We start from the raw sequence: 54,723 nt of genomic DNA on the forward strand, positions 1-54,723 counted from the left end.
CCCGCGTCGGCAACGCCACCGCCCAGGCCGCGCTTGGCCAGCTGCGTATCGCAGTGGCAACAGGTGCACCCTTTGCCGGGGCGCTGGCCGATGTCGCGGATGGCGCGGGCGTTGACATGCCCGAGGCGCTTGCCGCCACTGCAGAAACCGGTGTTCCGACGCTGGAAGAACTGCAATCCACTTTCCCCGCCGCTGCTCGTGCCGCGCTTCCCATTGCCATCCGCGAGACCGCAGGCGAAGGCACCATGAACCGTGTCACCGCGTTCCTGCAAAGCCAGGTCGGGGGCCGGTCACTTGAGCCGCAGGAGGGCGACAGCCCTGACGCCGTTCTATCCCGCGCCGAGGCTGCGCTGCGCGCCGGAGACCTTTCCGGCACCGTCGCGGAAGTAGAGACCCTGCCCGCTGATGCACAGGCCGAAATGGCCGATTGGATGGCCTCTGCCCAAACCCGCATCGCCGCGATGGAGGCGATGGACGCCTTCGCCGCTTCGCTCGATGCTGCGAACTAAGGGGGACCAACATGCTTCTCTGGTCGGTCCTCAAAATCATCATCTTCCTGACCGTCGTGGTCGCAGCGGCCTTTGGCGTCGGCTTCCTCCTGGAATCCGATTCCATGCTGCTGATCACAGTCGCAGGCCGCGAATTCGCGCTGACACCTCTGTCGGGCGTTGTGGCCGCTGTCCTGCTTCTGCTGCTGGTCTATATTGCGCTGCGGCTTCTGGGTCTGCTTGTCGCAACGATCCGGTTTCTCAACGGGGACGAAACCGCCATTTCCCGCTATTTCAACCGCCGGGCCGAACGCAAGGGCTATCAGGCCTTGTCCGAGGGCATGTTGGCGCTGGCCTCTGGCGAGGGGCGGCTGGCGATCCGCAAGGCCGAACGCGCCGAGGGCTATCTGAAGCGCCCTGAACTGACCAATCTACTGGTGGCGCAGGCCGCCGAGATGGCAGGCGACACCGCCAAGGCAACCGAGACCTACAAGAAGCTTCTGGCCGATGACACCACCCGCTTTGTCGGCATTCGTGGGCTGATGAAGCAAAAGCTCGACAGCGGCGATACCGATACCGCCCTGAAGCTGGCTGAAAAGGCCTTTGCCCTGCGTCCGCAGCATAACGAGGTGCAGGACACTCTGTTGACCCTGCAGGCCGGACACGAGGACTGGGCCGGCGCGCGCAAAACCCTTGCCGCCAAGCTCAAGGCCGGTTCCCTGCCCCGCGACGTCCACAAGCGCCGCGACGCGGTTCTGGCTCTGGCCGATGCCCGTGATGCCTTGGCTGAAGGCAAGATCGAAGCCGCAAGCAAAGAGGCCACCGAAGCCAACCGCTTGTCCCCTGATCTGGTGCCCGCCGCCGTCATGGCTGCCCGTATGGCCATCGAAGAGGGTAAACCCAAGATCGCCACCCGTGTGATCCGAAAGGCCTGGGACGCCGCCCCGCATCCCGACCTGGCCGCGGCCTTCGCCAGTATCGAACCCGAGGAAACCCCCGCCGCCCGCATCAAACGTTTCCGCGTGCTGCTGGCCAAGCACCCCGCTGATCCGGAGGTGAAGCTGCTGGAGGCGGAACTGCATATCGCAGCAGAAGACTACGCCGCCGCCCGCAAGGCACTTGGCGATCTGCCCGAAACCTCCCCCACGGCCCGGTCGCTGACCATCATGGCGGCGATCGAACGCGGCGAAGGCGGTGAGGATCGCGTCGTGCGCGGCTGGTTGGCCAAAGCCATCACCGCCTCGCGCGGGCCGCAATGGACCTGCGAAAACTGCGGCCATGTCCATGCCACCTGGCAACCGGTTTGCGAACATTGCGACAGCTTCGACACGCTGGCTTGGGCGGAAGCCCCGCAAAGCGAGTCCGCCTTTGCCGGAACCGCCCAGATGCTGCCGCTGATCGTCGGAGCTTTGGAGGATCGCCGGGACGTGCCAGAAAGCTCGGATGCGGAGCCAGAGATCGTCGAAGCCGAAACTGTACTCGATGCGGAGGACGACAGCGCAGACGCGGAGATCGAGGAAAACGACCCGCACGCACCCGGTCACGTTATGCCCGACATGGGCGAAGTGATTGATGATGCGGAAGCCAGGGAAACCACCCGCAATTCTGCAAACTAGGCAAACAAAACGGGGCAGGTTGGCAAACAGCCTGCCCTGCAGCCAGAGCCACAGGTATAGCCAGCGCCGCTTTCGAAACGCGTACCGCCGCACGCGATAAACTGGCGATAGCGCGCCTACATGACCCAGTCGACAACACGCGTTTCACACATGCTTCAGACTGCACATTCGTCCTGGGCGAATTGTTCGGGAAGAGGAATGGTGCCGCTGAAGGGACTCGAACCCCCGACCCCATCATTACGAATGACGTGCTCTACCAGCTGAGCTACAGCGGCATCCCTCTCTCATGTGGTCCAAGCAGTGCCCTGCTCGTTCCGGCGCGTCACCTGTAAGGAACTGGTTTTGAAGGCCATTCACGGGCAGGCCCGCTTCTTGATGAATGGCACGATCCACCAGTTGGAACCAGATCGGCGACGCCGCATGTGCTTTAATCGCTCAACGTCACACACGCAAGACAAAATCAGAGCCGAATTCAGTCGCTGAACACCGGGTCATTCGCGTCATATCACGACAATCCGCAAGGCGTTTATCCACCGTTCCGCAGTTCATCTGGTGGACATTGCGCACCCGATCATTTGGCAACGTAGTAGGTGCTCTGTCCGATCTCAGCAGCCCCTGTGAAGATTGGCGGCACCAGGCATGTGACAACGATCCGATGACCTATCCCAAGCAGCGTCTATTGTATCGCACGACGCTTGCGGGTAACCCCTTGGCCCATGTCAGACACACCCTCCAAATCCCACGGCCGACTGTCGATCAGCGCCAGCCTGAAGCCCCGCGATCTGATGACGCCGACCCCACGCCTGAAAGGGGCCTGGACGGCCAAGGTATTGACCCTGTTCCCAGAGGTCTTTCCCGGCGTTCTTGGCGCGTCTTTGACAGGTAAGGCGTTGCAACATGGGTTGTGGGCGCTGGAACCGATCGACCTGCGCATTTTCGGGGCGGGCAAGCATCGCAACGTCGATGACACGCCTGCCGGTGGCGGGGCGGGTCTTGTGATGCGGCCCGATGTTCTGGGGCGGGCGATGCGCATGGCCTCTAGCGGAACGCCGGACGATCCGGTGCGCTGGCCGCGCGTTTACCTTAGCCCCCGAGGCAAGCCCTTCACCCAAGCCGACGCGCAGCGCTTTTCGCAGGCCGAAGGGATGACACTGCTATGTGGTCGGTTCGAAGGGGTGGATCAGCGGGTGATCGACCATTTCGGAATGGAAGAAATTTCGATCGGGGATTTCGTTCTGACAGGCGGAGAGATCGCGGCGCAAACCGTAATTGACGCGACTGTGCGCTTGATTCCCAATGTTCTGGGCAATCAGGCTTCGACCGAGGAGGAAAGCTTCTCTGACGGGCTGCTGGAACATCCGCAATACACCAAGCCCGCCGTCTGGGAAGGTCGCGAGATTCCCGAGGTTCTGCTGTCGGGACACCATGGCAGGATCGAGGCCTGGCGCAAAGAGCAATCCGAAACGCTCACGCAGGAGCGCAGGCCAGATCTCTGGGCCGCTTATCAGGCTCGCAAGGACAAGAACTGACCGCTTTGCAAGCCACGTAGCCCCGGCTAGGCTTTGCCGAATGTTGTTCGATCAAAGGCTATCCCATGCGTACCGTCCTCTTGTCCTGCCTGCTGCTTGCCCCGCTTCCTGCTGCCGCCCAATCCGCTGCCGAAGAGGCGCTGATCCGGCAGGTCTTTGCACAGATTCAGCCGATCTCGTTTCGCGAGAATGTAGAATATTGCGGCTATGTTGGGTTGGACGATGACGGACAGCTGGTTGCCTCTCGGGCGACACGGGGCGACGAAGGCTCGTGCCTGTCGGACGATCCCGCCAACATCGCGGTTATCACCGCCTCCTACCATACCCACGGCGCATATTCCCCGGACTACTACAACGAGGTGCCAAGCGGCGACGATATGGAAGGTGACGAGGAAGAGGGGATCGACGGTTGGGTCGCCACCCCTGGCGGGCGGCTTTGGTATATCGACACCGAAGACATGATCACCCGACAGATCTGCGGAATCGGCTGCCTGGCCTCTGACCCCCGCTTCGTAGCCGGTGACATGGGCCATATCGAACAAAGTTATAGCTATAGCGAGCTCGTGCGTCTGCTGGAGGAATAGCGCCTAGGCGCGCAGCCCCTGTCCAGCCAGCCCGCGCACCCCCTGCGCCTGCATCGCGGCAACGACACGCACCGGGTCCAATGCCTGTACGGGGCCGTTCCCAGCCAGAACCAGCGCCGTGGCATTGCCTGTTGCCTGCCCCATGGCCATGCATTGCGGCATCCCCCTGATCGAGGCAAAGGCCACCGGATCAGCCGAGACATTGCGGCCCGCAAACATCAGGTTCTCTATCCGCTCCGGCACCAGGGCCCGGAAGGGCAGCGTGTAAAAGCCTTCTTCCAACGCCGCATCATGCGTCATCGCACCAGCTTCGCCGCGCATCACGTCATCAACCGGGTTCGAACAGGCGACGATCCCGTCATGGAACTTGGTGGCGGCGGCGACCTCTGCCCCCGTCAATCGGTGCATCCCATGCAGCTTGCGCGTTTCACGGACGCCAACGGTCGGGCCAAGCGCGGTCATCCAGGCGTTTTCAAACCCCGGCACCTCATCGCGCAGAAACGCCACAAGCTGCGCCACGCGGCGGCGACCCTCCTGCGTGGCGCGGGCGACGGCGGCAGGATCCGTGCCATCCACGTTGCGGATGATGACCGAGTTGCAGAAGACCGTGCCGGAATGAAACCCTTTCATCATGTATAGCTGCGCGAGGTCCGGGTGCAGCCGCCCTTGGGCCACGCCCTGCTCCGCATAACGTGTAAAATAAGGATCCCCCTCGGCAAAAACCTGATCCCAAGGCGCGTTCACCAGCAGAAAGGACAGCGTCACGCCCATCATCTTGCCGCTGGCGTCCCCCAGATCAAAGGGCACTCCGGCCTGCGCCGCGATATGCCCGTCACCAGAGGCATCAACGACCACTCTGGGCCGAAAGGCCAAAGCCCCTCGTCGATCCATCGCGGTGACGGCGGCAATCCGGTCGCCCTCCATCACCGGGGCCTCCACCAATGTGTTCAGATGCAGAAGAACGCCTGCCTCCTCCAGCATTGCGAACATCTCGATCTGTGCCATGTCGGGGTCATAGATCACCTCCGCCCCGAAATTTTCCAAGGTGGAATAGCGTTTCTCGGCGGCAGGAGGGGTCTGCGCAGCCAGCCTGTCCGTCAGCTCCTCGAACACTCCGCCAATCGACACGTCACAAGGGAACCCTCCACCCCAGGGCATACCATGGCAAAAGGCCATCACACCGCCTAGCCGGGCACCAGCCTCGACCACCCGCACCGACAGCCCCTGACGCGCCGCAGTGACCGCCGCGCCGAAGCCCGCCGTACCACCGCCAATCACCAGCAGGTCACAGGCAATCTGCGTCTCAGCCATGGCACGGTCTCCGTTTCCTTCTACGTCGGTCCGGGCTAGCATTCGTTCAGCGCACGGGGCTTTTCCATTTGCGACACTGTAGCAAACAGGCCCCTTGATCCCGCCCCCCTTCCCGCCTATACCCCGCCCGTCCCGGTCGGAAATCCGACTCGGGGCCGTTTTGCTATTGGCAGGACAGGTTGCAGCGGGGCTTTCTTCGGCTTCGCCTTACGATCCTGCCCCGCAAGACGCCACAAAGGAAAGACGACCTGATCTCTGGCGGGCGCCATGGCGAACCCGGAAGAAGACCAAGAGCTCTGAGGCGGACATCACATTCGTGGGCAAACCACGATCAGAAATGGAGAGCTGCGATGGATATTATCGCACAGCTGGATGCCGAGCAGGTCGCTGCGCTTGGCAAAGACATTCCGGATTTCAAGGCGGGTGACACCATCCGCGTTGGTTACAAAGTGACCGAAGGCACGCGCAGCCGTGTGCAGAACTACGAAGGCGTCTGCATCGCGCGCAAGAACGGATCGGGCATTGCCGGGTCGTTCACCGTTCGCAAGATTTCCTTCGGCGAAGGCGTGGAGCGTGTGTTCCCGCTGCACTCGACCAATATCGACAGCATCACCGTCGTGCGCCGTGGCCGCGTGCGTCGTGCCAAGCTGTACTATCTGCGTTCGCGTCGCGGTAAATCCGCCCGTATCGCGGAAGTTTCCAACTACAAGCCCAAAGCTGGCGCTGAAGCGTAAGGAACGGGACCATGAAAAAAGACACCCATCCCGATTATCACCTGATCGACGTCAAAATGACCGACGGCACCATCATCCAGATGAAATCCACCTGGGGCGCCGAGGGCGATCAGCTGTCGCTGGACATCGACCCCACCGTTCACCCGGCATGGACCGGCGGCACCTCGCGCCTGATGGACACCGGTGGCCGCGTGTCGAAGTTCAAGAAGAAGTACGAAGGCCTCGGCTTCTGAGCCTGGACGCCATTCGGATTTTGGAAACGCCGCCCTTTATCGGGGCGGCGTTTTTCTTTGGGGTCAGCCATTCACAGCGCGACTGTCCTCGGGTGCCTCATTCCGGTCGGTCAACCCATAGTCGCGAACAACATGGGCGACCCGGAGGCGATAGTCCCTAAAGACGCCACCACGGCCCGCTGCCTGAGCCGAGCGGTGTTGGTGGAGCGTTCTCCAGCGGACCACCGCCGCCTCATTCTCAAAGAAGGACAGTGACAGCAGCTTGCCGGGCTCGGTCAGGCTTTCGAACCGTTCGACCGAGAGGAACCCTTCGACTGCATCCAGCTCGGCCCGCAGACCCGCCGCAATGTCGAGATAGCGATCACGTTGCCCCTCGGCAGGGATAACCTCAAAAATCACCGCGATCATGGGCGGTCCCCATGCGGGGCGGAAGCCAGCTTCAGAAAGGTCCGGTCCTCTCGCAACAGGAACTTTTCCCGCTGCGCAAACGCATAGTTTTCCTGCCCGAGCGGGTCGCCCATCAGTCTTTGCCGATAGGCCTCATAGGCCGCGAGGCTTTCGATGTTGTAAATGCCATAGGCCAGGGTTGACGATCCCTCATGCGGTGCGAAATAGCCGATCAGATCGGCCCCGCAGCGCGGAATTGCCTGTCCCCAGTTCTGCGCATAGGTTTCGAACTGGGCTTTCTTGGTCGGGTCAATCTGATAGCGGATCACGCAGGTCAGCATGGTTTTTCCTTCATGGTTCGATATTGCCCGAAGCATATCGGTTGCCACACGCGAATGCTTCGGCTACGGTCGAACTATGAAAGACGGACCCGACATCGCCCGCATCGCCGCCCTAATCGGCGACCCTGCCCGCGCCAACATGCTGACCGAATTGATGAGCGGCAAGGCCCTGACCGCGACGGAACTGGCGGCGGAGGCGGGCGTGACCCTGCAAACCGCCAGCACGCATCTGGCGAAGCTGGAGGATGGCGGGCTGCTTCAGATACGCCGACAGGGGCGTCACAAATACGCAAGCCTGGCCAGCGATCAGGTGGCTGAAACGCTGGAGGCGCTGATGGGTCTTGCGGCTGGCACCGGTCATCTGCGCACCCGGACCGGCCCGCGAGATCAGGCAATGCGTGAAGCGCGGGTGTGTTATGACCATCTGGCGGGGGACATGGGCATCCTGCTTTATGACCGCTTGCTCGCTCAGGGCTGGTTGCGGGATGACCCCGAATTTCCAGTCGTCACCGACGCGGGTGCCACGCATCTTACAACCCTTGGCCTCGACATCCCCGCACTGCAATCCTCCCGCCGCCCGATCTGCCGCGCCTGCCTGGACTGGAGCGAACGGCGCAGCCATTTGGCGGGTGGACTGGGCCAGGCGTTGCTTGACATGATGCTTGCCCGCGGATGGGCCCGGCGCGTGCCGAACAGCCGCGTCATCCAGTTCAGCCCATCCGGAAAAACAGCGTTTCACAGGGCATTCCCCGCAATGGGCTGATTGCCGGGTCATTCGCGCTTAACACCACCCGCTTAACCCCGTATATTGCGCCCTAACCGATTTGCCCCACGAAATGAGGGCAAACGAGACCAAGACCGCGAAGGGGACACCGGTGGCGCATATTATCGTTTTCGGCAATGAAAAGGGTGGGTCAGGCAAGTCGACCACCGCCATGCATGTGGCCACTGCGCTTGCCCATCTCGGGCATCGTGTTGGCGGGTTGGATCTGGACCTGCGGCAACGCACATTCGGGCGCTACCTGGAAAACCGTCAGAATACGATCACCGCGCGGGAACTGGACTTGGCCACGCCTTTCCTGATCGAACTGCCGGAAATCGACCCGGCGACGCTCGGACCTGATGAAAACATCTATGATCGCCGCCTGTCCGCCGCCGTTGCCGATCTCGATCCACGCTGCGATTTCATTGTCATCGACTGCCCCGGTTCGCATACCCGTCTTAGCCAGGTGGCCCATTCGCTGGCTGATACGCTGGTCACGCCGATGAACGACAGCTTCGTTGATTTCGACCTCTTGGCCCGGATTGACCCGGAAACCTACGAGATCAAGGGGCCGTCGGTCTATTCCGAGATGGTCTGGCATTCCCGCCAGTTGCGCGCCAAGGCCGGACTGAAACCCATCGACTGGATCGTCGTGCGCAACCGCTTGGGGGCACAGATGATGCACAACAAGCGCAAGGTGGGCGAGGCGCTGACCAACCTGTCACGCCGCATCGGGTTTCGCGTGGCACCGGGCATGAGCGAGCGGGTGATCTTCCGAGAGCTGTTCCCCTCTGGCATGACGCTGCTTGATTTGCGCGCCATGGGCGTGGACCGGCTGAATATCTCGAACCTTGCCGCCCGGCAGGAACTGCGCGACCTGATGAAGACGCTAAACCTGCCCGGCGTGTCGGTTGATTTCTAACGCCAGGTGACCCCCGCAGCAGGAACGGTCACGCCGTCCCATGTTTGCGGTTCGGGATCGTAGTTGATCAGGAATTCGGTTTGACCGGCTTTACGGCGGCGCAGGCCACCGGGCATGTCGGTCACCTCGATCCCGGCAGCTGCAAGCACATCGCGCAGAAAGACGCCCATGGCCTCCGGGTCCAGCCATCCGCCCAAGTAGGTGATACGCCCATTCGTCATGGCCACCGGCTGACCGTCCGTGCAACGCAGTGTGACCTCTGCCTGACCCTCCAATTCCTCCTGCCAAAGCTGCACATGTCCACCACCTTCGACAGGCCGGGGCGTGTCAGGGCGCAGTGACTCCACGCGCGCCACGGTCACATCAAGACCGCGGATCGCGGGCGGCAAAGGCACGGGGATATGCATCTCGGCTGTCTTGGCATTGGTCCGGGGGCCAAGGATCACCGGCCCGTCATGGGCGGCAATCGCTGCCTTGAAGGGCTCCGATAGCGTCACCGCGCCGGGGGCCAAAACCAGCTTGTAGCCAGTCAGCTCAGCCGTATCCGGCGGAAGAATATCGACCGACTGGCCAAGCTTGCGCAGCGCTCTGTAGGTTTCGAACACCAATCGGAAATAATCCTGTCCCTGCCCCTGCGGCTGCACGGCCCAAGCCCATTGCGCCGCGTAGTCGAAAACCAGCGCCACCGGGGCTTGCGCCGCCTCTACCTCTGGCAGCCCCGCCAGTTCCCGGACCACTTGCGTGGCCTCGTGATAAGCCTGCGCGGGCTGGCTGTCGGGGCGCAACATTCCGGCATGCATCTGTTCCTGGGCAAAGGGGACTTGGCGCCAGCGGAAATAGCACACCGCCTCGGCTCCATGCGCAAACGCCTCCCACGCCCAAAGGCGCGCCATCCCGGGCAGTGGCGTGGGGTTGTAGGGCGCCCAGTTCACCGGGCCGGGCTGCTGTTCCATAACCCACCAGCGGCCATTCCCAACGGTGCGGTAGAGGTCGTGGTGGAAGGCTTGGAAATCCGGGTCGCCCTGCTGCGAGTAGCGCCGTTTGTGGGTGTCATCAGCCTCGACCCGGTCCTCCAGGAACCCCATCGGGTAACTGTCCCAGGTGGCAATCTCCATCTGGCGACCGGTGTCGTAATGGTCGAACTCGGTGATCCGGCCCATGTAATTGTGGGAAATTGGCGCGTCGGAATGGGCACGTATGATATCAACCTGCACGGCATTGAACCGTGCCACCTGGTCCGAACTGAAGCGGCGGAAGGCGAGACCTTGGGCCGGGTTAGGTTCCGTCACCGTCAGGTTGGGCAGGCCGATCTGATCGAAGCTCTGATACTCCATCGACCAAAAGACATTGCCCCAGGCCTCGTTCAGCGCCTCGATGGTGCCGTAGCGATCCTTGCACCACGCCTGGAACGCCACCCGCGCGGCGTCGGAATAGGATAAAACCGTATCGTGGCAGCCATATTCATTGTCCGTCTGCCACGCAGCGACATAAGGATTAGCCCCGTAGCGGTCCGCCAGCAGCCGGGTGATGCGCGCGCTTTCTTCGCGGTAGCCTGCATGGCTGAAGCAGTAATGTCTGCGCGATCCAAAGCCGCGCGGGCGCCCTTCTGCATCCACCGCCAGCATGTCCGGGTGCTTGTCCAGCATCCAGCGCGGCGGCGTTGCCGTCGGGGTTCCCAGAACAACCTTAAGCCCTGCCGCCCCAAGCGTTTCAATCGCCCGGTCAAGCCAGTCGAAGCGCAGATCGCCCGGCGTGGGCTCCAGCCGCGACCATGCAAATTCACCGATGCGGATCCAGGTCAGACCAAGTTCCGCCATGCGTGCGGCGTCCTCCTGCCACTGGGCCTCTGGCCAATGTTCAGGGTAGTAACAGGTTCCGAGCGTACGTTTCACAGGATGACCTCGTGTTCACGTTGTCCTTGGGCGATATCGGCGGCGACAAAGACCTGCCCGGCCAGCGGCTCTTCGGAAAGCGCCTCGGACGACAGGTCTTGCCGCGCGGTTGTCACGTAGAGGTCGCGCAGGTCGGGCCCGCCAAATGCGGGGCAAGAGGGCTGCGACACGGGCAAGTGCACGTCGCGCAGGACGCTGCCGTCAGGCGCATAGGCCCGAACCCGCGAAGAACCCCATTCAGCGCACCACAAATTTCCCTCGGCATCCAGCACGGCCCCATCGGGGTTGGGTCCATCTGGGCCATGATCGAGAAAGATCTCAGGCTCCCCCACTGGCCAACCATCCTTTTCCGACAGGCGCTGTCGCCAGACCTTTCCCGGCGCCGTGTCCGCGAAATGGGCGTAGCTGCCATCCGGTGCAAAACAGATCGCATTCGAGATGGTGATCCGATCGAAAAGCCGCCGAAGCTCTCCCCGATAGTAGCGCCAGATCGCACCCGCACCCGGTTCCGCCTGCTTTCCCATGGTGCCGATCCAGAATCCGCCCCAAGGGTCGGCGCGGCCATCATTCGAACGCGTCACCGGGTTGTCGGCCTCCAAGTGTGCAACGGTATCTTGCGCACCTGTTTCGAGGTTCAGCCGGATCAGATCCGTTTCCGTGGCGACCAGCAAAGCGTCCCGCCTCACCCATCCGGCGGCGGAGACATGGCGGTCGAATACCCAGTCCCGCCCCGATGTCAGCAGCCGCTTGCCCATGATATCAAACCAGAAAAGCTGCCCGCGTTCCGGGTGCCAGAGAGGCCCCTCACCCAATTCACAGGGGTGGGAGTCGAAGACCTGCACGGTCATGAGGTGGCCTCGTCGAAGGCTGTGACCAGTGCCGTCGCACGGCGGCTGATATCATCGGCAGACAAGCCGGGCGTATAAAGCGCGGTGCCAATCCCGAACCCGTCAACACCTGCTTTCCACCACTCGGCAAAATTCTCCGGCCCGGCACCACCGACCGCATAGACCTGCGTTCCTTTGGGCAGCACCGCGCGGATGGCCTTGACGCCGCCGGGGCCGAGCAGGCTTGCCGGGAAGATCTTCAGCCCATCCGCCCCAGCCCTGAGCGCCGCGAAACACTCGGTCGGGGTCATCGCGCCGGGGAAACTCTGCAATCCAAGGCGCTTGGTTTCGGAAATCACTGCCGTGTCTGTATTGGGCGACACGATCAGCCGCCCGCCCGCATCGGCCACTTCCCTCACCTCGTCGGCGGCTGTGACCGTACCCGCGCCGATCAGGGCATGATCGCCGAAAGCACGAGCCATAACAGCGATACTTTCCAGGGGTTCGGGGGAATTGAGCGGCACCTCGATCCGAGTGACTCCCGCAGCGATCAACGCCTCGGTGATGGGCTCAGCCTCGGGCGGGGTGATCCCGCGCAGAATGGCGATGATAGGGCGGCTCATGGGGCCTCCGTCAGCTTTGCATGGGCGAGGCGCAGCCCCGCAAGGGTCAGGGTTTCCGCGTCGCGGGTCAGGCAATGAACCCCTTGGGTTTCGAGCGCCCGCGCATAGAGTGCCACAAGCGCAGGCGCGCCTCCAATCAGAACCTGCTGGCCAAGCCAATACGGCCTCGCGGCAGCCAGTTCCGCGCCGATCAGCAGGCCGGAAAGGCGGCCCTTCGCGGCAGCGTTGGACTGGCCGTGCAAGAGCCCTTCGGCGCGGATGGTGAATAGCGATTGCGCGAGGCGTTCCGGGCGGGACAGAGTTTCCGCGACGGCGACGTCAAACGTTTCGCGATCGAATTCCTGACCGCCCACGGAATGGCGCAGGACCGAATGCTGCGAAAGCAGAGCGAACAGCTCTCCGGTCATGGCGGTGCGGAAACTGACAATCTCTTCCGCCGAGATGTGAATCCATTTCGTGTGCGTTCCCGGCAGGCAAAGGATGCCGTCAAAATGCGGGTTCTCGTGAATGACTCCAGCGGTCTGTGTCTCTTCCCCGCGCATCACGTCGGCGGGGCTGTCCTGACTGACGCCGGGCAGGATGTGGAGTTTGATGCGGCTGTCCCGCGTGGCGGGCATGATCGGCGCGGCCTCGCCGGGTTTGCAGGGGACGGTGCGATAGGGGGCCTCGACCCAGCCCTGTTTCGCGCCGACCATGCCGCAGGCGATGACGGGAGTTGGTTGGTCATTCAGCCAGGGGTTGATAAGGCGCAGGAGGGCCGGTTCGAACTCGGCCTGGGAGAGGCCTCCCATGCCGTCCGCTGACGCCGCCTTGTCCAGCACCGCGCCACTTGCGCTGATGGCCCATGCGCGCAGATGCGAGGTGCCCCAGTCGACCGCGATCCAATCTGCCCTTGTCATCCCGTCACCACGACCCCGCCGTCTATCACAAGCACCTGACCTGTCATCATTTTCGCACTGTCGGAGGCGAGGAACAGCGTGCCGCCGACGATGTCTTCGGGAGCCAGTGTATCCTTCAGGCACTGACGGTCCAGATGGGCAGCGAGACCTTCGGGCGTGACCCAAAGGTCTTTTTGTTTCTGGGTCAGAACCCAGCCCGGCGCCAGCGCGTTGACGCGAATGCGGTCAGGGCCGAGTTCGCGGGCAAGGCTACGGGTCATGGCGGTGATGCCACCATTGGCCGTGGTGTAGGCGGGATAGCCTGCATTGCCCATCATGTAGGAGATCGACGAGAAGTTGATGATCGCGCCTTTTCCGTTTTCTTTCATATGCTTGGCGGCAGCTTGGCAGGCGAAGAAATAGGCCTTGAGATTGATCGACTGGGACCAGTCCCAGAACTCTTCCGTCACCTCCTCGGTCGTGTGGCGCTTGTCGTTAGCGGCGTTGTTCACGAGCACATCGAGGGGGCCATGAGCTTCGGCGGCCTGTGCGATCGCGCCTTGGAACGCCGCGATATCGGTGATGTCGCAGGGCAGGAAAAGCGGGCGATTCCCGGTGCTTGCCGCCATCTCATCGACAAAGGCGGAGGCGTCGGAACGCTGCACGAAAGCCACTTTCGCCCCTTGTCGGAGGAAGCCCTCGGTCAGGGCCGCGCCAATACCGGAGCCGCCGCCGGTGATGAAAACGGAGGCGCCCTGAAGGTCGGGATAGGTCGGGTGTGTCATCTGTTCTTATCCTTCGAAAATGGGGGCGCCCCCACGTGCATCAGGCGTACACTCCCCGTGCAGGCGTTTTGCGGTTTCGCCGCCTGCCGGCGTCGATCCGTGAGCGGCCCTCCTCAACCCCCGGCTTGCGCCGGAGGCCTCGTCGGGCCGCGTTGCCACGGGATATCGGATCGGGGTGTGCATTGCATCGGCTGCTGTGGTGGCTGAGAGGGCTGGATGCCTCCGGCGGGAGTATTTTTACCAAGAAGAAAGGGGGCGGTCAGTGGCTTTCGCGGGTGACTGGGCGGGTGTCCTTGCCGACGAGAAAGTCGAGATCGGCGCCCTTGTCGGCCTGTAGAACGTGATCGACATACATCTTGGCGTAGCCACGCGTGTAATGCGGCGGGTCGGGCTGCCATGCCGCGCGGCGGTTGGCGAGTTCTTCGTCAGAGATGAGCAGTTCGAGCCGGCCTTCGGAGGCGGAGAGGCGGATACGGTCACCGGTTTTCACCAGCGCCAGCGCACCGCCGGCTTGCGCCTCGGGCGAGACGTGGAGGACCACGGTGCCATAGGCGGTGCCGGACATGCGGGCATCGGAGACGCGGACCATGTCGCGCACGCCCTGCTGGACGAGCTTCTTGGGGATCGGCATGTTGCCGACCTCGGGCATACCGGGATAGCCTTTGGGGCCGCAGCCCTTGAGCACGAGGATCGTTTCGGGCGTCACGAGCAGGTCATCACGGTCAACATTGTCTTTGAAGTCCTCGATCGACTCGAAGACATAGGCCTCGCCTTCGTGTTCCAGCAGCGCATCGGTCGCGGCAGAGGGCTTGATGATCGCGCCGTCGGGGGCGAGGTTGCCGCGCAGCACGCGCAGGCCCGCCGCTGGTTTCAGCGGATCGTCGAAAGCGCGGATCACGTCGCGGTTGTAGCATTCGGCTCCGTCCGCATAGGCGGAGATATCGCCACCGAGGACGGTTTTGGCGGTGCGCAACCGGTCGCCCAGTTCGTGCAGCACCACGGGCATGCCACCGGCGTAGCAGAAATCCTCCATCAGGTACTTGCCCGAGGGCATGCAGTTCACCAGCAGGGGAATGTCGCCGCCCAGTTCGAAATCCTTCAGTGTCAGGTCCACGCCGACCCGGCCCGCGATGGCCAAAAGGTGCACCACGGCGTTGGTCGATCCGCCCACGGCGGCATTGGCGAGGATTGCGTTTTCGAAGGCTTCGCGGGTGAGCACGTCAGACGGCTTTATGTCCTCGTCGACCATTTCAACGATGCGTTTGCCCGTCAGGTGAGCCAACGCCATGCGGCGGCTGTCGACGGCGGGAAGGGCCGCATTGGTGGGCAGGCACATGCCCATAGCCTCGACGAGAGAGGCCATGGTGGAGGCGGTGCCCATGGTCATGCACACGCCCTTGGAACGGCTCATGCCGGACTCGGCGGCCATGAAGTCCTGCAAGGTCATGTCGCCCGCGCGCACGGCCTCGGAGAATTTCCACACGTCCGTGCCGGAGCCTATATCGTCACCCTTCCATTTGCCGTTCAGCATCGGGCCGGAGCTGACAACGATGGTGGGCAGGTCGACGGACGCCGCCCCCATCAGCTGACCCGGAGTGGTCTTGTCACAACCGCCAAGCAGCACGACGCCGTCGATGCCATAGGCGCGGATCGATTCCTCCACATCCATCGCCAGCAGATTGCGGAACAGCATTGCCGTGGGCTTCATCTGGGTTTCGCCAAGGCTCATGACCGGGAATTCGACGGGGAAGCCGCCCGCCTCCCACACACCGCGCTTGACGCCTTCGGCAAGGTCGCGCAGGCCGGAGTTGCAAGGGGTGAGTTCGGACCAGGTGTTGCAGATGCCAATAATGGGACGACCATCGAACGCGTGATCGGGGAAGCCCTGGTTCTTCATCCAGCTGCGGTGAATGAACCCGTCGCGGTCGAGCTTGCCGTACCATGCTGCGCTGCGTCTCGTCTTGGTCATCGTCGGTCTTCCGTTCTGGCCCTCAGGCCGCTTTTTTCACCCGCGCCCATGCGGGCAGCCAGTCGCCATGGGCGGCCAGCAGATCATCGACGAGCGACCGGATCTGGCGCAAGTCCAGTTCGGCGGCGGTGTGCGGGTCCATCATAGCCGCGTGGTAGATATGTTCGGGGTTCTCGTCCAGCAGGGCGCGCACCGTCAGTTCCTGCACGTTTATCTGGCTGCGCATCAGGGCCAACAGCTGCGGCGGGATGTCCGCAACGACCGAGGGTTGCACGCCGTTCATGTCCACAAGGCAGGGGGTTTCGACCGCCGCACCCATGGGCAATTGCGGGATCTGGCCCCGGTTGGGCAGGTTGCCATAGGCAGTGAAGGGGCGGTCGGTGACGATGGCGTTCATCATCTCGGCGGCAAACTCGTGGCTTTTGGGCACGTCAATGCTGGCCTGCTGCGCCAGTTCGGCGGCCTGGGTCTTCCACTCCGCCACCTGTTCGATGCAGCGCTTGGGGTATTCATCGAGCGGGATACTGAATTGCTCGATCAGGTCCTCACGGCCATCCTTGATGAACCACGGGACATACTCGGCCAGGTGCTCGCTGCTTTCCGTGCAGAAATAGCCCAGATGATCCATCACGTCATAGCGGACCTTGTTGGCGCAGCGGGGCATGAGAAGCGGCGGCTTGGGTAGGTGCCCGGCGCGGTAGCCGTTTCGCAGGCGCGGGTAGAGCGAGGCACCTGTCGAGTCCTCCAGCCGAAGGAAGAAGGCAACGTGGTTCACACCCGCAACCTTGTAGCGGATGTCCGATTCCGCCATGTCGAGATCGTGGGCCAGTTCCTGCACTGTGTTCTGGACGGAATGGCACAGGCCCACCTGACGGATCTGCGGGAAGCGTTCGGCCAGCGCCCATGTGTTGATCGCCATGGGGTTCACATATTGCATCAGCAGCGCATCGGGGCAGACGGCGGCCATGTCCTCGGCCACCTTCCACAGGTGCGGCACGGTGCGCAGGCCGCGCATGATGCCCCCCACCCCAAGCGTGTCGGCGATGGTCTGGCGCAGGCCATAGGCCTTTGGCAGTTCGAAATCGGTGATGGTGCAGGGATCGTAGCCGCCGATCTGGAAGGCGGTGACAACGAAATCGGCCCCCTCCAGGGCGCGGCGCTGGTCGGTGTGGGTGGTGATGGTGGCGCCTGTCCCCATGGTCGCAATCATGCGGCGGGCGAGCTGTTCGGATTCAGCCAGCCTGTCAGGATCGATATCCATCAGCGCAATCTCTGCGTCGCGTAGCGCCTCGAAGTGGAGCATATCGCCCACAATATTGCGCATGAAGATGGTGGAACCCGCCCCGATAAAGGTGAGTTTGGTCATTTGACAGCTCCGAGAGTAAGACCTGCGATGAAGTGGCGTTGCATGGCGAAGAACATGGCGACGGGCGGGATGGCGGCGACGATGCTGCCTGCGCTCATCAAGTGATACTGCGCCACGAACTGGCTGTTGAAGCTTGTGATGCCTGCCGTGACCGGCTGCGCATCCGGGCCTTGGGTCAGGACGATGGCCCAGAAGTAATCGTTCCAGATGAAGGTGAAGATCAGCACGGACAGCGCCGCGATGGCGGGACGCATGAGGGGCAGAACCACGTACCAGAAGATGCGCCATTCGGCGACACCCTCGACCCGCGCGGCCTCGATCAGTTCATAGGGAAGCGCCCGGATGAAGTTGCGCATGAACAGAGTGCAGAACCCGGTCTGGAACGCGATGTGGAACAGAACCAGCCCTGTCTTGGTATCATAAAGCCCGGTCGACACGGTCAGGTCACGCACAGGGACCATCAGGATCTGGAAGGGCACGAAGTTGCCCGCGATGAACATGAAGAAGATCAGCAGATTGCCCCGGAACCGGTAGATACCAAGTGCAAAGCCGGTCATGCAGGACAGCGCCACTGCGCCGATCACCGTGGGCACGGTGATGAAGACTGAGTTCAGCAGGTAGCGCGGCATGTCGGATTCAAAGAACACCCGGCCATAATTGGCAAAGAGGTCGAAAGACGACGGAATGCCCCAATAGTTGCCGTTGGTAAAATCACTGAGCGGCCGGACCGAAAACAGCATGACAGCCAGCAAGGGCAGCAGCCACATGATCAACGCCAGCGGCAGCAGTGTCTGATAGGTGATCTGCGTTGCGCGGCTGCGTTTCTGAATCGGGGTGGGGAACATCTGCTTTCTCCTCGCTCAGCGCCGCGCTTCACGCTCGTCGCGCCACATTTGCCACAGGAAGTAGCCGATGAAGACCAGCATGATCATGAACAGCACCACCGCGATGGCAGAGCCATAGCCCATGCGGAACCCGTATTCAGACAGCGCTTTTTCGAACATCAAGTAGCTCAGCACGCGGGTCGAGCCAAAAGGCCCGCCGCTGGTCATGATGGAAATCAGGTCAAAGCTGCGTAGCGCGCCGATGATCGTGACCACGAAGGCGATGAAGGTCGCGGGCTTCAGCTGTGGCAGCACGATATGCCAAAGCATCCGCCAGCCCTTGGCGCCGTCCAGCCGCCCGGCCTCGATCTGCTCGGGGTCCACTGCGTTGAGGCCGGTCAGGTACAAGATCATGCAATAGGCCGTCTGCGGCCAGAGACCGGCAGCGATAATTCCATAGGTGGCAAGATCGGGGTCGCCCAAGACGTTGATGGGACCCGCGCCAAACACCGCCAGCACCGCGTTCAGCAGCCCCTCTCGCGGCAGGTAGAACCACGAAAAGACAAGGCCCACAACGACCTGAGACAGCACGAAGGGAAAGAAGAACAGCGATTTATAGAGCCGGATGCCGGTGACGGTCTGATTCAGGAACAAAGCAATCAGCAGCCCCGCCGGGATCGCAAGCAGGTAGAGCGCCAGCCATTTGAGGTTGTTCCAAAGCGAGGTTTCAAAGGCGCGGTCATCGACGAGTTCGCGGTAGTTATCAAGGCCGATATAGGTCGCCTCGCCCAAGCCATCCCAGTCGTAGAGCGAGATGTTGAAAGACTGGAAAATCGGGCTGATCACATAGACCACAAAGAACAGTAGACCGGGCAACAGGAACAGCAGTGGCGTCACCGTCATGCGGTTCTTTTGCAGCCAGCTGCGGGTGTCGGTGGCGGGGGTCATGTCCTATCCTCCGTTGGACAGCGCATTCGAAAACCGCGCGCGGCAACAGCGCGGCTTGCGGATACGCGGGGGGTGCGCGCCCCGCCCCTTATGGGGGCGAGACGCAGTTTATCAGAGTTTATTCGTAGATGCGCTGACGCGCGTCTTCCAGACGTTCCAGGATGTCGTCCAGGTTGTCGGGGAACACCATGAACTCCTGAAGTCCTTCCATGCCGATCGCGGCCATTTCCGCCGGCCAGTCACGGTCGAAGAACTGGGCGATCCCGCCGGTGGCGTTCTGGCTCAGCATCTCGAAGCCTTGCTGGATGAATTCATCATCCGCCACGGCCGCGTTCGCGTTCACGGGCAGCTGGCCAAGGCCATCGGGGCCGTTGATCCGGGCCTGAACGTCCGCCGAGGTCACGAAGCGCAGGAACTCCTGTGCCGCTTCCACGTTCTGTGCACCCGAGGGGATGTGGAACGTGTCGGTGGGGGCGTCTTCACCCATCGGCATACCTTCGACGATGGCCGGGAACTGGTAAAAGTCGATCTGGTCATCGCTCAGACCCGCTTCACGCAGGTGCGGCACAACGAAGTTGCCCATCAGGTAGGCGGTGGCTTCACCGTTGACGAAGAAGGGTAGTGCCTCTTGCCAGGAATAGGTCTGGTGGTCGTCGATGAAGGCGCCCATGTCGATCAGGCGGCGCCAGTTGGCGAAGGTTTCGCGAACGCGCTCATCCGTCCAGGGCACTTCACCGCGGGCCAGTTCCATGTGGAAGTCAAAGCCGTTGGTGCGCATGTTCAGGTAGTCGAACCAGCCACCGGCGGTCCACAGGTAGCGCGAGCCGATGGTGTAGCAGCTGCGGCCTGAATCGACGATCACCTGACAGTTGGCGATCTCTTCCTCGAAGGTGGTGGGTTCAGACAGGCCAAGCTCGTTGAAGATGTCTTCGCGGTAATAGATGCCCCACTGGTAGTAGGTATAGGGCACGCCCCACTGGCGGTCGTCGATGGTCATCGCGCCGCGCACCGATTCCAGACCGGCGAAATCGCCCGCGTCCCACATGTCGGTGATGTCCATGAACAGGCCCGCATCCACATAGGGGCCCATGCGGTTGGCGGCGTACCAGTTCACCACGTCGGGGGCATTCGCCGTGAGCGCGTTGCGGATCTGGGTTTTCCACGCTTCGCGGTCGACGACGGTCAGCTCGATCTCGAGACCGGGGTGCATTGCCCCGAATTCTTCGACGAGCCCTTCCATGATCGCGCGCGGGGCCGGGTTCGACATGTCCGAGAAGATGCGAAGGTCGCCGGTCAGGCCGTGACCATCGGCGAATGCCATGGTGGAAAGCATAGTTGTCGCCGCCAGCGCGGCCAGCGGTGTCTTGATGATGGAACGCATAGTGTCCTCCCTTGGTTCCACTTGACGAAACGGTTTCATTATTTGAAACTAGGTTTCTATAGTTGAAAACATGCCGGATGCCGGATACTGTGTCAACAGTTTCCTCCGAGTCTGAGGATACGAAGGGGAGGTCTTTCATGGCGAAGTCAGGCGACGGGACGGTCGGCAAGGCATTGGATGTCTTGGATTCCGTGGCAGCCGCGGGACATCCGGTGAAATTCACCGAGCTGCTGGAGAAAAGCGATCACCCCAAGGCGACGCTCTACCGGTTGCTCCAGACACTTACGAATCAGGGGATGCTGTCGCATGACCCCGACACGGGCAGCTATTCGCTTGGCCTGCGTCTGGTGAAGCTGGCCCATTCCGCCTGGAAGCAGGCAACGCTGGCCACAGTTGCGCGGCCCTATGTCGATGTGCTGGCCGCCAAGGTGGGCGAGACCATCCACCTAGCGCAGATGGAATTGGGGCAGGTTCTGTTCGTCGACAAGCAGAAGATGAGCGACCGGTTCGAAACACTGGCACAGACCGGAACGGTTGCGCCGGGATATTGCACCGGGGTGGGCAAGGCCATCTTGGCCCATATGACGCCCGAGCGGCTGGAACGCGCCCTGCGCCAGCAGTTGTTTCTTGAAAACACGCCATCGACGCATACCAGCCCCGAGACGCTTCTCAAGGAGTTGGAGGAGATCCGCGCCGAGGGTGTGGCCTTCGACCGAGAGGAACACGAGGCCGGCATCATCTCGATTGCCGCGCCGATCCTGACCAATGGGGGGCGTGTCATCGGGGCGCTGTCCATTGCGACCTCTACCACCCGTCACTCGCTCGACAGTATCCGCGCCTTTGAGCCTGATCTGCTCGAAACTGCCCGCAAAATCGGGGATGAAGCCACCGCGTGGCAATTCCCCACCGTCAATTGACCCCAGTCTGGGAGGACCAAGGACATGTCCGGTGTAACGCTGAACAAGGTCATTAAGAAATACGGTGAAACGCAGGTGATCCACGGGGTCGATCTGCACATCGAGGACGGCGAGTTCTGCGTCTTCGTCGGCCCCTCTGGCTGCGGCAAGTCTACGCTTCTGCGGATGATCGCGGGGCTGGAGGAAACCACCGACGGACAGATCGCCATCGGCGCGCGGGATGTGACGCGGATGGATCCGGCAGAGCGAGGCGTCGCGATGGTGTTTCAGACCTATGCGCTCTACCCGCATATGACCGTTGAGGAAAACATGGGGTTCGGATTGCGGATGAACGGCCATCCCAAGGCCGAAATCAAGGCCAAGGTGGCGGAAGCAAGCCGCGTGCTGAAGCTAGACGACTACCTGAAGCGCAAGCCAAAGGCGTTGTCTGGCGGGCAGCGGCAACGGGTGGCCATCGGGCGCGCGATTGTACGGGGCCCCGAGGTGTTCCTGTTTGACGAGCCGTTGTCGAACCTCGATGCGGAACTGCGCGTCGAGATGCGGGTAGAGATTGCCCGGCTACACAACGAGATCGGCGCGACGATGATCTATGTGACCCACGATCAGGTCGAGGCGATGACGCTGGCCGACAAGATCGTAGTGCTGCGCGGTGGCGTGATCGAACAGGCGGGCAAGCCGCTGGACCTGTATAACGACCCCGACAACCAGTTCGTGGCGGGCTTCATCGGCAGCCCCGCGATGAATTTCTTCCCCGGACGGGTTGCGGGTGGCAAAGTCCGCGTACCGGGACTTGATGTGATGGGACTGGATGCGCCGCGGGCGGCCAGTGACGGGCCTGTCACAGTCGGCGTGCGTCCGCAGATGCTGCGGCTGGCAGAAGGCGACACGCACACCGTCGATCTGTCAGAGCAACTGGGCGGAGTGGCCTATCACTACTTGGTGGCGGGTGACGGCACGCGAATCACGGTCGAAGCCCATGACCAGAGCGCACCCAAACCCGGCAGCAAGGTCGGCCTGAGCGTGGCCGACAACGCGGCGCTGTTCTTTGACGGCGCAAGCGGAGAGCGGTTGCGGTAAGAAAGCCGGGTGAACTCACCCATCCTTGGCGGGGATGTTGGGGTGGCGCCCTATTCCTCGTCCGGGATGTTCAGCAGCGACTTGGCCCCTTCCCCGAGCGGGATCGACGCGAACGGCCCGCCATGGCACATCTGGCCGGGGTCGGTTGGGTCGTGGGGGCCGGTTTCCGCCAGAATACGCTCTGCAAACTGCTCTGCATTGTCATTGGGCCGATAACCCAGGAACGCCGCGCCGCTGTTGTCGACCGGGCAGCGGTCATTGTCTGACACACCGTAGATGATAGAGAACCCGGCGACCGGCGTATCTATTGCCCGCGTCACAAGCTGCACCAAGTCCCCATCGGACAGCCAGCTGCCCAGGGCTCGTGCATTGCCCACGGGAGCACAGGACAGAATCCGCAGGCACACCGCCTCTAGCCCACGTTTTTCCCAGTACATGCGCCCCAGATCTTCTGCGAAGCATTTGGCCAGCCCATAGAACCCGTCGGGCCGGTGCGGCACATCGAGGCCGATGCACTCAGTTTTGGGGTACATCCCAACCGCATGGATCGACGAGGCATAGACCACGCGGCTTAGTCCATGCTGATACGCGGCTTCCCAGATGTTGTAGGCACCGATGAAATTGGGTCCAAGCAGCTCTTCGAACGGGGCCTCGTCCACAATCGCCCCGAAATGGACGACCATGTCAGCGCCCTCCAGCAGTGCCATGATCGCGGATTTATCGGCCAGATCGGCGCGAATATAGGTCTCGTTCGATTTTAGCTCCGCCAGGCTTTCAACGATATCCGATGTGACCAACTCTTCGCACATCTGCGACAACGGCCCGCGCAGGATGGTGCCAAGCCGCCCGGCGGCCCCGGTGAGGACGAGTTTCTTCATGGATATCTCCTTCGGGGTCAGATGACGGCGCCTTCGACCATGGCTTCACCCTTTGCGACGCGGTCATAGCTGAAGGGGGAAAGGTCGAAGCTGCGATATTCGCCGTGGGTGATCCATTCGGCAAGACCGCGGCCCATGGCGGGGGATTGTTGCAGCCCATGGCCGGAAAATCCGTTCATGAACAGGAAGTTTTCCACCTCGGGATGCGGGCCGAGAACGGCGTTCTGGTCGAGCGTGTTATAGGCATAGTGCCCGGTCCATTCGGTCACGATGCGGATCGACTCGAAGGCCGGGATACGGGTGGCGAGGATCGGCCAGACGTGGTTTTCCCACAAGCCGTGGTCCATGTTGAAATCGGATGGGTCGGCGGCCGGGTCCGGGTCGCCCTTGCTGCCGGCAAGATAGGTGGTGGGTCCATCCTGACGCACATGCACGCCAGACGGGTCGATGGTCAGCGGCAATTCCCGGTCGAGCGGCGTTTCAGCGGTGAAGATCCATGTGTAGCGCTTGCGGGGTTCCACCGGCAGATGCAGCCCCGCCATTGCCGCCACGCGGGCGGCACGGGGACCGGCGGCATTCACCACCTGCCCGCAGGCGATGGTCTGGCCATCCGCCAGCGTCACGCTTTCAATGCGCCCGCCCTTGCGGGTCACGGCGGTTACTTCGCCCTGAACATACTCGATCCCGCGCGCCTGCGCCTTCCGGCGGAACCATTCAAACAGCGTTCCGCCATCCCAATAGCCCTCGTCCTTGGTGTTGATGCTGCCAAGAACGATCCCGTCGAGGTCGTAAAACGGATAGTCGGCGGCGATCTGATCGGGCGTCAGCAGGCGGGTTTCGGCCCCGGCGGCCAATTGCACCTTCTGGTTGGCGCGTAGCACGTCGGCAAAGGCCTGATCCCCGGCGAGATAGAGATAGCCGTAATTCTGGACAGAGAGGTTCGGCACCCGTTCATCCCCGCCCATATTGGCGCGCAGATCCTTGATGAACTCTGCCGTAAACTGGGAAATCCGCACATTCAGCTCTGTCGAGAACTGCTGGCGGATGCAGGAATTCGTGTGTGCGGTGGAACACCACTGATAGCTCGGGTCGCGTTCCACGACCAAAACCGAGCCGTTGAAATCGGTATTCTCGGTCAACCACCATGCCAGCGAAGATCCCATGATCGCGCCGCCGATGATGACGACGTCATAGGATGATTTTTCCGGAACGGTTTTCATGATCCCCTCAGACAGATCGGGTCAGACCGCCATCCACGCGGATGTTCTGCCCGGTGATGTATCCTGCTGCGTCCGAGGCCAGAAACGCAATGGTTTCGCCAATCTCGTTTCGCGACGACCCATAGCGGCCCATGGGAATCTGCGATCTGAATTCCTCTTTCTCGGGCAAGCTGTCGATGAAGCCGGGCAGGACGTTGTTCATCCGCACGCCCTTGGGTGCGAATTCATCGGAGAAAAGCTTGGTGAAGCTGGCCAGACCGGCGCGGAAGACGGCAGAGGTCGGGAAGACCGGCGAGGGTTCGAACGTGGCGAAGGTCGAGATGTTGACGATCGCGCCGCCGCCCTGCGCCGCCATGATCGGGGCAACAAGGCGAGAGGGGCGCACTGCGGACAGGAAATAGACTTGCATCCCTTCGATCCAGTCCTCATCCGACAGCTCCAGAACCGGCGCGCGAGGGCCGTGACCGGCGGAATTCACCAGCGCGTCGATGCGGCCCCACCGGGTCATGGCGGCATCAACCAGCCGTTGCAGATCATCCGTTGACCTGTTCGAGCCGGTCACGCCGATGCCGCCAAGTTCCTGCGCCAGGGCCTCGCCCTTGCCGGAGGAAGACAGGATGCCCACCTCGAACCCCTTTGCGTGCAAGGCACGGGCCGCGTCGGCCCCCATGCCGGATCCACCGGCGCTGATCAGGGCAACCTTGGTCATTGGATATCCTTTCCCAGTCGGCCGGTTTCCAACGCAGCCGCAATATCATCCGGGCCAAGCCCGTAGTCCTGTGCCGCAGCTTCGGCGGAGATGTAGCCCAAGGCAAGATCGCGGCGTATGGCGGCGGGATCACGATCTTTCGGGTCGCCATAGCCAGCACCGCCGGGAAAGCCCATTTGCACAACACGGCCATGGGGAACGAACTGCTTGCCCTTGCCCTTCATCGGCGTGCCATCATCCTGACCAATCATGGTAGGGCCACCGGATTCACCCCCGCGCCGCCCCCGCGCGGGGTGGTGGACGCGGTCGAACATGGCGGAGAAATCCATTTCGTGCCCCGTGCGCGCGCCAACATCCATGACCTGGCCCAGACCCCCGCGATACTTACCGGCACCGCCACTATCGGGGCGCAGCTCTTTACGCCAGATGATCGCGGGGCCGACCTGTTCGGTGGCCTCGACCGGCATGGTCATGACACCGGATGGGAAGGCGGTGGCGCTCATCCCATCAAGCGTTGGCCGCGCGCCGGAACCGCCAGAGTTGAAGATCAGCACCTCGGCCCGTCTTGCACTTGCAGGCGCAGGCGCGTCGGTCCTCGGCCGCAGGCTGAGCTGGAAGTTGCACAGGCACCCCGCGCCCTCGGCGGGAACCGTGTCGGGCAACAGCGCGTCGAGCGCGTCATAGACGGTGTCGGGCACCATATGGCCGATGACATGCCTTAGCGCGACGGGGGCCGGGTGCGGAGCGTTGACGATGGTGTTTTCCGGCGCTGTAACCTCGAACGGGGCAAGGCTAGCCGCATTGTTCGGGATCTCGGGCGCGATGGCGCATTTCAGGGCGTAGCAGGCATAGGCCTTGGTGTAGACAAGGGGCACGTTGATGCCCTTGCGGTCCACGCCGCTGGTGCCCGCCCAATCGCAAAGGATACGGTCCCTTTCGATCGTCACTTTCACGCAAAGGTCAATCGGGTTGGAATAGCCGTCGATCCGCATATGGCCCTGTGCCGTACCTGGGGTCAGCGCATTGATGCGGTCGAGCGTGGCCTGAAGGGAATTCGTCAGGATGAAGTCGGAAATGCCGGAAAGGTCATCCAGCGCGAATTCATCCATCATGTCAGAAAGCCGCCGATGCCCGATCTCGTTGCAGGTGGCCAGTGCGTAGAGATCGCCCACCAGCTGATCAGGCTCGCGCACATTGCCCCGGATCATCGCCAGCAACGTCCTGTCCACCTCGCCCTTGTCGGCAAAGCGCATGATGGGGATATAAAGCCCCTCCTCATAGACCGAATTCGCGTCGGCCCCGAAGCCGCGCCCGCCAATATCCGTGACATGCGCGGTGCAGGCGAAGAACCCGATCAGGCGGCCATGGTGGAAGGACGGTGTCACCACGGTAATGTCATGCAGATGGCCGGTGCCCTCCCACGGGTCGTTGGTGATGTAGACATCGCCTTCGGCCATCGTGTCCCGCCAGATGCGACGGATGAAATGGCCCACGGCATCGGCCATGGCGTTGACGTGACCGGGCGTGCCAGTGACGGCCTGGGCCAGCATCTGTCCCATATCGTTGTAAACCCCGGCAGACAGGTCCCCCGCTTCGCGAACGGAAGTGGAAAAGGCGGTGCGCACCAACGCCTGCGCCTGTTCCTCAACCACGGAAATCAGGCGCGTCCACATGACCTGATAGGCGACCTGGCTCAGCTCAGTCATGGCGAGGCTCCTTCACTCGGATGTCGATACAGCCATCGGGTTGGGCCGTGGCTCGGCGACTGGTGGGCAGGACAATGGTGGTTTCATCCTCGGTGATGACGGCAGGGCCTTCGACCGTCGCACCTTCCGGCAGATCTGCGCGCGGGTGGACCTCGGCGGTGGTGCGTTTGGCCAAAGCGGGATCGAACATGTCGCGCCGACCCTGCGGGGAGGGGGCGTGGGATGCGGCAGCGGACCCTATTGGCGTGACACGGGGAACGGGCGTGTAGGCGTTCACCGACCAGACGGTGATCTCGGCCTCCATCCCGTCGACAGAGCGGCCGAAAAGGCGGGTATAGTCTTCCTCGAACCGTTTCAGGAACGTTGCCGCATCGGGATTGGCAGCCTCTTCCGGTGTCAGTGGCACGGGGATTTCCCATCCCTGGCCTGCGTAGCGCATGTAAACCTTGTAATCGGTAAGGATGTCCGCGTTGGCATCGCAGGAGCGCACGAAGCCGCGGGCTTCCTGTTCCATCTCTTGGAACAACGCGCGGATGCGGGCCGGGTCGAAGGACGACATCTTGGTGAAGACCGAACGGTTCGCTTCAAAACTGAACGGCGCACGCAGGAAGCCGATGGCAGAGCCGACGCCCGCGCCAACGGGCACCAAACACCGGTCGATGCCGAGCTTCTCGCACAGCCGTGCGGCATGAAGGGGGGCCGCGCCGCCAAAGGCGATCATGGTGTAGGTGGACAGGTCTTCACCGTTTTCCACCGCATGGACGCGGGCAGCGTTGGCCATGTTTTCATCGACCACTTCAGCAAGGCCGAAGGCGGCTTCGATCGCGTCCATATCCAAGCGGTCCGCAAGATGGGCCTTCAACGCCGCCTCGGACCGATCAGGATAAAGCGGGATGGAGCCACCGGCGAAATGGGCCGGATCGAGCTTGCCCAGAACAAGGTCGGCATCCGTCACGGCGGGCCTTTCGCCGCCGCGCCCATAGCAGGCGGGGCCAGGTTCCGATCCTGCGCTTTCGGGGCCCACGCGGATCTGGTTCAGCGCGTCCACATGCGCCAGCGACCCGCCCCCGGCCCCGATCTCCACCATGTCGATTACGGGAATGGAAATTGGCATACCCGAGCCCTTTTTGAAACGGTAGCTGCGGGCCACTTCGAAGACTCGGGCAGTCTTTGGCGTCTGGTGTTTGATCAGACAGATCTTGGCGGTTGTGCCGCCCATGTCAAAGCTAAGCACCCGGTCGAGCCCGTGCCGTGCCGCGATGTCGGCGGCGAAAACCGCGCCGCCTGCGGGGCCGGATTCGACCAAGCGCACCGGGAAATCCGCCGCCGTGTCGATGTCGATAATGCCACCACCCGAATGCATCAGGAAGACCGGGCAATCAGCACCTTCGTCGGCCAGCCTGCCCTTTAGGCGACCCAGATAGGACTTCATCAGCGGCTTGATATAGGCGTTGGCGATTGTCGTGTTGAAACGTTCATATTCGCGCATCTGCGGGCTGACCTGAGAGGACAGCGAGACCATGACGCCGGGCAGCCTTTCCGCCAGCACCTCGGCGATCAGCCGTTCATGGGCGTCGTTCACGTAGGAATGCAGCAGGCCCACGGCGATGCTTTCATAGCCTGCCTCGTGCAGGTCATCGGCGAGGCGTTCCACCTCGGTCCGGTCCAACGGGATCAGCGTGCCGCCATCGGCATCCATCCGTTCGCGGACGGTGTAGCGGCGGTTGCGCGGCAGCAAGGGCTCGGGCAGTTTCAGGTTCAGGTCATTCTGTTCGAACCGGCTTTCGGTGCGCATCTCGATCACATCGCGGAAGCCTTGCGTGGTGATCAGCGCCGTCTTGGCCCCGCGCCGCTCGATCAGCGCATTGGTGGCAAGCGTGGTGCCGTGGATGACCTGCGCAATCACGGCGGGCGCGATCCCGGCCTTGCCGCAGACCCGGTGCATCCCCTCGATAATCGCATCCTCTGGCGCCGAATAGGTGGTCAGAACCTTGGTGGAAAACCGGCCCCCCGGCCCTTCCAGAACAAGATCGGTGAAGGTGCCTCCGATATCGGCCCCCAACCTGTACGACTCGCCCATTGTGCCCTCCGCAATCGTGTTACGGGCAGGTTAGCGGACAGTGAGAATTTGGAAAAATCGAATGATGGTATTCATTGGATAACTATTCATTATCCTCTGGCGGGTAGAGACCAGATGCAATCTGAACCGCTGCGATCAGAAAAGCCGGCGCCGGATCGATCAGCCAGCGGGCTGCGAAGCGCAGGTCTTCGGGGTGCCAGCCATAGTCAACCTGCTGCAAGCGCCCGGTCTCCAGCGCCTCCTCCACCATCGGTGCGGGCAGGCAGGCGACGCCCAACCCGTCCCCCGCCAATTGCAGACAGGCGGCAATATTGGACGAGGGCACAAGCCGCACCGGCTGTTCGATCTGACGGAAATGCGCGTCGAGCTGCATGAACGGATACGATCCGCGCGCATGGGTCAGGATGCGATGTTCGGCAATCTCCGCGACTGCGACCGGGCCGTCAGCCAGGCCCAGGGCCGGGGACGCCACCCAAATATAGGGCGACTGACCAAGCGGTTCGGTATTGGGGGTGCGCTGATCGAAGGGGCCGTTCTGGAAGGTCAGGTCGATTTCCCGCGTGAAAAGCAGCTTCGACAGGTTTTCGGATAGGTCGATTGTCAGTTCCACGTCGACAGCGGGAAAGCGGTCTTTCATCTGCATCAGGAAGGGGCGAAGCCATGTCTGGGCGATCAGCTCTGTCACCCCCAACCGCAGCAGCCCGTCAAAGGCCGAGCCATCGCCGGTGGCCTCGAGGAACCCGTCAACGGCGGCAAGGATACGCCGGGCGGGGCCAAGCAGCTGCCGCCCTTCGCGGGTCAGGCGCACGGACCCCGCATCGCGGTCCATCAGCGTCAGGCGCAGGTGCTGTTCCAGCTGCGAAATGCGGTTCGAGATATTGGGCTGTGTGGTGTTCAGCCGCGCCGCCGCGCGCCGGAAGCTACCCAGATCGGCCACATGCACGAAGGCTTCGATATGTTTGAGGTTGAAGCGGGGCATCCTCGGCTCTTCAGGGGGCGGGGTGACCCCACCCTTCCGCCTTTGGCGCAGCTTGTCCAGCGCCCGCCATCAGCCTTCAATGGTCGGCTGTGTTTGGGTTACGATGGCCGCAGGCTTGCCGTCAGGTCGCAGAATGGTGGTCTGCCAGATCGTGGTGCGGCGGCCGAGGTGGATCGGCTCACGGCGCGCGACAGCTACCTCTCCAATCGCAATGGGGCGTAGGAAGTTGGTTTTGGATTCGATGGTTGTGGTGGTCTGACCCTTCGACAGATTCAGCGCCGCCGCCGTGCCCGCCAGTGAATCCGCCAGCGCCATGATCGCGCCGCCATGCATGACACCGTTACGGTTGGCGTGGTGGGCTGCGACCTCGACCCTGCCGCTGACACGATCAGGCGCCAGCCCTGTAAGCCGCACCCCCAACCAGCGTGGAAATTCGGGCAGCCAGTCGTCAAGGGGGCGGTCGGACATTACAGATCTCCTTGATTGCCGGGATCGGCTATCGCGCGGCGCGCCAAGGAATGCAATCGCCAAAGCCATGGGCAAATGCGCTTGTCTTGGCAGTGGGTCCGGCGCAGTTTGACCATCTACGGAGGCCCCATGATCACTCAAAGACTGACCAACGCTGACCTGGCCGAGCTGATCGACTGGCGGCGCGCGCTGCATCGCCAGCCCGAGATATCGGGGCAGGAGATCGAAACCGCGCGCCAGGTGCGCGGAATGCTGGAGGCGACCTCTCCTGACCGAATCGTGACGGGGCTTGGCGGGCACGGGGTTGCGGCGATGTATGACAGCGGGCAGCCTGGACCGCGTGTGCTGCTGCGGTGCGAGCTTGACGGGCTACCGATTACGGAATTGTCCGACCACCCGCACCGGTCCCGGATCGATGGCAAGGGGCACCTTTGCGGGCATGACGGGCACATGGCGATGCTGGCGGGCATGGCGCGATTGCTGGGGCGGGGCCGGCCTACACGGGGCTCGGTCGTACTGATGTTCCAGCCCGCCGAAGAAACCGGTGAGGGCGCGGCGAGGGTGGTGGCCGATCCGGGTTTTGCCGAGCTTAGGCCCGACTATGCCTTTGCCATCCATAACTTCCCCGGAATGCCACTCGGCCATGTGGGCGTGGTTGACGGCCCGGCCAGTTGCGCCTCTCGCGGGATGCGGGTGCGGTTGACGGGGCGGACGGCCCATGCATCGCAACCCGAGACGGGGCAGTCCCCAGCCCCCGCGCTTGCCCGGTTGATGCTGGACCTGCCCGACCTGTCGCAGGGCGCGGACCTGAGCGACCCGAATTTCGCTCTGGTCACCGTATGCCACGCTCGGTTGGGCGAACCTGCCTTTGGCATCGCACCGGGGGAGGCAGAGATCTATGCCACCCTGCGCAGCCTGACAGATGCGGGAATGGAGGCGCTGATTGCACGGGCAGAGGCCCTGAGGCAGGATGCCGCCGGGGATCTGGGTCTGTCCATCGACTATCACGACATATTTCCTGCCTGCACAAACACTCCGAAAGCGGCAGAGATCGTTCGTCGGGCCGGGGCACAGATAGGTCTGACGACAGGACCGGGCCTACTGCCGATGCGCCCGTCCGAGGATTTTGGCCGCTACGGCACGGCCACCGGAGCGGAAAGCGCCTTCATCCTGCTTGGAGCGGGACTGGATGGCCCCGATCTGTACAACCCCGATTATGACTTTCCCGACGATCTGATCGGACCGGGAACAGCGCTGTTCGGTGCCATTCTGAATGACATTCTAGGCAGCTGACGCGGATCAGGCGCTATAGGCCGCAACACTGGCCGCCGCGCCGTTTTCGCAAAGGCCGACATAGGCGCGGGTGACAGCCCCGGCGAAACCGGGATTCGCGGCGAGGGTGGCGTCGAAGATCTGATCGACCGCCAGCAGCGCCGCGACCTTAGCAGCGGGGTCATCCGCCCCGTCCGACACAGCGCGCAGATGACCGGCCAACGGGTCACGCACGTCAATGGGCTGGCCAGCGTCATCAACGCCGCCCACATAGCGCATCCATGCCGCCACGACGAGCGCCAGACCCGAAACGTCTCGGCCCGCGGCAAGGTTTTCCACCACCGGTCCCAGAATGCGTTGCGGCAGTTTCTGAGAGCCATCCATTGCGATCTGCCATGTGCGGTGCCGGATCGCCGGGTTGCGATAGCGGGTCATCAGGGCAGCGGTATAGGCAGGCAGGTCTTCGCCTTCTGGCTGCGAAACGGTTGGCAGGATCTCGTCCCGCCACAGCTTTTCGCACAGGGCTGCGAAAGCGGGGTCAGCAACGGTATCTGATACGGTGTCATAGCCTGCGAGATAGCCGAGATAGGCCAGCGCCGAATGGGTGCCGTTCAGGCAGCGCAGCTTCATCGTTTCAAAGGCCGAGACATCTCGCACGAACTGCGCCCCACCCGCGTCCCATCCGGGGCGGGCATTGTCGGTGAAATCGTCCTCGATCACCCATTGGCGGAACGGTTCGTGCCAGACGCAGGCCGGGTCGTGATAGCCCGTAAGCGCCGACAGTCGTTCAACATCCTCCGGCGTTGTCGCGGGGGTGATCCGATCCACCATCGTGGCTGGAAATTTGACCCCTTCCGCGATCCAGTCGGCCAATTGCGGGTCACGGGCACGGGCGAAATCCAGCACCACACCGCGCGCTAGCGGGCCGTTGGAGGGCAGGTTATCGCAAGACAGCACCGTGAAGGGGGCGACCCCGGCAAGACGGCGGCGGTTCAGCGCCTCGACCAGAAATCCCGGCGCGCTGCGCGGCTGCGCGGGGTTTGCCAGATCATGCGCGATGTCGGGATCATCCAGGCGCGACCGCCCCGTGGCAGGGTTGTGGCAATAGCCCTTCTCGGTGATCGTCAGTGACACGATTTTCGTTGCCGGCGCGGTCATGCGGTCCAGCACTGCGGCGGGATCATCGGGGGCGACCAGAACCTCTGACACAGAAGTGATGACGCGGGGTTGCGGCCCATCAGCGCCAAGCGCAACTGCGGTATAAGCCCCGCCCTGCGGCATCATCTGCTCGCGCGCATCAGGGCTGCGCAGGCTGACCGCGCAAATCCCCCAAGGGCCGCCGTCACGGGCCATGGCATCGGCGGTATAGACCGCGTTGAAGGCGCGAAAGAACGCGCCGGGGCCAAGGTGAACGATGCCAATAGGGGCGGCAGGCTCGGTTCGGGTCAGGCGGGGGATGGTCACAGGCGGTAGGCCTCCTTCGCCAAGCGGTAGCTGAGGTCACGGGCCAGCTCGAACGCCTCGGTTTCGCGCAAGCGTCCGCTGCGCACCAGCGTCGCCAGATAAGCGCAATCCACGCGGCGGGCGACGTCATGGCGGGCGGGGATCGAACAGAAGGCGCGGGTGTCGTCGTTGAAGCCGACGGTATTGTAAAAACCGCAGGTTTCGGTGGTGGCCTCTCGGAACCGGCGCATTCCTTCGGGGCTGTCAAAGAACCACCATGGCGGACCAAGTCTGAGCGCTGGATAGGCCCCGGCCAGCGGTGCCAGTTCTCTCGCTTGGGTGGTTTCATCGAGGGTGAAGAGGATGATCGTCAAATCAGGTTCCATCCCGACAGAATCCAGCAGCGGCTTTAGCCCGCCCACAAAATCCGCCCGCATAGGGATGTCAAAGCCCCTGTCCCGGCCAAAGCCTGCAAAAACCGGCGCGGAATGGTTGCGCCACGATCCGGGGTGGATCTGCATGATCAGCCCGTCATCGAGGCTCATCCTTGCCATTTCGGTCAACATCTGGCCCCGGAAGAGATCGGCCTCCTCTGCCGTGCAGGCGCCGGTCAGCGCCTTCTGAAACAGGGCAGCGGCCTCAGCCGCGGGCAGATCGGCGGTGCGGGTGCTGGCATGGCCATGGTCGGTGGCGGTTGCACCGTGGTGCTTGAAGACCGCCCGCCGGACGCGATGCGCGGCGAGATACCCCTGCCATGTGGTGGTGTCCTCGCCCGTCAGGTTGCCCAGTTGGGCAATATTTTCCGCAAAGTCAGATGTTTCCGGGTCCACGACCGTATCGGGCCTATAGGTCGGTATCACCCGACCGGACCAATCACTGTCGGCAATCCGAGCGTGAGAGGACAGGTCATCCAGCGCGCTGTCGGTGGTGGCGAGGCAGTCGATCTTGAACCGGTCGAACAGGGCGCGGGGGCGGTAGGCATCCTGCGCCAGAAGTGCCTCGATATGGTCATAGGCGGAGTCTGCGGTGTCAGCAGTCAGGGGCTCGGTCAGGCCGAAGACATGCTCGAACGCATGGTTCAGCCACAGGGCTGACGGGGTGCCGCGAAACAGGTGAAAATGGCTGGCGAACCGCCGCCAGATCACGCGCGGATCGGTTTCAACAGGGCGGCCATCGGCAGAGGGCACCCCAAGATCGGCAAGTGATACACCCTGAGAAACCAGCATCCTGAACACGTAGTGGTCGGGGATCACGAACAGCGCAGCGGGATTCGGGAAGCGGCCATTGGCGGCAAACCAAGCCGGGTCGCAATGTCCATGGGGACTGATGATCGGCAGATCGGCTACGTGATCATAGAGAGCCCGGGCCAGCCCACGCGCGCCCGGATCAAGCGGAAACAGACGGTCCGGGTCAGTCAGCGCCATGCGAATATGTCCTTGAGCAGCAATGGTTCGCAAACTAATATGCTAGTCTATCAGACCTGTCAAAGCAGAACCCGATGCCACTAGCACCCCTGCCCCAGATCCAGCCTGCCAAAACTACGGATATGGTCTTTGACCAGCTCTACGAATCTATCATATCGCTGGCGCTGGCACCGGGTGCAAAAATCTCCGAGGCCGAGGTTGCGGGTGATCTCGGGGTGTCCCGCCAACCGGTGCGCGATGCGTTTTTTCGTCTGTCCAAGCTTGGGTTTCTGTCGATCCGCCCGCAACGGGCGACGCTTGTCACGCGCATTTCGGAGACGGCGGTTTTGCGTGCGGCCTTCATCCGCACAGCGCTGGAACTGGCCTGCCTTCGGGCTGCTTTGCCCCGGCTGACGGCGCGGGATCTGGAACAGCTGGAAAAAGACATCACAGCCCAGGAAGCCGCCAGCGCGGCCGGGGACAAGGCCGGATTCCATGCTCTAGACGACCGGTTTCACCGCCGCATCTGCGAGGTTGCGGGTCATGGCTATGCTTGGGATTTGATCCGTGAACACAAGGCCCACATGGACCGGGTGCGGTTCCTGTCGCTGTCATTTGGCAGCGTCGACGCGTTGGACGATCACCGGCAGTTGCTGCGCGCGATGACGCGTGGTGATGGGCGCGAAGCGGAAGAGATCATGCATCGCCACCTGAACCGAATCCAAGCGGTCACGTCACGTCTGCGCGCGGACCACCCCGCCTATTTCGAGGAGGACACCGCATGACCCGGACGCTGATGACCATAGGGGAATGCATGGTTGAAATGGCGCCGACCCCGGACGGTCACTTCGCCATGAGCTTTGCGGGCGACATGTTCAACACGGTCTGGTACGCACGGCGTTGCGCCGGCAATGGCCTGCGCGTGGCGTTCCTATCCGCCATTGGGGACGACGCCGTTTCGGCTGATATGGAACGGTTCATGCGGTCGGCCGGGGTGGAGCCAATCTTGCCCGTGGTGCCGGGCAAAAGCGTGGGGCTGTACCTGATCTCATTGAACAACGGCGAGCGCAGCTTTTCCTACTGGCGATCAGATTCCGCCGCGCGGCGATTGACGGACGGGATAGATCAGTTGCCGGGGTTGGGCGCGGGCGATTGGGTTCTGATCTCTGGCATCACGCTGGCGATTCTCAACACCTCCCGGCGTGACAGGCTGATGACGCTTCTGCACGATGCACACACACGCGGGGTTGGCATTGCGTTCGATCCCAATATTCGCCCACGCCTGTGGGACAATTCTGACGAGATGCGCCATTGGATCATGCAAGCGGCGGCGTCTGCCGATCTCGTGCTGCCATCCTTCGACGATGAGGCCACCCATTTCGGGGATCACACGCCTGACGCCACAATCGCCCGCTATCGGGAGGCCGGGGCCGGCTGCGTCGTGGTCAAGAACGGGCCGGGGCAGGTCTGTGCGGCAGAGGGTGACGCGCCCGTGCTGTGCGTTCAGCCGCCTGTTGTATCGGATGTCGTCGACACGACAGCGGCGGGCGATGCCTTTAACGGTGGGTTTCTGGCGGCCCGAATCGGCGGCGCGAGCCTGCACGACAGTATCGGCGCCGGATGTGCGCTGGCCGCACGCGTCATCGGTGCGCGCGGGGCCCTGGTGGCGGTGGAGCTCAACCCGACCTGAGCGCCAGGTCAGCGCATCGGTGAAAACAAGGCGTCGGTCAGGGTGCAATCCCGCGCCACATCCGGTGCGCAATTGCGCGGCTCCAGATCCCGTGTCAGGCAAATGCGGACTTCCTGCACGCGCCCTGCGCGACAGGTGACTGTCATCATGTCATCCGACAGATGCGGGTTGGCCTCCAGGAATGCCTCTTCGATCACCTCGGCGGGCAGGCGGACCTCCCGGTCCAGCTGCCGCAGCAGGGTCGGGCGTTCGACGCTTTCATAGGCCAGTCGCGACAGGGCGTAATAGTCACTGGCCGACAGGCCCGAGCAGACCCCATGCTTGTTCCACTGATACCAGGCCAGGCCGGACGTCCCCATGATGTCCGCCATGGCATTGGTCATGCTGCGCGACGGGTTGCGTTCCAGGGTGGGGCAGAAAGCGGGCCAGCCATCTTCGTATTGCGGCCAAAGCCCGTGCAGGGTGAAGCCGAACCCTTGCCCCGGATCGCATTGCGGAGACCCACGGTCATCGCCTTCGATCGCGCACCAGGACGGTGTCCAGCTGAGCGCCATAACATAGTAATCGAAATCGCCCGCCGGTTCCCCGTCTGCCCGCGCCATGCCCGCCAGCATGACAAACGCCAAGAATGCTCTGATCATTTGCCCTTCCCAAGTCGTGCCTTCCCGCTTATATACGCCTCGACCTCCCTTACAATAAGGAAGCGCGGGGCCCGCCCCGCCAGCCGAGTCACGGCACAGGGGAGATTTGTTTTCGCGAAGGAGCGACCGAGATGAACAAACCGATCATGGCAAAAGCCACTGCCGTCTGGCTGGTGGACAACACCACGCTTTCGTTCAAGCAGATCGGCGATTTCTGTGGCCTTCACGAGCTGGAGGTTCAGGGCATCGCCGACGGCGATGTTGCGGCAGGCGTGAAGGGCTTTGACCCTGTTGCCAACAACCAGCTGAGCCAGGAAGAAATCGACGCGGCCGAAAAAGACCCGGCGCACAAGCTGAAGCTGAAATTCTACGCCGCTGCCGTGGGCGAGGAAAAGCGTCGTGGCCCGCGTTACACGCCGCTGTCCAAGCGTCAGGACCGTCCAAACTCGATCCTGTGGCTGGTCAAGTTCCACCCCGAACTGACCGACGGCCAGATCGCCAAACTGGTCGGCACAACCAAGCCGACTATCCAGTCGATCCGCGAACGCACCCACTGGAACATTTCGAACATGCAGCCCATCGACCCGGTGGCGCTTGGCCTGTGCAAACAGTCCGAACTGGATGCTGCCGTTCAGAAGGCCGCCGCCAAAGCCGCCCGCGAAGGTGTGGCGATGACAGATGACGAACGCCGCAAGCTGGTGTCGACGGAAACCTCGCTTGGCATGGATACCGAGGCGCGCATTCCGTCCTCGATCTCCGGTCTGGAGACCTTCTCGCTCACTGATAACGACCGCGAAGAGGATGATGACAAGGGCGATCTGCTGGATGCCGACAGCTTCTTCAACCTGCCTTCTGGCGGGGATGACGACGAAGACGAACAGCCCTGATCGGTTCTTAGAGCCTGTAAAACCTCCGGTCGTCCCGCGACCGGGGGTTTTTTCTTGGCCGGGCTCTGCGCTATCACAGTTCCACGAATTTTTTTAAGCGGAGCTATTGATGAAACATATTGCCCTTGTCGCGGTGCTGTTTGCGGTGCCGGTTCCCGCCCTTGCCGATGCCATCCATTGCGAACTGCCGTGGTTTGCCCGCAACCTGATATTCGACCGGGCCGGCTACTGTTTTGGCTCGGCCCTCGGGCGCGCGACCTTTGACAATTCGGATTGCACGGGAACCGAGATCACCCTGTCGAACCGGGACCGGGCCGCCGTTGATCACATTCGCGGGCTAGAGGCTGACTAGAGCTGCGCCATCGACAGCAGCGCCCCTCGCCTGGAGCATCTGGCGCAGTTCGAACATCTGCGGAATGCCGAGGTGATTCCCGCCCCGGTCGAACATGAAAGCGGGTGCATCGGGTATCAGGGTTCAGTTCTGCCCCTGCGCGCTGCGCCGATCGCAGATGGGCGCGTGATCGGGGAACTGCGCCCCGGTGACAACATCAGCTTCATCTTCCTCAATGAAGGCCCATGGGACTACGTACTGATCTCGAACGAGGACGACCCGGATGGCACCCGTCGCGCGGGATGGGCACCCGTCGCCAATGTTCAGATCGACTGCGACATGTATGCCGGGTATATGACGCGGGTCGTCGGTATTTTTGCACTCTACGGCCCGGTGTCCTAAGCTCGATTCCGATTCCACTGAGGAGGGGACCCCATGCGCCGCGTTCTGATCACCCTCGCCTTGCTTGGCCTGGCGGCCCCGGCACTTGCAAACGAGCCCTATTGTGAACAGCCCTGGTTCATTCGCAACCTCATCTTCGATCGGGCCGGGTTCTGCTTTTCATCGCCGCTTGGAGAGGCCGTCTTTGACAATTCCGACTGCACCGGGACTGATGTGGTTCTCTCTCAGCGCGACCGCGAGGCTGTGGCCCTGATCCTCGAAATGGAAGACCTGCTGGACTGTACTATGGACACGTCGGGTCAGACCCTATCCACATTGCCAGAGCTAAACCAGCTGCGCCGCTTCGCGCTGCTGCCGATCCCGGTTGATGCCGCCAGCGGCTGTATCGGCTATCTTGGTCCTCAACTGCCCCTGCTTGAGGCACCGGGCGCTCATAACGGGCCGGTACTGGGCACATTGACACTGGAAAGCAGCATCCTGTTCGACTTCCTGCCTGAGAACGGCTGGGAATTCGTCACCGTCTATCCCAACGGGTGGGAAGGCCCGCCCGGACCATCGGGATGGGTCGACCTGGGTGGTCAGATGCCGGACTGCCGTCAGGTTGCAGGATAGCGCGGCGCGGCCCGCATCTCAGTGCGCCGCCGTGCCTACATTATCGAGCAGCGTGCGCCCACCATCCACGGTGATGACCTCTCCGGTGACAAAGGCTGCCCCATCGGAACACAGGAACTGCACCGCGCCCGTGATCTCTCTGGCCGAGGCGATGCGACCCATGGGGGTGCAGTGCTTGATCTGTTCGCGCAGGTCGCGATTATCCTTCAGCGTTTCCTGAAGGCTGTTCGACATCAGCGACCCAAAGGCCACGCCATTCACCCTGATCCGGTGCGGCGCCAGGGCCACGGCCAGGCTGCGCGTTGCCTGATCCAGCGCGGCAGCGCTGATCGAGTAGGCCAGCAGGTCGGGATGCGTGCGCCGCGCCGCAATCGAGGACAGGTTGACGATGGACCCGATTGGCCCGTGCTCAACCCCGTCTTCCTCGGCCTGCGCTATCATCCGTTTGGCCACGGCCTGCGACAGACGCAATGCTGTGAACATGTTCTGTTCCATCAGCGTTTCGACCGTTTTGTCGGATGGGTCCAGCGGGTCGGATGACATCACCTGCCGCGAGGCGTTCACCAGGATATCCACCCGGTCAAAGGCGTCGATGGTCGCCGACAAAAGGTTCGCCACGGTCAGCTTTTCGCGAAGATCACCCGCGAAATATCGCACCTGGTCTTCATCTTTCGCGGCATCGCCCACCTCGTCCGCCAGACGGGTTTCATCCCTGTCTGCCAGCATAACCTTGGCACCGCGTTCGATGAAATGACGGGCAATCGCCAGCCCGACGCCATTGGCCGCGCCGGTGATGATGGCCGTTTTGCCCTGGATGGAAAGCGACATGTTCCGTCTCCCGTCGTCTGTCAGCCGCGGCGCGTGCCCTTGGGCTTGCCCGCCTGATAGAGTTTGTAACCCGCGATTTCTGCCAACTGCTTGCCGGTTCCGAAATGCGCTTTCAGCGTTGCTTCATAGGGCAAATGCTGGTTCGCGACCATGAAGAATTGACCCGAAGGTTTCAGCATCCGCGCAGCCGCCGCAATGAACCCCTGCCCAAGCGCCGGATCAGCCGCACGGCCCGCATGGAACGGTGGGTTCGAGATGATCGCGTCATACTGCGCCTCTGGCTGGAACGTGGTCACATCCCCCCAGAAGAACCGCGCACGCGGATCGTCCACATTGGCCCGTGCAGCCTGCAACGCGGAATATTCCGCTTCGATCAGGTCCAGCGCCGCGATGCTCTCCTGCTCTTCCAGCAGCACTGCCGACATATAGCCCCAGCCCGCGCCCAGATCGGCCACCCGGCCCTTCAGCTGCGGCACCAGAGCCACCAGAACCTCGGACCCCTGATCGGCCCCATCGGGCGAGAACATGCCAGGGGCGGTAACGAATCCGTCCTCGGTTTCGCCCGGTTCCGCGATCCAGTCGGCCACGGCATCTGGCAGGGTTTCAGGCCGGGTCAGCCAGAAAAGCTTGCCATGCGCCTTCGACATTGTCCCATCCAGCGGCAGCACCTTCTTGACCGCCTTAAGGATCGATTCGATCCCCTCGTCCTTCTGCCCATCCACTGCGATCACCCCGCCGGGTTGGACAAACGACAAGGCTTCGGCGACCAGCGACAGGCTCTCTCCCTTGCTTTTCACGATCTGCACCAGCGCGGCGGTGAATTCTCCTTCGGGCTCCACTCTCGCGTCCAGCCCGCGCGCTGCCAGCCGATCATGATCCGGGGCAAAGCCCTGCACCGCTTGCACGCGCTCTTGCCCAAGCGCATGGAAATCTGCCTCGGCCCTAGCCCGCAGCACCAGAACGGGGCCTGCCTCTGGCCAGGTCATGTCGCCGTCTTCCAGCGCGAGGGTCCAACGATCGGGGGTCATAGGTCAGGGAACGGCCCGGCGGCTATTCCTCTTTCTCCATGGTACATTGCAGGGGGTGCTGATTGCGGCGGGCGAAATCCATGACCTGCGCGACCTTGGTTTCAGCGATCTCATAGGAAAACACGCCCACAACCGCCAAGCCCTTCTTGTGAACGGTCAGCATGATCTCCACTGCCTGGCTGTGCCCGATCCCGAAGAACCGTTCCAATACATGCACCACGAATTCCATCGGGGTGTAATCGTCATTCAGCAGCATCACCTTGTACATCGGCGGCCGCTGAGTCTTGGGCTTGGTCTGCGTCAGCAGATCAGCGTCATTGCCGGGGGCAGTCTTGTCCGCCAGATATGTCGGGGTATCGATTGCCATCGCAGGGTTCCGGGAGTCGCAGAGTTTCGGTAGGGGTCACTATATAAGCTGCTCCCCCTCGCAGAAAAGGGGGGGATTGTCACGAGAGATGCGTCGAGGGGCCAGAATGGCGGTGAAATTGCAAACAATCGGTTTCGATGCCGACGATACGCTGTGGCAGAATGAAACCTTCTTTCACATCACGCAGGCCCGGTTTGCCGATCTTCTGGCGGATTTCACCGAACGCGACCACCTGATGGACCGGCTGTTGCAGGCGGAGAAACGCAATATCGGGCGCTATGGATTCGGCATAAAGGGCTTCATGCTGTCGATGATCGAGACCGCCATCGAAGTCACCGACCATCAGGTGCCCGCCACGGTGATCTCTGAAATCCTCGCTGCCGGGCAAGAGATGCTAAGCCACCCCATCCACCTGTTGCCCTATGCGCAAGAGGCGGTCGAGCGGCTGGCCGACAGTCACCGGATCGTGCTGATCACCAAAGGCGACCTGCTGGATCAGGAACGCAAGCTGGCGCAATCGGGTCTGGGCGAGCTTTTTCACGGGGTCGAGATCGTGTCGAACAAAACTCCCGATATCTACGCCGCTGCCTTCGCCCGCCATGGATCGGGTCCTGACACCGCAATGATGGTGGGCAATTCGATGAAATCCGATGTGGTTCCAGCCATCCAAGCCGGGGCCTTCGGAACTTATGTCCCCCATGGCCTGACATGGGAGCTGGAACATGCAGAGGCTCCCGACTCCCACCCCCGTTTCCACGAAATTCCCGACCTCTCTGCCCTTCCGGCGCTGATCGAAGACATCGAATCCTGATCCTTCTTCTTTGCCCAAATACTCCCGCCGGAGGCATCCACACTTCACCAGGCTTGCAACCCAAGGCATGGCGCCCAACGATCTCCACGGGTCCGTGGAAACACGCGCCGAGGAGGTCCCCGCGTTAGCGGGGGGTGACGAGGCGCGTTCCCGGGTCGGTGCCGAAGGCAGCGAAACCGACTGCCCAATTCAGAAAAGGAATCGATTGACTATTTTGTTAATTAACCATTATGTTACTAAACTATGGAGAGCAACCACACCACCCTCGCCCCAAAATTCGCAGCACTTGGCGATCCCACCCGGCTGGCCATTGTCACCCGGCTGATGTCCGACGGACCGCAAAGCGCCGGGGATCTACAGGATATCGCAGACATTTCCGCCCCGGCCATTTCCAGGCATCTCAAGGTGCTGCGGCAGGCCGGTGTCATCCGCCAGCAGATCGACGCGCAACGGCGGATCTACTCCATCGAGCCCGAGGCGATTCAGGCCATCGGCAACTGGACCATTTCCAAACGTGAATTCTGGGAGGGGAGCCTGGACCGGCTTTCCCGGATCCTCGATAGCCAGAAGGAGATCTGACCTTGGCCGAACTCACCCTCTCCCGCCATTATGCCGCAAGCCCCGAAAAGGTTTTCGCGGCGGTTACGCAACCCGAGTTCCTGCTTCAGTGGTGGGGGCCCGAGGGGCTCCGCGTCGAGGCGGACAGTCTTGATTTCACCCGGCTCGGACCCTGGGGGTCAGTGATGATCAATGACGAAGGGACCCGTTACAAAGTGACGGGCCATGTGACCCATGTGGATCCGCCCCGGTCCGTCGGATTCACTTGGGCCTGGCATGATGACACCGATCAGCACGGCCAGGAAAGCCACGTGACCTTCACGGTCGAGCCGGACGGGTCGGGCGGTGCGCATTTCCGCCTCAGCCATGTCGACCTTGCCGATGAAGATTCCACCATCAATCACAGCACTGGCTGGAGCTCGTCCCTGAACAAGCTCGACGCCGTGTTCGCATCTTAACCATCAGGAGTAACTCAATTGCCCAAATTCATTTTTGTCTATCACGGCGGCTCGGCACCGCAGAGCGAAGCAGAGCAGCAGCAGGTCATGGCCGCCTGGGGCGCGTGGATGGGTGGGCTTGGCGCCGCCCTGGCTGATGGCGGCGCGCCCGTCGGCCTGTCAAAGACGGTCAGCGCCACAGGCGTTGCCGATGATGGCGGTCCCAACCCGGCTTCGGGCTATTCGATTGTCGAAGCCCCTGATCAGGCAGCAGCCGTGACCATGGCGCAGGGCTGCCCGATCCTCGATGCTGGCGGCAGCGTCGAAGTGGCCGAGATCCACCAGATGTGATCGCCCGTGTGCGGGCGGGTCTTGCCCCGGCCGCACACCCCGATCACAGTGCGCGCGTCCCACAGCCAAACCCGCCCACCTGATGATCGACGCCCGCCTCCTCCCCCTGCAACACCGCTTGCTAGCCCCGCTCGCGCGTCTGATGGCGCGGTTTGGGATGCGTGCCGATCAGGTGACGCTGTCCGGATTTGCCCTTGGTCTTCTGGTGTTACCGGCGCTCTGGTCAGGCCATACTGGCCTTGCGCTTGTGCTGATCGGGCTGAACCGGCTGGCTGACGGGCTCGATGGCGCTCTGGCTCGGCTTCAAGGTCCAACAGATCGGGGGGCCTTCCTTGATATCGCGCTCGACTTTCTGTTCTACGCACTGGTCCCGCTTGGCTTCGCGCTGACAGATCCTGCCATGAATGCCCTGCCCGCTGCAATTTTGCTGACCAGTTTCGTGGGCACAGGGTCTTCGTTTCTTGCCTTCTCGGTTCTGGCCCAGAAACGCGGGGTGAAGCCTGCCGACTACCCGTCCAAGGGCATCGCTTATCTGGGCGGCCTGACCGAGGGGGCCGAGACCATCCTGTTCTTCGTCGCCATCTGCCTTTGGCCCACGGCCTTTCCGATACTGGCCTACGCCTTTGCCACCGCTGCGTTCATCACCACTGTATCGCGCTGGCTGATCGGCTGGCGGCTGTTCCACCCCTAACCCTGAGAGGGCCAGTGCAAATGCTCGTCATCTATGATCACCGGATGACTGTGTTGCCGCGCCCCGCCATGTGCCTTGATATGCGGATGATCGGCCGGAAGGTCCGGGTGGGTGTGCTCAATCGCGTCCGCAATCCTGCGTGGCCAGACCCACATGGCCAACACAACCGATCCGGCCGCGATCATCGCCAACACCATCAGCGTCGCCTCCAACCCCAGCCACGGTCCCAGCCATCCCGCCGCCGGATAGGCCATCAACCAGCAGGCATGGGACAAAGCAAACTGTGCCGTGAAGATCGCCGGCCGGTCCTCTTCATGGGCGGACCGGCGCAAAAGACGGCCCGAGGGCGTCATCACAGCCGAGTTGCACAGTCCCATAGCCGCCCAAACCGCCAGTAACAGCCCCCAGCTCTGTCCCCCTGCATACAGCACCGCCGAATAGCCAAACCCCAGCAGAACCAACCCGGACGCGCCCGTCAGCATCACAACCCGATCGGCCAGCCGCTGCAACACCCGTGGCAAAGCCAGCGCCGCCGCCATTGACCCGGCCCCAAAGGCCGCCATCACCATGGCGACGTCTCTTTCGCCGCCACCAAAGCGCCCACGCACCAACACCACTGTATCGACAAGCACAAATGCGATCACCGCCGCCACGGCCATGTTCAACGCCAGCAGTCCCCTCAGGCGCGGGGTTGCAAGGTAAATGAACGTCCCGCGTGTCAGCCGCTGCCGGAACGGCCGCTGCACCACATCAGCCCGCGCAGGCAAGGATACGCTCAGGATCAGCAGCGCCGAGATCAGGAAACCGGCCACCGTACCGATGAACAGCATCGAGTAGCTTATGACCAGCAGCAAGATCCCGGCGATGGTCGGGCTCAGCAGGTTTTCCAGGTCATAAGCCAGCCGCGACAGGGACAGTGCATTGGTATAATCGGCCTCATCGGTCAGAACGTCAGGGATCGTCGCCTGAAACGCGGGCGTAAAACTGGCCGATGCCGCCTGAAGCACGAAGATCAGCCCGTAGATCTGCCAGATCGAGTCGATAAACGGCAGCGCCAGCGCAACACCCGCACGGATCAGATCGGCCCCTACAAGCACCGCCTTGCGCGGCAGATGTGCCAAAGCCGCCGCCAGCACCGGCGACAACACCACATAAGCCACCATCTTCAGCGTCAGCGCGGTGCCCAGAACCGTCCCCGCCCGATCGCCCGCAATCTCATAGGCAAGCAGCGCAAGCGCCACAGTCAACAGCCCGGTGCCAAGCAACGCCACCACCTGCGCGGCGAAAAGCCGGGCAAAGACGGTATGTTTCAAGATGCTTAACATGGCTGATCAATCCTTGGGCAAAGTCGCGAAGCCAGCATTCAAGGGCTGCAGAATATCTGCCACAACCCCGCGGAACCACCGATGTGCCGGCGTGGTGCTTTGCCGTTTGTGCCACATCATGCCCAATAGCGGCACGGGCAAGTCAAGCGGCGCTGCATAGCTGTCCAGCCCGTAATCAGCGGCCATGCTATCCGCAAGCTGCACGGGGACCAAAGCAACGAGATCGCTTGCCGCAACCGTCCTCATGATGCCAGGAAAGCTGTTCATCGTCATGACCACCTTGCGCCGACGCCCCACCCGCCGCAACGCCTCGTCTCCGAAGGATTCAAACTTGCCTTCGACCGAGAACAAGACATGCCCAAGCTCGCAGAACAGGTCGATTGGAATGACGTTTCCGGGCGCAACACCCGCCCGCTTCAATCGGTCGTGCCCCTTGCGGGCAATCAGTTTGAAGGGCGAATGAAACAGCGCCTGCCTTGCCACCCAATCCGGCATCTGAACCATCGGAAAGAAGGCAAGATCGATGTCCGCCCGAACCAAGGTGGACACATAGTTTTCTGCCACCAGATCGACCAGTTGCGCTCGCATATTGGGAGCGCGTTCGCTGAGCACTTGCGCAAGCTGTGGCATCAGCATTTCTGCAAAGAACCCTACACCCGCGAGCCGAAAGGTATCATCCGCGTGCTCGGGGTGGAAATCACCGAGTGGGGTCAGCACGGCTTCCAACCCCTCCAGATGCGCTCGCAATGGCTGCGCCAGACCTTGTGCAAACTCCGTCGCCACCAGCCGCTGTCCCTGCCGCACGAACAAGGGATCACCAAGTGCACTCCGAAGCCGCCCAAGCGCTGCCGAGGCCGCCGGTTGCGACAACCCCACTGCGGCGGCGGCACGCGTCACCGAGCCTTCGTGCAGTAGCGCGTCCAGCACTTTCAATAGGTTCAAGTCGAGCGATTTGATATTCATGGCGTGGATGTAATTTATATCATTATTCGATTTTTCATATAACCCATTATTCGGCACAGTCCCCCTACAGTCCGCACCAGCAAGACGCGACGCAGAAACCCCGGCAAAGGGCCGGTGCCCCGATGCCATCAGCAAGGAGACCCGCCATGAAGGACCTGTCACTTGGCCCCGACAGCATTGAATGGGCCGGCACCGTCTACCGAACCATCCTGGCCACGTCGGAAACCAGCGGCTCAATGAGCATCGTGGACAGCGTCAGCCCGCCCAATTACGGCCCACCCCGCCACATCCATCATGATGCCGATGAAACGTTCGTCATCCTGTCAGGAGAGGTCGAGCTATGGCTGGAAGGCGAAACCACGATCAAGGGGCCGGGCGAAACCGCCTTCATCCCGCGAGGGCGTGAACACACATTCCGCGTTATCGGCACCCAACCGTCCCGGCATCTGGTGATCCTGACGCCAGGCGGTTTCGAAGGCTTCTTCAGTGACATGGCCGCCGGTCAGTTCCGCATTCCCGAGGATATGGAGCAGATCAACGAAAGCGCCGCGCGCCACCATCTGGAATTCACTGGCCCGCCGCTTGGGGCATGATCGCGATCCCTCACGGCATTGCGCGGACCTCACCGGTTTGCACCTGCCGTGCAGCCATCCCGTGGCAACGCGGCCCGAGGAGGGCCCCGAAGGGGCTTGACGAGGGCCGCTCCCGGATCGACGCCGAAGGCGGCGAAACCGCGTCAGCGGACCTTCAAAACGATTTTTCCTATATGGGCAGAGCTTTCCATCCGTGTATGCGCCGCGGCGGCCTCCTCCAGCGGGAATTCTGAATCCATCACCGGCCCGATTTTCCCGGCCTCCAGCAGCGGCCAGACATTGGCCGCCAGTTCCGCTGCGATACGGGCCTTGGCCTGCACGCTTTGCGGGCGCAGGGTCGACCCCGTCATGGTCAGTCGCCGCGTCATCAACTGCGCGAAATTCAGCTCAGCCTTCGGGCCTTGCAGAAACGCAATCTGCACCAAGCGCCCGTCATCGGCCAGCGACTTGAGGTTTCGGGCAATATAGGGCCCGCCCACCATGTCGAGGATCAGGTCGGCCCCGCCAACCGCGCGCATCACCTCCGGGAAATCCTCGTCACGGTAATTGATCGCCCGTTCCGCCCCCAGGTCAACGCAGGCTGCGCATTTGTCAGCTGATCCGGCGGTCGCGAAGACCCGTGCGCCGAATTCCCGCGCGAGCTGGATTGCCGTTGTGCCAATCCCGGACGATCCGCCATGGACCAGAAACCGTTCTCCGGCCTGCAACCCGCCGCGCATGAAGACGTTGGACCAGACCGTGAAGAACGTTTCGCACAACGCAGCAGCCCGATCCATCGGCATCGCTTGCGGCACCGGCAGAGCATGGTCGGCATGGGTCAGCGCATATTCCGCATATCCGCCACCGGGCAACAGCGCCGCCACCTTGTCGCCTACTGCCCATTCGGACACGCCCGGCCCCACGGCAGCAACAGTCCCCGCGGCCTCCAGCCCCGGCAGGGGCGAGGCGTCGGGGGGCGGTGCGTAGCTGCCTGCCCGCTGCAGCGCATCGGGGCGATTGACGCCTGCATAGTCCACGGCGATCAGGATCTGCCCCGCACCGGGCGTCGGCACGGGCACCGTCACAGGCCGCAGCACTTCCGGCCCGCCGGCTTCCGAAATTTCCACCGCGCGCATCGTTTCTGGCAGGTTCATCGCTTATCCTTCCTCTTGGCCACCACCGCGGCCCCAATGTCCCGGCATGTCGGCCATGCCGCTCTTCGACGGCGCCTTGATCTGGCTCAGCAGCCATTCCGGCCCCGCCATCAGCGGCTTCAACACTTTGCTGTCCCGCGCCTGCGCCTTGAATTTCTCGAACCGCATCACGTCCTCGATCCGCCGGTCGAGGAAGGCCCAGGTCGCCTCGTGCCCGTCTGAGTGGTCGCCAAGCCAATAAAGCACCACCGAAGAATAGACCCCCGACAGGGTCATGCGCTTGGTGTACCAGTTGAAATCCTCGCTGGTGTCGCCAATCGCGGTCCAGATCTTGTCGGCCGTTTCCCACAACGCCTTAGCCCCATCACCGGCGTGAATGGGCAGCGCGAACAGCGTGGTGCCACGCCGGACCGCCTCTTTGTGCTGGTCCATAAGCTCCAACCGCAGCCGAATCGCATGAGTGATCTTTTCGCGGATCTTCATGTCTGCCAGCGCATCCGGCGTCAGCGCCGCAACCATTGCATCATCGCCGCGCCGGTGAAAGGCAAGCGCCAGATCGACCGGCCCGCGCGGGAACAGCGCCCGTGCCTCACCTGCATCCGCGCCAACATCCGCAATTGCGGCTGAAAGCGTGGCCTCTGACCAGCCGTCAAAGACGACATGCATCAGGGCGGCATCAAGGATTTGGTCCTTCAGATCGGTCATGGCGGGCCTCCGGTTTCGCACGGGCACATGCTGGACATATAGTCGGGCCTTTGCTATAGCGCCACCTCCTGCAAATTCTTGCAACTCCAACTTAGAAAGGTGGTGAAAACCACATGCAGGTTAGCGTTCGTGACAACAATGTCGATCAGGCCCTCCGGGCTCTGAAGAAAAAGCTGCAGCGTGAGGGTGTTTTTCGTGAGATGAAGCTCAAGCAGCATTACGAAAAACCGTCCGAGAAAAAAGCGCGTGAGAAGGCCGAAGCAATTCGCCGTGCTCGCAAACTGGCTCGGAAGAAAGCGCAGCGCGAAGGGATGCTCTAAGCACCTTTCAGGCTTTGCGAACCAAAGGGCGGCTTGCCGCCCAAGCGACGCCCCCGCGCCACCCGGCCCGGGGGTTTTTCTTTGGCAAACAGGGGCGCGCGTGGCTAGATCAACCGCAATCAAACCGGGAGAGTCCACATGAATGTCTTGATCATCGGTGGTGGCGGCATGATCGGCGCGCGACTGGCCCGCAAGCTGGTCGAGATCGGCGCCCTGAACGATGTGCCGATCACCCAGCTTACGCTTGCAGATATCGCCGCGCCTGCTGCACCAAAGGCTCCGTTTCCCGTCACAACGCTTTCAGCGGATATTACATCTGCCGGGGATCGGGCAAAGCTGCTGGCGGGCCGCCCGGACGTGATCTTTCAGCTGGCTGCGATCGTGTCCGGTGCGGCAGAAGCGGATTTCGACCTTGGCTATCGCGTCAATCTTGGTGGCGTTCAGGCCCTGCTGGAAGATATCCGAGTTGCGGGCACATGCCCCGTTGTGGTGTCGACCTCGTCGGTTGCAGTCTTTGGCGGCACCCTGCCCGATCTGGTGCCCGACACCCACCACCTGACCCCGCAAAGCAGCTACGGCACGCAGAAGGCCATGGCAGAGCTGCTGCTGGCCGACCATAGCCGCAAGGGGCATCTGGATGGTCGCACCGTGCGGCTACCTACGATCACCGTCAGGCCCGGCAAACCCAATGCGGCAGCGTCGAGCTTCGTGTCTGGCATTATCCGCGAACCGCTGGCAGGTCAGCGCGCCACCCTGCCCGTCCCCCGTGATACGGGACTTTGGATCGCCTCGCCCGACTGCGCTGTCGACACGCTGATCCATGCCTCAGGCCTGCCGAGGGGCGCAATTGGGCCTGGATGTGCGGTGAACGGGCGCGGTCTGACCGTGACTGCCGGGCAAATGTTGCAGGCGCTGGAACGGGCTGCAGGACCGAAGATTGCAGCATTGGTGGACGAAACCCCGGATCTGGCCATTGCTGCCATTGTCACAAGCTGGCCCCGTGCCTTTACATGCGACACGGCACGCGCCCTTGGCTTTCCGGTGGATGATGACATCGACGCGATCATTGCCCTGCATATCAACGAAAACCCCGCGACCTGACGGCGCGGGGATGTTTCGTTTCAGCCTGGGATCGGCAGGTTAACCACCGTCGGCGATGATTGCCGCAACCTCTTGATTGCGCAGCTCGACAGCCGCCTGCCGCGCAAGGATTTCCCGGTTGTTGTCAGAATCGTCGTCATAGACACGCTCTTCCCGAACGCCGGGGATCTCGGCAAAAGCTTCCATCGTACGGCGTGGGAAGTACGTACGCTGAATATGCCCCCAGCCGGGAACCTGGCTCAGGATATGAGAGATCGAGAAAGAACATTGCGCCTTGGGCACTGCACCATAGGACAGAACCGCCTGGCTTAACTGTGCGGCGATTGCGGGTGAAACTTCAATCTCCTGCACCACCACGTGATAAGTCTCTCGCGCGTGGTAATCCATGTAGAAGTCGTGCAATTGCGGGCTCATTCCGAAGAACACGTCGTTGCGTTCGGGGGCCTGCGGGTGGTGCCAAGTTCCGGCGGGATCGAACAGCAGCCGCTGTTCTCCGTCGATCATCAGGGCGGAATGCCCGCCAGCCCCGGACCTGTTCGAGATCATCGTATAGAGCGTCACTGTGGGCGGGCCCGCAGGAACGTATCGCGCGCGCGCAACGGCTTCATCCGGAGCCCACACCGGCTCTGCGCCGCAAGCGGCCAGTCCGAGCAGCAGCCCAAGGGCCAGAAACGCGCGCCGGAAGATCATTGGAAGAACACCGCCAGGATCACGACCACGACCAGACATGCAATGATGCTGTTTGTCAGGAACTTGACGAAGCCATTGAAGGTCGCTTCCTGCTCTTGAATTTCCATTTCACCGTGCTTGTGGGTGTTGTCAGCCATCGGGTGTGTCCCCATTCGTCATCTGTGTTGCGTTGCGATTCGAATTAGACGATTTCGCCGCGCCTGTCACGGGTTTCACCCCCTTGTATCGCCCCTATGTGACGGTTTTACCCGGCTCCCGGGCTTCTGTGGTCAGCAACAGCGGGCATTGATCCGATACCTCCGGGTTTCGCACCACGTCGAACACGGTCTCGGCAAGTGAGGCGCTGACCAGCATGTAGTCGGCAAACTTGCCGGGCTTTGCATATAGCCTCGTGCGCGTGCCGTCATGGCCCCGTCCAATGACCAGATCACACAGCCCGATCCCGGCCAAAACATCAAACGTGGCGCTGTCGGGTAAAACGTTGAAATCGCCGCAGGTCACGATGTCATCCTCCGGCTCGGAGAGGCTTTGGATGAGGGCTGCAAGACGCTCTGCCTGCGCAAGCCGTTCGGGGGTGTCCCCCTTGCCCGACAGATCACGCAAGCCATGCATGTGAACGACCGTCAATGCCCTGTCGCGCGCATGGTCCCAGACCCGGATGCCATGGGCATTTCGGGACCTCGGATGGTCACCGAACCCGTTGGCACCATAGCTTTTGTGCACGAACCCTTGCACCTGCCCGATCACCGGCACCGTCCGCCGCACGAAGGTGGCAAGCCCCCATTGCGACGGTACAGGGCGGTCCCCGTCCCACAGAACACCCTGCGCTGCCGGGCAAAACTGGCCCGCATGATCGGGCAGCGCGGCAGCGATATCGCGGAACAGGTTGGCGCGCTGGTTCAGCACATGATCGCCGTCCCGATAGATTAGCCAATCCTTGTCGCTTTCGGGGCTGTGGGTCACCTCCTGCAGGCAAAGAATGTCCGGGGACGCTTCCGAAAGATACGCGATCAGCGCATCATGCAGTTTGCCGCCCCAGGCATTCAGGCACAGAACGCGCATCAGCCTTCGGCCTCGGCCTCCAGATCACCCGCCAGCCGGAAACCGATCCTCTGGGCGGGGCGGTCGGGCTGTTTCGGCAGGGCGCGCAGGGTGACGTTTAGCTGGCTTACATGTTGGATCATCTGGGTTTTGATCCCCACATCGTCGCTGCCATAGAAGGTCAGGATATCGGGGCCGAAAAAGCCCATCCCCTCGATCCGCATCACGCCGCTGTCGGACCCGGTAAAGCCCATGGCGACCTCGTGTTCCGCATCCAGCTGCTTCTCGAAATTCTGGATGTAGAGGATGATCCGCTCATAGGCCCATTCGGCGGACGATTTCTCTTCCACCGGTTTTTCCTGCACTTTTGCGGGCAGGGGCAGTTGCTCTGGTGTTGGCGGGGTGCAGGGATCGCAATGCACAACGCCCGCGTCGGGTAGCGCTGCGGCTTCCATCGCCTCTGCCGAAGTCTGGATATCCTGTGTCACGTTTCCTCCCTAAGCTGCCAAAGCCACGCGCCGTCTTCCCGTTTCTCGCGCGTGACCTCGCCCAGGGCAAGGAGGTGATTGAGATGCGCCATCGCCTCGACCAGCGCCAACCCATAGGTGCCTTCGCCGATCTGCCTTTTGAACAAGGGCAAAAAGCAGTCAGAGGCGACGCGGGGCCGGTCCAGATGCTCACGCAGACGTGACAGCGCGCCGTGATGGTTCTCGATCAGCTGATGCAAGCGGTCGGGCAATCCGGTGAAGGGCAGCTTATGGCCCGGCAGCACCAGTTGATCGGCGCGTGCATAGCGCGCGAGATGCCCGCAGCTTTCAATCCAGTCGGTCACCGGGTCAGCCATCGGCTCGGTTGCATAGACGCCCAGATTTGGGGAAATCGACGGCAAGAGCTGATCACCCCCCAGAACCAGAGGCTCATCCCGGCACCACAGCGTCGCGTGTTCCGGCGCGTGGCCATGGCCGATCCGCACGTCCCAGTCTCGCCCGCCGATGCGCAGATGGTCGCCCTTTCGGATGCGGGTATAGCCAAGCGGCATCGGGGCCAGGACATCGGCGAAGTTGAAGGGCCGCTCTGCCGCGCGTTTGGCGAAAATCTCCGGGTCCATGCCCGCGCTGCGCCAAAAGGCCAGCGTTTCCTCGGTCGGGGTCTCCTGCACATCCAGCACCAGCATCCGCGCCATAAGCCAGGCCGTCCGGGTGGTGATCAGCTCTGCCCCGCGCGATTGAAACCAACCCGCCAACCCCACATGGTCGGGATGGTGATGAGTGACCAGCACCCGCGCCACGGGCAGACCGCCAAGCGGCCCCGCCAGCACCTCCTCCCACATGGCCCGCGCCTTGCGGCTGTTGAAGCCTGTGTCGACTATGGTCCAGCCATCCGCGTCCCGCAAAGCGAAGACGTTCACATGGTCCAGCGCCATCGGCAGCGGGAAGCGCAGCCAGAGGACGTCCTCGGCGACCTCAATGGCCTCACCTGGGGCCGGGGGTGTTTCGAAAGGGTATCGGATCACGCCGCGAACTCATCCGCGTTCAGCGCATAGACATCCTCGGACCCGGCCAACGCCTGCGTCAGCAGACCATGCGCCTCTGGCAACAGTCGCCCAAGGAAGAAGCGTGCCAGTTTGGTGCGCGGGCCTTCGCCGCCCTCGGCCATCGACGCCTTCAGGTGGTAGTGCCCACCCAGTACACGCGCCACGGCCATCAGGTAGGGCACCGCCCCCGCGAAGCGGTCGTTCATCTCCATGCCGACCAGCGTTTCCGTCGCCGTGCGCAGCGCAGTCGCCGCCGCCGCCAGCCCGGCATGATCACCCGCTGCTGCCGTCGCGTCGACCTCATCGAGCAGCGCGAACATCGCCGCCCCGCCATCCATCATCTTGCGCGCTACGAGGTCCATCGCCTGAATGCCGTTGGTGCCCTCGTAAATCGCTGTCACCCGCACATCGCGCAGATACTGCGCCGCGCCGGTTTCCTCGATAAAGCCCATGCCGCCATGCACCTGAATGCCCATCTGGCTAACGGTGATGCCGGTCTCGGTCCCATAGGCTTTGGTTACCGGCGTCAGCAACGCAGCACGCGCTTTCCAAACCGCGTCCCCGGTCGCCGTCGCCATGTCGATCGACACCGCATTGTCCAAAGCAATGGACCGGGCCGCAAAGATCTCGGCCTTCATCTGCATCAGCATCCGACGCACATCGGCATGGTCCAGGATCGTGCCGGTGCCGCCCTCGACCGGGCTACGACCCTGCTTGCGTTCCAGCGCATAGGACAGCGCGTGCTGATAAGCGCCCTCGGCAGCACACAGCCCCTGCACCCCCACACCTAGCCGCGCATTGTTCATCATGGTGAACATCGCCGCCATGCCGCCATGAGGGTGGCCCACCATCCAGCCACGCGCACCATCGAACTGCATCACCGCCGTGGGCGAGCCATGCAGGCCAAGCTTGTGTTCCAGGCTTACGACATTCAGGCTGTTCCGTTCACCGGGGTTGCCATCCGCATCGGGGATAAACTTGGGCACCATGAACAGGCTGATCCCCTTCGTTCCCGGCACCCCGTCGGGCAATCGTGCCAGCACCAAATGGCAGGTATTGGCGGTGAAATCGTTGTCACCCCAGCTGATGTAGATCTTCTGCCCGGTGACGGCGTAGGTTCCGTCGCCATTG

The 54,723-nt window shown here is 62.4% G+C and carries 61 protein-coding genes and 1 tRNA gene (1 of these 62 only partly in view); 25 read left to right on the forward strand and 37 right to left on the reverse strand.

All coding sequences use genetic code 11. The annotated features are described in order from the left end of the window. Both ACROHD_RS12905 and ACROHD_RS12910 read left to right on the forward strand, forming a co-directional pair. On the forward strand, positions 1-509 hold a 509-nt coding region (locus tag ACROHD_RS12905), incomplete at its 5' end, for a COG4223 family protein (protein ID WP_432678367.1). Positions 510-520: 11 nt separating this feature from the next. Further along, entirely contained in the window at positions 521-2,104 is a 1,584-nt protein-coding gene (locus tag ACROHD_RS12910) for a heme biosynthesis protein HemY (RefSeq protein ID WP_432678370.1), read from the forward strand. 199 nt (positions 2,105-2,303) lie between these two features. On the opposite strand, the gene ACROHD_RS12915 is transcribed toward ACROHD_RS12910, so the two are convergent. Next, positions 2,304-2,379: transfer RNA gene (locus ACROHD_RS12915), tRNA-Thr, on the reverse strand. Between the two features lie 441 nt (positions 2,380-2,820). On the opposite strand from ACROHD_RS12915, the gene trmD reads away from it, so the two are divergent. Then, positions 2,821-3,633, forward strand: a complete 813-nt coding sequence (trmD, locus tag ACROHD_RS12920) for a tRNA (guanosine(37)-N1)-methyltransferase TrmD (RefSeq protein WP_432678371.1) — start codon at positions 2,821-2,823, stop codon at positions 3,631-3,633. A gap of 65 nt (positions 3,634-3,698) precedes the next feature. Then, complete coding sequence (locus ACROHD_RS12925; protein ID WP_432678372.1) at positions 3,699-4,217, forward strand: DUF4329 domain-containing protein; 519 nt, start codon at positions 3,699-3,701, stop codon at positions 4,215-4,217. Between the two features lie 3 nt (positions 4,218-4,220). On the opposite strand, the gene ACROHD_RS12930 is transcribed toward ACROHD_RS12925, so the two are convergent. Beyond that, positions 4,221-5,528 (reverse strand): FAD-dependent oxidoreductase, encoded by a 1,308-nt coding sequence (locus ACROHD_RS12930; RefSeq protein WP_432678375.1) that lies wholly within the window; start codon positions 5,526-5,528, stop codon positions 4,221-4,223. 350 nt (positions 5,529-5,878) lie between these two features. On the opposite strand from ACROHD_RS12930, the gene rplS reads away from it, so the two are divergent. Further along, complete coding sequence (gene rplS / locus ACROHD_RS12935) at positions 5,879-6,262, forward strand: 50S ribosomal protein L19 (protein ID WP_432678377.1); 384 nt, start codon at positions 5,879-5,881, stop codon at positions 6,260-6,262. 11 nt (positions 6,263-6,273) lie between these two features. Then, positions 6,274-6,495, forward strand: a complete 222-nt coding sequence (gene rpmE / locus ACROHD_RS12940) for a 50S ribosomal protein L31 (RefSeq protein WP_071691256.1) — start codon at positions 6,274-6,276, stop codon at positions 6,493-6,495. A gap of 63 nt (positions 6,496-6,558) precedes the next feature. Here the strand turns inward: rpmE and ACROHD_RS12945 are convergent, their stop codons facing one another. Further along, entirely contained in the window at positions 6,559-6,903 is a 345-nt protein-coding gene (locus ACROHD_RS12945; protein ID WP_432678378.1) for an antibiotic biosynthesis monooxygenase family protein, read from the reverse strand. Further along, complete coding sequence (locus tag ACROHD_RS12950) at positions 6,900-7,223, reverse strand: NIPSNAP family protein (protein ID WP_432678381.1); 324 nt, start codon at positions 7,221-7,223, stop codon at positions 6,900-6,902. The genes ACROHD_RS12945 and ACROHD_RS12950 overlap by 4 nt, the downstream gene beginning before the upstream one ends. Before the next feature lie 76 nt (positions 7,224-7,299). On the opposite strand from ACROHD_RS12950, the gene ACROHD_RS12955 reads away from it, so the two are divergent. Continuing rightward, the gene (locus ACROHD_RS12955; RefSeq protein WP_432678383.1) at positions 7,300-7,986 is read left to right on the forward strand and encodes an ArsR/SmtB family transcription factor; all 687 of its coding nucleotides are present in this window, start codon (positions 7,300-7,302) and stop codon (positions 7,984-7,986) included. A gap of 112 nt (positions 7,987-8,098) precedes the next feature. Then, positions 8,099-8,908: a division plane positioning ATPase MipZ gene (locus ACROHD_RS12960; RefSeq protein WP_432678501.1), complete on the forward strand. Its 810-nt coding sequence runs from the start codon at positions 8,099-8,101 to the stop codon at positions 8,906-8,908. Here the strand turns inward: ACROHD_RS12960 and ACROHD_RS12965 are convergent. From ACROHD_RS12965 to ACROHD_RS13010, 10 genes are all read right to left on the reverse strand, one after another. Next, positions 8,905-10,800 carry a beta-galactosidase gene (locus ACROHD_RS12965; protein WP_432678386.1) on the reverse strand — a complete coding sequence of 632 codons (1,896 nt, stop codon included), beginning with the start codon at positions 10,798-10,800 and terminating at the stop codon, positions 8,905-8,907. The two genes, ACROHD_RS12960 and ACROHD_RS12965, sit on opposite strands and share 4 nt — an antisense overlap. Further along, on the reverse strand, positions 10,797-11,648 hold the full coding sequence (locus ACROHD_RS12970; RefSeq protein WP_432678388.1) for an SMP-30/gluconolactonase/LRE family protein: 852 nt from the start codon (positions 11,646-11,648) through the stop codon (positions 10,797-10,799). The genes ACROHD_RS12965 and ACROHD_RS12970 overlap by 4 nt, the downstream gene beginning before the upstream one ends. After that, positions 11,645-12,250, reverse strand: a complete 606-nt coding sequence (locus ACROHD_RS12975) for a 2-dehydro-3-deoxy-6-phosphogalactonate aldolase (protein WP_432678390.1) — start codon at positions 12,248-12,250, stop codon at positions 11,645-11,647. Before ACROHD_RS12975 ends, ACROHD_RS12970 begins: the two co-directional genes overlap by 4 nt. Then, the gene (locus ACROHD_RS12980; protein WP_432678392.1) at positions 12,247-13,149 is read right to left on the reverse strand and encodes a 2-dehydro-3-deoxygalactonokinase; all 903 of its coding nucleotides are present in this window, start codon (positions 13,147-13,149) and stop codon (positions 12,247-12,249) included. The genes ACROHD_RS12975 and ACROHD_RS12980 overlap by 4 nt, the downstream gene beginning before the upstream one ends. Beyond that, positions 13,146-13,913: an SDR family NAD(P)-dependent oxidoreductase gene (locus tag ACROHD_RS12985; RefSeq protein ID WP_432678394.1), complete on the reverse strand. Its 768-nt coding sequence runs from the start codon at positions 13,911-13,913 to the stop codon at positions 13,146-13,148. Before ACROHD_RS12985 ends, ACROHD_RS12980 begins: the two co-directional genes overlap by 4 nt. A 259-nt stretch (positions 13,914-14,172) precedes the next feature. After that, entirely contained in the window at positions 14,173-15,882 is a 1,710-nt protein-coding gene (locus ACROHD_RS12990; RefSeq protein WP_432678396.1) for an IlvD/Edd family dehydratase, read from the reverse strand. Between the two features lie 22 nt (positions 15,883-15,904). Continuing rightward, positions 15,905-17,248 carry an alpha-glucosidase/alpha-galactosidase gene (locus ACROHD_RS12995; protein WP_432678399.1) on the reverse strand — a complete coding sequence of 448 codons (1,344 nt, stop codon included), beginning with the start codon at positions 17,246-17,248 and terminating at the stop codon, positions 15,905-15,907. Next, positions 17,245-18,093 carry a carbohydrate ABC transporter permease gene (locus ACROHD_RS13000; protein WP_432678402.1) on the reverse strand — a complete coding sequence of 283 codons (849 nt, stop codon included), beginning with the start codon at positions 18,091-18,093 and terminating at the stop codon, positions 17,245-17,247. Before ACROHD_RS13000 ends, ACROHD_RS12995 begins: the two co-directional genes overlap by 4 nt. A gap of 15 nt (positions 18,094-18,108) precedes the next feature. Further along, positions 18,109-19,020, reverse strand: a complete 912-nt coding sequence (locus ACROHD_RS13005; protein WP_432678405.1) for a carbohydrate ABC transporter permease — start codon at positions 19,018-19,020, stop codon at positions 18,109-18,111. A 118-nt stretch (positions 19,021-19,138) separates the two neighbouring features. Beyond that, entirely contained in the window at positions 19,139-20,401 is a 1,263-nt protein-coding gene (locus ACROHD_RS13010) for an ABC transporter substrate-binding protein (RefSeq protein WP_432678408.1), read from the reverse strand. 137 nt (positions 20,402-20,538) lie between these two features. Between ACROHD_RS13010 and ACROHD_RS13015 the strand changes: the two genes are divergently transcribed. Both ACROHD_RS13015 and ACROHD_RS13020 read left to right on the forward strand, forming a co-directional pair. Continuing rightward, positions 20,539-21,318 carry an IclR family transcriptional regulator gene (locus ACROHD_RS13015; protein WP_432678410.1) on the forward strand — a complete coding sequence of 260 codons (780 nt, stop codon included), beginning with the start codon at positions 20,539-20,541 and terminating at the stop codon, positions 21,316-21,318. 24 nt (positions 21,319-21,342) lie between these two features. Next, on the forward strand, positions 21,343-22,395 hold the full coding sequence (locus ACROHD_RS13020) for an ABC transporter ATP-binding protein (RefSeq protein ID WP_432678412.1): 1,053 nt from the start codon (positions 21,343-21,345) through the stop codon (positions 22,393-22,395). A gap of 50 nt (positions 22,396-22,445) precedes the next feature. Here ACROHD_RS13020 and ACROHD_RS13025 read toward each other — a convergent pair whose 3' ends face one another. The 7 genes from ACROHD_RS13025 to ACROHD_RS13055 all read right to left on the reverse strand — a co-directional run bounded on the left by ACROHD_RS13025 (position 22,446) and on the right by ACROHD_RS13055 (position 30,435). Then, complete coding sequence (locus tag ACROHD_RS13025; RefSeq protein ID WP_432678413.1) at positions 22,446-23,273, reverse strand: NAD-dependent epimerase/dehydratase family protein; 828 nt, start codon at positions 23,271-23,273, stop codon at positions 22,446-22,448. 17 nt (positions 23,274-23,290) lie between these two features. Beyond that, the gene (locus ACROHD_RS13030) at positions 23,291-24,493 is read right to left on the reverse strand and encodes an NAD(P)/FAD-dependent oxidoreductase (protein ID WP_432678416.1); all 1,203 of its coding nucleotides are present in this window, start codon (positions 24,491-24,493) and stop codon (positions 23,291-23,293) included. 7 nt (positions 24,494-24,500) lie between these two features. Next, positions 24,501-25,202 carry an SDR family oxidoreductase gene (locus tag ACROHD_RS13035; protein WP_432678419.1) on the reverse strand — a complete coding sequence of 234 codons (702 nt, stop codon included), beginning with the start codon at positions 25,200-25,202 and terminating at the stop codon, positions 24,501-24,503. Then, positions 25,199-26,908, reverse strand: coding sequence for a hydantoinase B/oxoprolinase family protein (locus ACROHD_RS13040; protein ID WP_432678420.1), 1,710 nt, complete (start codon positions 26,906-26,908; stop codon positions 25,199-25,201). Before ACROHD_RS13040 ends, ACROHD_RS13035 begins: the two co-directional genes overlap by 4 nt. Further along, positions 26,901-28,988, reverse strand: a complete 2,088-nt coding sequence (locus ACROHD_RS13045; protein WP_432678423.1) for a hydantoinase/oxoprolinase family protein — start codon at positions 28,986-28,988, stop codon at positions 26,901-26,903. The genes ACROHD_RS13040 and ACROHD_RS13045 overlap by 8 nt, the downstream gene beginning before the upstream one ends. Positions 28,989-29,070: 82 nt before the next feature. Next, the gene (locus tag ACROHD_RS13050; RefSeq protein WP_432678425.1) at positions 29,071-29,967 is read right to left on the reverse strand and encodes a LysR family transcriptional regulator; all 897 of its coding nucleotides are present in this window, start codon (positions 29,965-29,967) and stop codon (positions 29,071-29,073) included. Between the two features lie 69 nt (positions 29,968-30,036). Further along, the gene (locus ACROHD_RS13055) at positions 30,037-30,435 is read right to left on the reverse strand and encodes a PaaI family thioesterase (protein WP_432678428.1); all 399 of its coding nucleotides are present in this window, start codon (positions 30,433-30,435) and stop codon (positions 30,037-30,039) included. A gap of 129 nt (positions 30,436-30,564) precedes the next feature. Between ACROHD_RS13055 and ACROHD_RS13060 the strand changes: the two genes are divergently transcribed. Continuing rightward, positions 30,565-31,728, forward strand: a complete 1,164-nt coding sequence (locus tag ACROHD_RS13060; RefSeq protein WP_432678431.1) for an amidohydrolase — start codon at positions 30,565-30,567, stop codon at positions 31,726-31,728. A 6-nt stretch (positions 31,729-31,734) separates the two neighbouring features. Here ACROHD_RS13060 and ACROHD_RS13065 read toward each other — a convergent pair whose 3' ends face one another. Both ACROHD_RS13065 and uxaC read right to left on the reverse strand, forming a co-directional pair. Next, the gene (locus tag ACROHD_RS13065) at positions 31,735-33,165 is read right to left on the reverse strand and encodes a mannitol dehydrogenase family protein (protein ID WP_432678504.1); all 1,431 of its coding nucleotides are present in this window, start codon (positions 33,163-33,165) and stop codon (positions 31,735-31,737) included. A gap of 2 nt (positions 33,166-33,167) precedes the next feature. Further along, entirely contained in the window at positions 33,168-34,574 is a 1,407-nt protein-coding gene (gene uxaC, locus ACROHD_RS13070) for a glucuronate isomerase (RefSeq protein ID WP_432678433.1), read from the reverse strand. Positions 34,575-34,648: 74 nt separating this feature from the next. On the opposite strand from uxaC, the gene ACROHD_RS13075 reads away from it, so the two are divergent. Both ACROHD_RS13075 and ACROHD_RS13080 read left to right on the forward strand, forming a co-directional pair. Further along, positions 34,649-35,338: a GntR family transcriptional regulator gene (locus ACROHD_RS13075; RefSeq protein WP_432678435.1), complete on the forward strand. Its 690-nt coding sequence runs from the start codon at positions 34,649-34,651 to the stop codon at positions 35,336-35,338. Beyond that, positions 35,335-36,243 carry a sugar kinase gene (locus tag ACROHD_RS13080; RefSeq protein WP_432678436.1) on the forward strand — a complete coding sequence of 303 codons (909 nt, stop codon included), beginning with the start codon at positions 35,335-35,337 and terminating at the stop codon, positions 36,241-36,243. Before ACROHD_RS13075 ends, ACROHD_RS13080 begins: the two co-directional genes overlap by 4 nt. An 8-nt stretch (positions 36,244-36,251) precedes the next feature. On the opposite strand, the gene ACROHD_RS13085 is transcribed toward ACROHD_RS13080, so the two are convergent. Next, positions 36,252-36,884 carry a ribonuclease T2 family protein gene (locus tag ACROHD_RS13085; protein WP_432678438.1) on the reverse strand — a complete coding sequence of 211 codons (633 nt, stop codon included), beginning with the start codon at positions 36,882-36,884 and terminating at the stop codon, positions 36,252-36,254. A 131-nt stretch (positions 36,885-37,015) separates the two neighbouring features. Between ACROHD_RS13085 and ACROHD_RS13090 the strand changes: the two genes are divergently transcribed. The 4 genes from ACROHD_RS13090 (at position 37,016) to ACROHD_RS13105 (ending at position 39,116) form a co-directional block, all read left to right on the forward strand. Then, positions 37,016-37,771 carry a DUF1013 domain-containing protein gene (locus ACROHD_RS13090; protein ID WP_432678441.1) on the forward strand — a complete coding sequence of 252 codons (756 nt, stop codon included), beginning with the start codon at positions 37,016-37,018 and terminating at the stop codon, positions 37,769-37,771. Positions 37,772-37,880: 109 nt separating this feature from the next. Further along, positions 37,881-38,123 (forward strand): YARHG domain-containing protein, encoded by a 243-nt coding sequence (locus tag ACROHD_RS13095; protein ID WP_432678443.1) that lies wholly within the window; start codon positions 37,881-37,883, stop codon positions 38,121-38,123. Between the two features lie 9 nt (positions 38,124-38,132). After that, positions 38,133-38,504, forward strand: coding sequence for a DUF4453 domain-containing protein (locus tag ACROHD_RS13100; RefSeq protein WP_432678505.1), 372 nt, complete (start codon positions 38,133-38,135; stop codon positions 38,502-38,504). A 33-nt stretch (positions 38,505-38,537) separates the two neighbouring features. Then, positions 38,538-39,116, forward strand: a complete 579-nt coding sequence (locus ACROHD_RS13105; RefSeq protein ID WP_432678446.1) for a DUF4453 domain-containing protein — start codon at positions 38,538-38,540, stop codon at positions 39,114-39,116. Positions 39,117-39,134: 18 nt separating this feature from the next. Here the strand turns inward: ACROHD_RS13105 and ACROHD_RS13110 are convergent, their stop codons facing one another. The 3 genes from ACROHD_RS13110 to clpS are packed head-to-tail and all read right to left on the reverse strand — an operon-like array spanning position 39,135 to position 41,339. Beyond that, on the reverse strand, positions 39,135-39,944 hold the full coding sequence (locus ACROHD_RS13110; RefSeq protein ID WP_432678448.1) for an SDR family NAD(P)-dependent oxidoreductase: 810 nt from the start codon (positions 39,942-39,944) through the stop codon (positions 39,135-39,137). Positions 39,945-39,964: 20 nt separating this feature from the next. Next, positions 39,965-40,972 (reverse strand): class I SAM-dependent methyltransferase, encoded by a 1,008-nt coding sequence (locus tag ACROHD_RS13115; RefSeq protein WP_432678450.1) that lies wholly within the window; start codon positions 40,970-40,972, stop codon positions 39,965-39,967. Positions 40,973-40,994: 22 nt separating this feature from the next. Next, a complete protein-coding gene (clpS, locus tag ACROHD_RS13120) occupies positions 40,995-41,339 on the reverse strand; it encodes an ATP-dependent Clp protease adapter ClpS (protein ID WP_432678453.1) in 345 nt (114 codons plus the stop codon). A gap of 106 nt (positions 41,340-41,445) precedes the next feature. Here clpS and ACROHD_RS13125 point away from each other — a divergent pair, with 106 nt between their 5' ends. The 5 genes from ACROHD_RS13125 (at position 41,446) to ACROHD_RS13145 (ending at position 44,187) form a co-directional block, all read left to right on the forward strand. Next, complete coding sequence (locus tag ACROHD_RS13125) at positions 41,446-42,150, forward strand: HAD family hydrolase (protein WP_432678455.1); 705 nt, start codon at positions 41,446-41,448, stop codon at positions 42,148-42,150. Positions 42,151-42,393: 243 nt separating this feature from the next. Beyond that, the gene (locus tag ACROHD_RS13130) at positions 42,394-42,729 is read left to right on the forward strand and encodes an ArsR/SmtB family transcription factor (protein WP_432678457.1); all 336 of its coding nucleotides are present in this window, start codon (positions 42,394-42,396) and stop codon (positions 42,727-42,729) included. A 2-nt stretch (positions 42,730-42,731) separates the two neighbouring features. Continuing rightward, on the forward strand, positions 42,732-43,166 hold the full coding sequence (locus tag ACROHD_RS13135) for an SRPBCC family protein (RefSeq protein WP_432678459.1): 435 nt from the start codon (positions 42,732-42,734) through the stop codon (positions 43,164-43,166). Positions 43,167-43,184: 18 nt separating this feature from the next. Then, positions 43,185-43,496 (forward strand): YciI family protein, encoded by a 312-nt coding sequence (locus tag ACROHD_RS13140; RefSeq protein WP_432678462.1) that lies wholly within the window; start codon positions 43,185-43,187, stop codon positions 43,494-43,496. Between the two features lie 157 nt (positions 43,497-43,653). Then, positions 43,654-44,187: a CDP-alcohol phosphatidyltransferase family protein gene (locus ACROHD_RS13145; protein ID WP_432678463.1), complete on the forward strand. Its 534-nt coding sequence runs from the start codon at positions 43,654-43,656 to the stop codon at positions 44,185-44,187. Here ACROHD_RS13145 and ACROHD_RS13150 read toward each other — a convergent pair. Further along, the gene (locus ACROHD_RS13150; RefSeq protein ID WP_432678466.1) at positions 44,184-45,512 is read right to left on the reverse strand and encodes an MFS transporter; all 1,329 of its coding nucleotides are present in this window, start codon (positions 45,510-45,512) and stop codon (positions 44,184-44,186) included. The genes ACROHD_RS13145 and ACROHD_RS13150 overlap by 4 nt on opposite strands. 6 nt (positions 45,513-45,518) lie before the next feature. Then, complete coding sequence (locus tag ACROHD_RS13155) at positions 45,519-46,475, reverse strand: LysR family transcriptional regulator (protein WP_432678469.1); 957 nt, start codon at positions 46,473-46,475, stop codon at positions 45,519-45,521. Positions 46,476-46,621: 146 nt separating this feature from the next. On the opposite strand from ACROHD_RS13155, the gene ACROHD_RS13160 reads away from it, so the two are divergent. Beyond that, entirely contained in the window at positions 46,622-47,068 is a 447-nt protein-coding gene (locus ACROHD_RS13160; protein WP_432678471.1) for a cupin domain-containing protein, read from the forward strand. A 143-nt stretch (positions 47,069-47,211) separates the two neighbouring features. On the opposite strand, the gene ACROHD_RS13165 is transcribed toward ACROHD_RS13160, so the two are convergent. Together ACROHD_RS13165 and ACROHD_RS13170 are read right to left on the reverse strand one after the other, a co-directional pair. Beyond that, positions 47,212-48,201: an NAD(P)H-quinone oxidoreductase gene (locus ACROHD_RS13165; RefSeq protein ID WP_432678472.1), complete on the reverse strand. Its 990-nt coding sequence runs from the start codon at positions 48,199-48,201 to the stop codon at positions 47,212-47,214. Positions 48,202-48,204: 3 nt separating this feature from the next. Then, the gene (locus tag ACROHD_RS13170; protein WP_432678474.1) at positions 48,205-48,906 is read right to left on the reverse strand and encodes a COQ9 family protein; all 702 of its coding nucleotides are present in this window, start codon (positions 48,904-48,906) and stop codon (positions 48,205-48,207) included. A 113-nt stretch (positions 48,907-49,019) separates the two neighbouring features. Here ACROHD_RS13170 and rpsU point away from each other — a divergent pair, with 113 nt between their 5' ends. Continuing rightward, entirely contained in the window at positions 49,020-49,226 is a 207-nt protein-coding gene (gene rpsU / locus ACROHD_RS13175) for a 30S ribosomal protein S21 (protein ID WP_071673777.1), read from the forward strand. Between the two features lie 138 nt (positions 49,227-49,364). Continuing rightward, positions 49,365-50,327, forward strand: coding sequence for a D-erythronate dehydrogenase (gene denD, locus ACROHD_RS13180; RefSeq protein WP_432678475.1), 963 nt, complete (start codon positions 49,365-49,367; stop codon positions 50,325-50,327). A gap of 39 nt (positions 50,328-50,366) precedes the next feature. Here the strand turns inward: denD and ACROHD_RS13185 are convergent, their stop codons facing one another. From ACROHD_RS13185 to ACROHD_RS13210, 6 genes are all read right to left on the reverse strand, one after another. Continuing rightward, positions 50,367-51,017, reverse strand: coding sequence for a hypothetical protein (locus ACROHD_RS13185; RefSeq protein WP_432678477.1), 651 nt, complete (start codon positions 51,015-51,017; stop codon positions 50,367-50,369). Next, on the reverse strand, positions 51,014-51,154 hold the full coding sequence (locus tag ACROHD_RS13190; protein WP_432678478.1) for an aa3-type cytochrome c oxidase subunit IV: 141 nt from the start codon (positions 51,152-51,154) through the stop codon (positions 51,014-51,016). The genes ACROHD_RS13185 and ACROHD_RS13190 overlap by 4 nt, the downstream gene beginning before the upstream one ends. A gap of 94 nt (positions 51,155-51,248) precedes the next feature. After that, positions 51,249-52,079, reverse strand: coding sequence for an endonuclease/exonuclease/phosphatase family protein (locus ACROHD_RS13195; protein ID WP_432678480.1), 831 nt, complete (start codon positions 52,077-52,079; stop codon positions 51,249-51,251). Then, positions 52,079-52,546 (reverse strand): DUF6173 family protein, encoded by a 468-nt coding sequence (locus ACROHD_RS13200; RefSeq protein WP_432678482.1) that lies wholly within the window; start codon positions 52,544-52,546, stop codon positions 52,079-52,081. The genes ACROHD_RS13195 and ACROHD_RS13200 overlap by 1 nt, the downstream gene beginning before the upstream one ends. Next, complete coding sequence (locus tag ACROHD_RS13205) at positions 52,543-53,571, reverse strand: MBL fold metallo-hydrolase (protein WP_432678483.1); 1,029 nt, start codon at positions 53,569-53,571, stop codon at positions 52,543-52,545. The genes ACROHD_RS13200 and ACROHD_RS13205 overlap by 4 nt, the downstream gene beginning before the upstream one ends. After that, a protein-coding gene (locus ACROHD_RS13210; RefSeq protein ID WP_432678485.1) for an acyl-CoA dehydrogenase crosses the window boundary here: on the reverse strand, positions 53,568-54,723 show its 3' portion. Its footprint extends 542 nt past the window's final position; the window shows 1,156 of its 1,698 coding nt (coding positions 543-1,698); the start codon falls outside the window, past its right edge; the stop codon is at positions 53,568-53,570. Before ACROHD_RS13210 ends, ACROHD_RS13205 begins: the two co-directional genes overlap by 4 nt.

Source organism: Nioella aestuarii, assembly GCF_050896395.1.
Taxonomy (GTDB): domain Bacteria; phylum Pseudomonadota; class Alphaproteobacteria; order Rhodobacterales; family Rhodobacteraceae; genus Nioella; species Nioella aestuarii.

Coding starts and splice junctions, on each gene's coding strand:
- ACROHD_RS12910 (WP_432678370.1), top strand. CDS start 521: ATGCTTCTCTGGTCGGTCCTCAAAATCATCATCTTCCTGACCGTCGTG.
- trmD (WP_432678371.1), top strand. CDS start 2,821: ATGTCAGACACACCCTCCAAATCCCACGGCCGACTGTCGATCAGCGCC.
- ACROHD_RS12925 (WP_432678372.1), top strand. CDS start 3,699: ATGCGTACCGTCCTCTTGTCCTGCCTGCTGCTTGCCCCGCTTCCTGCT.
- ACROHD_RS12930 (WP_432678375.1), bottom strand. CDS start 5,528: ATGGCTGAGACGCAGATTGCCTGTGACCTGCTGGTGATTGGCGGTGGT.
- rplS (WP_432678377.1), top strand. CDS start 5,879: ATGGATATTATCGCACAGCTGGATGCCGAGCAGGTCGCTGCGCTTGGC.
- rpmE (WP_071691256.1), top strand. CDS start 6,274: ATGAAAAAAGACACCCATCCCGATTATCACCTGATCGACGTCAAAATG.
- ACROHD_RS12945 (WP_432678378.1), bottom strand. CDS start 6,903: ATGATCGCGGTGATTTTTGAGGTTATCCCTGCCGAGGGGCAACGTGAT.
- ACROHD_RS12950 (WP_432678381.1), bottom strand. CDS start 7,223: ATGCTGACCTGCGTGATCCGCTATCAGATTGACCCGACCAAGAAAGCC.
- ACROHD_RS12955 (WP_432678383.1), top strand. CDS start 7,300: ATGAAAGACGGACCCGACATCGCCCGCATCGCCGCCCTAATCGGCGAC.
- ACROHD_RS12970 (WP_432678388.1), bottom strand. CDS start 11,648: ATGACCGTGCAGGTCTTCGACTCCCACCCCTGTGAATTGGGTGAGGGG.
- ACROHD_RS12975 (WP_432678390.1), bottom strand. CDS start 12,250: ATGAGCCGCCCTATCATCGCCATTCTGCGCGGGATCACCCCGCCCGAG.
- ACROHD_RS12980 (WP_432678392.1), bottom strand. CDS start 13,149: ATGACAAGGGCAGATTGGATCGCGGTCGACTGGGGCACCTCGCATCTG.
- ACROHD_RS12985 (WP_432678394.1), bottom strand. CDS start 13,913: ATGACACACCCGACCTATCCCGACCTTCAGGGCGCCTCCGTTTTCATC.
- ACROHD_RS12990 (WP_432678396.1), bottom strand. CDS start 15,882: ATGACCAAGACGAGACGCAGCGCAGCATGGTACGGCAAGCTCGACCGC.
- ACROHD_RS12995 (WP_432678399.1), bottom strand. CDS start 17,248: ATGACCAAACTCACCTTTATCGGGGCGGGTTCCACCATCTTCATGCGC.
- ACROHD_RS13000 (WP_432678402.1), bottom strand. CDS start 18,093: ATGTTCCCCACCCCGATTCAGAAACGCAGCCGCGCAACGCAGATCACC.
- ACROHD_RS13005 (WP_432678405.1), bottom strand. CDS start 19,020: ATGACCCCCGCCACCGACACCCGCAGCTGGCTGCAAAAGAACCGCATG.
- ACROHD_RS13010 (WP_432678408.1), bottom strand. CDS start 20,401: ATGCGTTCCATCATCAAGACACCGCTGGCCGCGCTGGCGGCGACAACT.
- ACROHD_RS13015 (WP_432678410.1), top strand. CDS start 20,539: ATGGCGAAGTCAGGCGACGGGACGGTCGGCAAGGCATTGGATGTCTTG.
- ACROHD_RS13020 (WP_432678412.1), top strand. CDS start 21,343: ATGTCCGGTGTAACGCTGAACAAGGTCATTAAGAAATACGGTGAAACG.
- ACROHD_RS13025 (WP_432678413.1), bottom strand. CDS start 23,273: ATGAAGAAACTCGTCCTCACCGGGGCCGCCGGGCGGCTTGGCACCATC.
- ACROHD_RS13030 (WP_432678416.1), bottom strand. CDS start 24,493: ATGAAAACCGTTCCGGAAAAATCATCCTATGACGTCGTCATCATCGGC.
- ACROHD_RS13035 (WP_432678419.1), bottom strand. CDS start 25,202: ATGACCAAGGTTGCCCTGATCAGCGCCGGTGGATCCGGCATGGGGGCC.
- ACROHD_RS13040 (WP_432678420.1), bottom strand. CDS start 26,908: ATGACTGAGCTGAGCCAGGTCGCCTATCAGGTCATGTGGACGCGCCTG.
- ACROHD_RS13045 (WP_432678423.1), bottom strand. CDS start 28,988: ATGGGCGAGTCGTACAGGTTGGGGGCCGATATCGGAGGCACCTTCACC.
- ACROHD_RS13050 (WP_432678425.1), bottom strand. CDS start 29,967: ATGCCCCGCTTCAACCTCAAACATATCGAAGCCTTCGTGCATGTGGCC.
- ACROHD_RS13055 (WP_432678428.1), bottom strand. CDS start 30,435: ATGTCCGACCGCCCCCTTGACGACTGGCTGCCCGAATTTCCACGCTGG.
- ACROHD_RS13060 (WP_432678431.1), top strand. CDS start 30,565: ATGATCACTCAAAGACTGACCAACGCTGACCTGGCCGAGCTGATCGAC.
- uxaC (WP_432678433.1), bottom strand. CDS start 34,574: ATGGCGCTGACTGACCCGGACCGTCTGTTTCCGCTTGATCCGGGCGCG.
- ACROHD_RS13075 (WP_432678435.1), top strand. CDS start 34,649: ATGCCACTAGCACCCCTGCCCCAGATCCAGCCTGCCAAAACTACGGAT.
- ACROHD_RS13080 (WP_432678436.1), top strand. CDS start 35,335: ATGACCCGGACGCTGATGACCATAGGGGAATGCATGGTTGAAATGGCG.
- ACROHD_RS13085 (WP_432678438.1), bottom strand. CDS start 36,884: ATGATCAGAGCATTCTTGGCGTTTGTCATGCTGGCGGGCATGGCGCGG.
- ACROHD_RS13090 (WP_432678441.1), top strand. CDS start 37,016: ATGAACAAACCGATCATGGCAAAAGCCACTGCCGTCTGGCTGGTGGAC.
- ACROHD_RS13095 (WP_432678443.1), top strand. CDS start 37,881: ATGAAACATATTGCCCTTGTCGCGGTGCTGTTTGCGGTGCCGGTTCCC.
- ACROHD_RS13105 (WP_432678446.1), top strand. CDS start 38,538: ATGCGCCGCGTTCTGATCACCCTCGCCTTGCTTGGCCTGGCGGCCCCG.
- ACROHD_RS13110 (WP_432678448.1), bottom strand. CDS start 39,944: ATGTCGCTTTCCATCCAGGGCAAAACGGCCATCATCACCGGCGCGGCC.
- ACROHD_RS13115 (WP_432678450.1), bottom strand. CDS start 40,972: ATGACCCCCGATCGTTGGACCCTCGCGCTGGAAGACGGCGACATGACC.
- clpS (WP_432678453.1), bottom strand. CDS start 41,339: ATGGCAATCGATACCCCGACATATCTGGCGGACAAGACTGCCCCCGGC.
- ACROHD_RS13125 (WP_432678455.1), top strand. CDS start 41,446: ATGGCGGTGAAATTGCAAACAATCGGTTTCGATGCCGACGATACGCTG.
- ACROHD_RS13130 (WP_432678457.1), top strand. CDS start 42,394: ATGGAGAGCAACCACACCACCCTCGCCCCAAAATTCGCAGCACTTGGC.
- ACROHD_RS13145 (WP_432678463.1), top strand. CDS start 43,654: ATGCGTGCCGATCAGGTGACGCTGTCCGGATTTGCCCTTGGTCTTCTG.
- ACROHD_RS13150 (WP_432678466.1), bottom strand. CDS start 45,512: ATGTTAAGCATCTTGAAACATACCGTCTTTGCCCGGCTTTTCGCCGCG.
- ACROHD_RS13155 (WP_432678469.1), bottom strand. CDS start 46,475: ATGAATATCAAATCGCTCGACTTGAACCTATTGAAAGTGCTGGACGCG.
- ACROHD_RS13160 (WP_432678471.1), top strand. CDS start 46,622: ATGAAGGACCTGTCACTTGGCCCCGACAGCATTGAATGGGCCGGCACC.
- ACROHD_RS13165 (WP_432678472.1), bottom strand. CDS start 48,201: ATGAACCTGCCAGAAACGATGCGCGCGGTGGAAATTTCGGAAGCCGGC.
- ACROHD_RS13170 (WP_432678474.1), bottom strand. CDS start 48,906: ATGACCGATCTGAAGGACCAAATCCTTGATGCCGCCCTGATGCATGTC.
- rpsU (WP_071673777.1), top strand. CDS start 49,020: ATGCAGGTTAGCGTTCGTGACAACAATGTCGATCAGGCCCTCCGGGCT.
- denD (WP_432678475.1), top strand. CDS start 49,365: ATGAATGTCTTGATCATCGGTGGTGGCGGCATGATCGGCGCGCGACTG.
- ACROHD_RS13185 (WP_432678477.1), bottom strand. CDS start 51,017: ATGATCTTCCGGCGCGCGTTTCTGGCCCTTGGGCTGCTGCTCGGACTG.
- ACROHD_RS13190 (WP_432678478.1), bottom strand. CDS start 51,154: ATGGCTGACAACACCCACAAGCACGGTGAAATGGAAATTCAAGAGCAG.
- ACROHD_RS13195 (WP_432678480.1), bottom strand. CDS start 52,079: ATGCGCGTTCTGTGCCTGAATGCCTGGGGCGGCAAACTGCATGATGCG.